Origin of the sequence: Bacteroides sp. 214 (genome assembly GCF_010501015.1) — a bacterium.
Classification (GTDB): domain Bacteria; phylum Bacteroidota; class Bacteroidia; order Bacteroidales; family Bacteroidaceae; genus Bacteroides.
In genome coordinates this window covers 57672-115342 of sequence record NZ_QVML01000002.1, presented here as the reverse complement: position 1 = coordinate 115342, position 57671 = coordinate 57672, and the positions used below count along the sequence as shown (strand labels likewise).

Here is a 57671-nt window from a genome sequence, read left to right as displayed (position 1 = left end):
AGGTGTGTATGTTTCACGTACGGCCGATAAAGGAGTTATTACTTATAGTGAGCTTACACCCGAAATAATGAAAGAATACACCGTTATTGTTAATTGTACACCCTTAGGTATGTACCCCGATGTGGATACTTGCCCAAACATTCCGTACGATCTACTCACACCCAACCATTTATTATACGACTTGATATACAATCCCAATATTACCCTTTTCATGAAAAAGGGAGAAGCTAAAGGAGCTACCACCAAGAATGGATTGGAAATGCTACTGTTGCAAGCTTTCGCTGCTTGGGATATTTGGAATAAGCCCGAATAGCAATCATCCTTATGAAAAAGAAGGTAATATATGGTTTGCTCATTACTCTCTTAGTTGTTCTTTTGGGATCGGTGGGAGGAGGATTCTTCCTTGTTGATTATGCGCTGACACCCAATCATAGAGGAAAAGACGTTGAGGCATCCTATACCTATATGTCCAATTCCTATCCGTGGATAACGTCTTGGCTCGATAGTCTGCGTACTGATACCGTCTACAAAGAGCTCTATATTACCAACGAAGAAGGGAAGAGATTACATGCCTTCTATGTAGCTGCTGCACAACCCACAAATAAAACCGCTGTCATAGTACACGGATACCAAGATAATGCCATTCGCATGCTACACATTGGCTATATGTTTAATAGCAAACTCGGTTATAACATTCTTTTGCCCGACTTACAGAATCATGGATTGAGCGAAGGTGAAGCTATTCAGATGGGATGGAAAGATCGCTACGACGTAATGCAATGGATGCATGTTGCCGATAGTATCTTCGGAGGAGATACAGATATGGTAGTTCATGGCATCTCTATGGGAGCGGCAACAACAATGATGGTGGCAGGAGAAGAACTTTCTACCTATGTGAATTGTTTTGTTGAAGACTGTGGTTATACCAGCGTATGGGATCAGTTCGGTAAGGAGCTGAGTGAACAGTTTCACCTACCTGCCTTTCCTTTATTATATATAGCAGATGAGATTTGCCAAAACAAATATGGCTGGAGTTTTAAAGAAGCCTCGGCACTGAATCAATTAACCAACTGTGTGCTACCTATGTTCTTCATTCACGGAGAAGCCGATGACTATGTGCCCTGCTGGATGGTTCATAAACTTTATGAGATTAAGTCCGGTAATAATAAACTTTGGATTGTTCCCAATGCGCCACATGCAAAATCTTACCAAATGTATCCGGAAGAATACACTGAGCGCGTAAGAGACTTTTTGGAAAAGTACAACAGAAAAGAATACCCAGATAAACAATGAGACAGCTATATACCATCTTACTTTTGTTTGCCATATCACTGAGTGTCACTGCGCAGAAAGTGTATACTACGAACAATATCCCTAAGGTACACTTGCAAGACGCAAGACGCTATGTGTGCGACCCGGAGAACATCATTTCTAATGAGGCACGTACTCAAATGGACGATATACTTTATCAATTGGAACAAGAAACAGGTATCGAAACAGTTGTTGCTGTACTCCCCTCGATCGGTTCCGAGGATTGTTTTGAATTCTCGCATCGCCTACTCAACGATTGGGGTGTAGGTAAGCAAGGAAAAGATAACGGACTGGTAATTTTACTTGTGACCGATCAACGCTGTGTTCAGTTCTATACCGGATACGGATTGGAAGGAGATTTACCCGATGCTATATGCAAACGCATACAAACCCAAGAGATGATTCCCTACCTGAAAAACGGCGATTGGAGCAACGGTATGATCGCTGGTATAGAGGCTGTGTACAAACGTTTGGATGGTTCGATGGAGAACGATGAGGACGAATGGACTTCGGAAGACACAGAAATACTATTAATCACAATGCTCTTCTTCATTGGAATGATAGTTGTAATAACCCTTTCTTTTCTCGTAGAGCGTCATAAAAAAAAGTGTCCGAACTGTAAAAAACACACATTGCAACGCACCAATAGTAAAATTTTATCGGTGGTAAAGGGCGTACGAACAGAAGAGCTTACCTTTACCTGTCAAAACTGTGGCCATAAAGTGGTACGGAAAGTACAACACAGCAACAACAGCAATCATGGCAGTGGCGGTGGCTTTGGTCCCATCATTGGCGGAGGACTTGGTGGAAGTCGCGGTGGAGGCAGAAGTTTTGGTGGAGGTAGCTTTGGCGGAGGACGTGGAGGCGGTGGTGGAGCAGGTTCCAGATTCTAAAATAACATAATTCGTTTTATCAATTAAAAATACAACAAACATGAAAAAATCAGTGATTATTCTTATTGTTATCGTAATCGTATTGGGTATTTGGGGAGCAAGTTCCTACAACGGTATGGTAAGTATGGAAGAAAATGTAAGTACGCAATGGTCGCAGGTAGAGAATCAATATCAGCGTCGTGCCGACCTTATCCCTAACTTAGTAAATACCGTGAAGGGATATGCCACACACGAACAATCAACCTTAGAAGGTATTATGGAAGCCCGTTCTAAAGCAACTCAGGTAACCATTGACCCCAGCAACTTAACTCCCGAAGCGATTGCCAACTACCAAAAAGCACAAGGCGAAATAGGTGCGGCACTAGGAAGACTACTTGCTGTGTCGGAAGCATACCCCGATCTGAAAGCAAATCAAAACTTCTTGGAGCTTCAGGCACAGCTCGAAGGAACAGAAAATCGCATTAATGTAGCCCGCAATTCTTTCAACGAAACTGCACGTAACTACAACACTGCTATTCGTAAATTCCCAAAGAACATTATGGCAGGTCTCTTCGGGTTTGAAAAACGTCCATACTTTGAAGCAGCTGAAGGAACAGAACACGCGCCAACTGTAGAGTTTTAAAGAAGATTTACTCCGAAACACTTGCAAACAGGTTTGTTTTTTCGTATCTTCGTAGAAGAAATCATGAATTAGTTTTCAGCTAATCCATTCCAAGCAGAGAAGTCACCGGCTTTTCTGCTTTTTTTATGACTATCCACCTCAAACAGCTGCAAACAAGGTGTTTTGCTAAAAAAACAAAGTCAGTTCCGAACAAAAACAAAGTGCAAACGTGATAAGATTAGAGTCTGTTTCCATCTAAAACACACTGCAAAAATATCTTCTTCAAGTAAAGTAGCAAAAAGTAATGCTTTCTGAATGAAAAAGGTTCTGGCTTCGTTAATAATCCATAAACTTACTCTTGACAAAAAAGAAAGAACAAGTAGTCTTTACTCTTATTTATAACTTCGCTTTGAGTCCTGCTAAAAAAAATGTAATTTTGCAGCAAATTGAAAATAAATCAAACCATTTATGAGCAACCAACGCTATATGATGCGAGGCGTATCGGCTTCTAAAGAAGACGTTCATAACGCTATCAAGAACATAGATAAAGGTATTTTCCCAAAAGCATTCTGCAAAATCATACCCGACATACTGGGTGGAGACCCCGAATACTGCAACATTATGCATGCTGATGGCGCGGGAACAAAGTCGTCGTTAGCTTACCTATACTGGAAAGAAACAGGCGACATTTCCGTATGGAAAGGCATCGCTCAAGATGCACTCATCATGAACATCGACGACCTGCTTTGTGTGGGTGCGGTAGATAACATTCTTGTATCATCAACCATTGGGCGAAATAAATTACTTATTCCCGGCGAAGTAATCTCCGCAATTATTAACGGCACCGACGAACTGCTTGCCGAGCTGCGCGAAATGGGCGTAGGTGTATATGCCACAGGTGGCGAAACTGCAGATGTGGGCGACTTAGTGCGTACCATCATTGTAGATAGCACCGTGACTTGTAGAATGAAACGTAGCGAAGTGATTGACAATGCCAATATTCGCCCGGGAGATGTTATTGTGGGACTTGCCTCTTACGGACAAGCTACCTACGAAAAAGAATATAACGGTGGTATGGGTAGTAACGGACTAACTTCGGCACGCCACGATGTATTTGCTAAATACCTCGCAGAGAAATATCCCGAAAGTTACGATGCAGCCGTTCCGGCAGAACTTTCTTACTCAGGTGGTTTGAAACTGACCGATGCGGTAGAAGGTTCTCCATTGGATGCAGGAAAACTTGTACTCTCCCCTACCCGCACCTATGCACCAGTTGTTAAGAAGTTACTCGATGCACTTCGCGGAGAAATACACGGCATGATACACTGCTCGGGAGGTGCACAAACCAAAATTCTTCACTTTGTGGATGAAGTTCGCATTGTTAAAGACAATCTTTTCCCCGTCCCACCACTCTTCAAAACCATTCAGGAGCAAAGTAACACAGATTGGGCAGAGATGTACAAAGTATTCAATATGGGACATAGGCTGGAAGTTTATCTTGCACCCGAACATGCAGAAGAAGTAATAAACATTTCTAAATCATTCAATATTGATGCGCAGATTGTGGGAAGAGTAGAGGAAAGCAACCGCAAAGAGCTTATTATAAAAAGCGAATTCGGCGAATTCATCTACTAAACAAAGATTAAGAAGAAATAATGGCAGATAACAACAACATATTAGATAAGCTGGAAGGATTGGTTAGCCGTTTTGAAGAAGTTTCGACACTCATTACCGACCCCTCTGTTATAGCTGATCAAAAACGCTACGTAAAATTAACCAAAGAGTATAAAGAGCTGGACGACTTGATGAAAGCCCGCAAGGAATACATACAAACCCTTGCCAACATTGAAGAAGCCAAAGAAATTCTTGGTAACGAACAAGACCAGGAAATGCGTGAAATGGCACGCGAAGAGCTCGAAAGTAGCGAAAAACACATACCTGAGTTAGAGGAACATATCAAAATGTTACTCGTCCCTGCCGATCCTGAAGACTCCAAGAACGCCGTTATGGAAATACGCGGAGGAACCGGAGGTGATGAAGCAGCTATCTTCGCAGGCGACTTGTTTCGGATGTATGCCAAGTACATTGAAACCAAAGGCTGGCAAATGGAAGTGGTAAGCAGCAACGAAGGAACCGCAGGTGGTTTCAAAGAAATAATCCTCAACGTTACCGGCGATAATGTATATGGAACCCTAAAGTATGAAAGTGGAGTGCACCGCGTACAACGCGTACCTGCCACCGAAACACAAGGGCGTGTACATACCTCGGCAGCATCGGTGGCAGTGCTTCCCGAAGCCGAAGAGGTAGACGTGGAAATCAATCCGGCAGATATAGAATTCCAAACAGCTCGTTCCAGCGGTGCGGGAGGACAAAATGTAAACAAGGTAGAAACAAAAGTACAACTGTACCACAAGCCATCGGGCATACAAATTCAATGTCAAGTAACACGTTCGCAGCTTAAGAACAGAGAAATGGCCATGCAAATGCTTCGCACCCGTTTGTACGACATGGCGATGCAAGAACATTTGTCGGCTATCTCCTCCAAAAGAAAGACTATGGTATCTACCGGAGACCGTTCGGCAAAAATCCGCACATACAACTACCCCCAAGGTCGCATCACCGACCACCGCATTAATTACACAGTATATAACCTTGCCGACTTTGTAGAAGGTAACATTCAAGATTTGATAGACAAGCTGATTATTGCTGAGAATGCGGAACGAATGAAAGAAACAGAATTATAAAACCATGAATAAGAAACAACTTTTTGAGAATATCCTACGTAAACAATCATTTCTTTGCGTAGGTCTTGATACAGATATTAAAAAGATTCCACAACACCTACTAGGTGAAGAAGACCCTATATTTGCATTCAACAAAGCCATCATTGATGCTACCGCAGACTTATGCGTAGCTTATAAGCCCAATCTTGCCTTTTATGAAAGCAACGGTGTGAAAGGGTGGGTTGCTTTTGAGAAAACCATCAATTACATCAAACAGAACTATCCCGACCAATTCATCATTGCCGACGCAAAACGTGGAGACATTGGCAACACCAGCGAGATGTATGCCCGTTCATTTTTCGACGAGCTCAATATCGACTCTGTTACGGTGGCACCCTACATGGGAGAAGATAGCGTAAAACCTTTCCTATTATATCCGGAGAAGTGGGTTATTCTATTAGCATTAACCTCCAATAAAGGTTCGCACGATTTTCAGTTAATGGAAGATGCAAATGGCGAACGCTTATTCGAAAAAGTATTAAAGACCTCGCAAGCGTGGGCTACTGACGAACAGATGATGTATGTGGTAGGCGCTACACAAGGTAAGATGTTTGAAGATATTCGCAAGCTGGCACCCAACCATTTCTTATTGGTTCCCGGTGTAGGTGCACAAGGCGGTTCACTGGAAGAAGTATGTAAGTACGGAATGAACAACATGTGTGGATTGTTGGTTAACTCATCACGTGCTATCATCTACGCCGATAAAACTGAAAAATTTGCCGAAGCCGCACGTGTTGCTGCCAAAGAAGTACAAACAGAAATGGCAGTACAGCTCAAGACTCTGTAAATAACAAGAATGCCCGGTAAAGGAAAAATAATAAATGACCCGGTATTTGGTTTTATCAACATACCCGAAGGCGTAATCTACACCATTGTTCAACATCCGTTGTTTGAGCGATTAACACGCATCAAACAGATGGGGATTACTTCTGTTGTTTACCCGGGAGCACAACACACACGCTTTCAACATTCATTAGGAGCATTCTATTTAGTTAGCGAAGCCATTACACACTTACGTGCTAAAGGAAATGAGATTACCAGCGCAGAAGCAGAAGCTGTACAAATAGCTATTTTATTGCACGATGTGGGGCACAGTGCTCTTTCTCACGTACTTGAGGACATCTTAATTGACGGCATACGCCACGAAGAAATATCTCTAATGATCATGGAGCAAATCAACCAAGAGTTGAATGGTAGGTTGGATTTGGCTATTCGCATCTTTACGGATAACTATCCGAAGAAGTTCCTGCATCAGTTAGTTAGTGGACAGTTGGATATGGATAGACTCGATTACCTACGTCGTGACAGTTTCTATACTGGTGTATCCGAAGGAAATATCGGTTCAGCGCGTATCATCAAAATGCTCGATGTAAAGGACGACCAACTTGTGGTAGAATCAAAAGGAATCTATTCAATTGAGAATTTCCTCACTGCACGCAGATTGATGTATTGGCAGGTTTATTTGCACAAGACCTCGGTTTCTTACCAACAAATGCTCATCTCGGCACTTCGTCGCGCAAAGAGTTTAGCAGAAGAAGGAATTGAATTATTTGCTTCGCCGGCATTTCACTTCTTTTTGTACAATAAAATAAACAAAACTAAATTCCTAAGAAATCCAGAATGTTTGAAAAATTACACATTATTGGACGATAATGACATATGGACTTCAGTTAAAGTCTGGTGCTCCCATCCCGATAAAACACTATCGACATTGAGCCAAGGCATTATTAACCGCAAGATGTTTAAGATAGAAATATCGACCGAACCCATTGATGAAGAGCGGAAAGAAAAGTTGGCTGAACGCATCAGCAAGCAGGTTGGTATCTCAAAATCAGAAGCAACCTGCCACTTTGTGCTTACACCCAGCAACGAAAAAAATATGTACGACCCTGCAGAAGACAGTATAGATATCATTTATCATGACGGAACAGTAAAAAACATAGCTGAGGCATCGGACATGTTAAATATATCCTTACTCTCAAAAAAGGTAAAGAAGTACTACATTTGTTATCTTCGACTTACTGAAAAGAACTAAAATATACGGCAAGGTAGGCTAATATATAAAAAAAAAGTCCGTTATTTGCGTTTTAATAGAAGAAGCAATAAGATTGAGTAACTTTTCCGGCAAGGGAATTAATAAAGTTAATCACTTAAAACAAATATAATTATGGAATTTTCGGCAAAGCAAATCGCAACTTTTATCCAGGGGGAGATAATAGGAAACGAAAATGCAACCGTTACTACTTTTGCTAAGATAGAAGAAGGAATGCCCGGAGCAATTTCTTTCTTATCAAATCCGAAATATACACCTTATATATATACCACACAGTCGAGCATTGTGTTGGTAAACAAAGATTTTACTCCTGAACACGAAGTACAAGCCACACTTATCAAGGTAGATAATGCATATGAGAGCTTGGCAAAACTGCTTACACTCTATGAAGCAAGTAAGCCCAAGAAACAAGGAGTAGACCCATTGGCTTATGTAGCCCCCACTGCCAAACTTGGCGAAAACGTTTATATAGGTCCATTTGCATATATAGGAGAAAATGTAGAAGTAGGCAACGACACACTTATCTATCCGCACACATACATTGGTGATGGTGTGAAGATGGGCAAGAGTTGTACTGTATATCCTAACGCAAGCATTTATCATGATTGCCGTATCGGCAATGAGTGTACCATTCACTCTGGAGCCGTTATTGGAGCAGATGGTTTTGGTTTTGCACCTACAGCCGAAGGCTACACAAAGATTCCACAGATTGGCATCGTTATTCTTGAAGACAAAGTAGATATAGGTGCAAATACCTGTGTAGATAGAGCAACAATGGGCGCTACAATCATTCATAGTGGTGCCAAATTAGATAACCTGATACAAATTGCACACAATAACGAAATAGGTTCGCACACAGTAATGGCAGCGCAAGTGGGTATTGCCGGTTCGACCAAAGTAGGAGAATGGTGTATGTTTGGTGGACAGGTAGGTTTAGCTGGTCATCTGAATATAGGTGACAAGGTAAACTTTGCTGCACAATCAGGTGTGATGAACAACGTTAATACTGGTTCTTCCTTTCTGGGATCACCTGCATATGATGCAAAGCAATTCGCTAAATCATATGTAGTTTATAAAAAGCTACCCGATATGTACAGCGAAGTAAACGCTCTGCGCAAAGAAATAGAAGAACTAAAGAAACTAATAAAAAAGTAGAGATAAAGATGCTAAAACAAAAAACGCTGCAAGGTAGCTTCTCACTAAGTGGAAAAGGATTGCATACTGGTCTTGAATTGACAGTAACCTTCAAACCAGCCCCCGAGAATCATGGCTACAAAATTCAACGTATTGATTTAGAAAACAAACCAATCATAGACGCAGTTGCCGACAATGTGGTAGACACCACCCGCGGCACAGTACTCGAAAAAGGAGGTGCAAGAGTTAGCACTATAGAGCATGGCATGGCAGCGCTGTATGCACTAGGTATTGATAACTGCCTCGTGGAAGTAAACGGTCCTGAGTTCCCCATCTTGGATGGTAGTGCCAAATACTATGTAGAGCAGATAGAACAAGTAGGCATAGTAGAACAAAATGCCTTGAAAGACTTCTATATCATCAAATCAAAGATAGAGTTCCGCGACGAAAAAACTGGTTCGTGCATAACTGTTCTACCCGACGACAACTTCAGTCTGAATGTATTGGTATCTTATGATTCAATGATCATCCCCAATCAATATGCTACGCTCGAAGACATGAAAGATTTCAAAGATGAAGTTGCCGATAGTCGCACCTTTGTTTTTGTACGCGAGATAGAACCGCTGCTTTCTGCCGGACTCATTAAAGGAGGTGACTTAGACAACGCAATCGTTATCTATGAGCGTAAAATGGAGCAAGAGCAGTATGATAAACTGGCAGACGTAATGGGTGTCCCCCACATGGATGCCGACAAGATTGGATACATAAACCACAAACCATTGGTATGGGCTAACGAATGTGCGCGTCATAAGCTACTTGACGTAATCGGTGACTTGGCTTTGATTGGCAAACCTATCAAGGGTAGAATTATAGCTACACGTCCGGGACATACCATAAATAACAAATTTGCGCGTCAGATGCGGAAAGAAATCCGTCTGCACGAAGTACAAGCTCCTGTTTACAATTGTAACGAAGAACCAATCATGGATGTAAATCGCATTCGCGAATTACTGCCACACCGCTATCCGTTCCAATTGGTAGACAAAGTGATAGAAATAGGTGCCAACTACATCGTTGGTATAAAGAATATTACTTCTAATGAACCTTTCTTTGTAGGGCACTTCCCCGAAGAGCCGGTTATGCCAGGGGTACTTCAAGTAGAAGCTATGGCACAAGTTGGTGGTTTGTTAGTGCTTAACTCATTGGAAGAGCCAAGCCGCTACTCTACCTATTTTATGAAAATAGATGGAGTAAAGTTCCGTCAAAAAGTAATTCCGGGAGATACACTAATTTTCCGTGTAGAGCTGTTAGCACCTATACGCCGTGGCATTTCGACCATGAAAGGTTATGCTTTTGTTGGCGAAAAGGTGGTATGCGAAGCAGAGTTCATGGCTCAAATAATTAAAAACAAATAACAACTCTATATGATAAGTCCTTTAGCATCAATACACCCCGAAGCAATTATCGGCGAAAATGTAGAAATTGCTCCCTTTGTATTTATTGATAAGAATGTTGTCATAGGTGACAATAACAAAATAATGTCCAGTGCCACCATTCTCTATGGAAGTCGCATAGGCAACAACAATACAATTTTCCCGGGTGCAGTAATAGGCGCAGTTCCGCAAGACTTGAAGTTTCGTGGTGAAGAAACTACTGCTGAAGTAGGCAACAATAACACCATACGCGAATATGTAACCATTAATCGCGGAACAGCTGCCAAAGGAAAAACCGTTGTTGGCAATAACAACTTGCTCATGGAAGGTGTACACGTAGCACACGACACCATTGTTGGCAACAACTGCATCATTGGTAATGCAACAAAAATGGCAGGCGAAGTTATTATCGACAACAATGCTATCCTCAGCGGAAGTGTTTTACTTCACCAATTCTGTCGCATCGGTGGTTATGTAATGGTGCAAGGTGGAAGTCGCTCAAGTAAAGACATCCCTCCCTATATTATAGCAGGTCGTGAGCCTATTGCATATTGCGGTATTAATATAATAGGACTTCGTCGTAACGGATTCAGCAACGAAACCATCGAAAAGATACACAATGCCTATCGCCTTATCTATCAAAGCGGGCTGAACAACACAGATGCCTTGGCGAAAATTGAAGCAGAAGTAGAAAAATGCCCCGAAGTGGACTACATTGTGGATTTTGTGCGCAACTCGGAAAGAGGAATTCTGAAATAAAAACACATACAATAAAAGGTAATAAGGAAGAAGCTGTCTCGCAATGATGAGATGGCTTTTTTCAAATTAAAACCTTTTAGTATAAGTCACAACACACTTTTTGCCAGTGCATTTGCAAAATTGTGCCAACGCATTGGCAGTACTGTGCATCAACGGTGGCACGACAGTGCCAACGCGTTGGCACAACTTACAGTTTCAAAAAGGACTGACGCTTTGTTCCGTGTTTCTGAGATGTGGTCATCTTCATTATGAAATAGCCGCTTTCTTGTTTCTTTTCATGGTATTAATAAGAGACTATTTGCTATCTTTCTCTTTTTTACTACTTTTACAGCGTTATTTAATACAACAGACTATGATATACAAATTCACAATCATATCGGATGAAGTAGACGACTTTCTCCGAGAAATACAGATCGACCCGGAAGCAACTTTCTTCGATTTGCACGAAGCTATCCTGAAGTCGGCGAACTATACAGATGACCAAATGACTTCTTTTTTCTTGTGCGATGAAGACTGGGAAAAAGAACAAGAAGTTACCTTAGAGGAAATGGATGACAACCCGGAGCTGGATAGTTGGGTCATGCGCGAAACACCACTCAGCGAACTTATCGAAGACGAAAAGCAAAAGCTGCTTTATGTATTCGACTATCTCACAGAACGTTGTTTCTTCTTAGAGTTAACAGAGATTATTACCGGCAAAGAGATAAAGAAAGCAACTTGCACCAAAAGTCACGGAGAGCCACCCAAGCAATTAGTAGACTTCGAAGAGCAAAGCGCATTAAGCGGTAATCTTGATTTGGACGAAAACTTCTATGGCGACCAAGACTTCGACTTGGATGACTTCGATATGGACGGTTTCGATATAGAAAATGATGGTAAAGGAACAGGCGAATCGTTTTAGATGACGAAAAACCTACTCGTACTTATAGGACCTACCGGTGTCGGGAAGACTGACCTGAGCATACGCTTGGCACAGTCTTTCGACACCGTTATTGTTTCCGCTGATTCGCGGCAGCTCTATGCCGATCTCAAAATAGGAACAGCCGCCCCCACTCAAGAACAATTAGCAGCATTGCCCCATTACTTTATTGGCACGTTAGGACTAACCGACTACTACAGTGCCGCTCAATACGAAGCTGATGCTATAAAATTGCTGGAAGAACTCTTTGAGCAGAAGGATATAGTTGTTCTCACAGGTGGATCTATGATGTACGTAGATGCTATCTGTAACGGAATAGATGACATTCCCACCGTAGATGCTGAAACACGCGAAGTACTTCTCCAGCGCTTCAAGGAAGAGGGGTTGGAACAACTTTGTGCCGAACTCAAACTACTCGACCCCGAATACTATAATACGGTAGACCTGAAGAATCATAAACGTGTGATACACGCATTGGAGATTTGCTATATGACAGGGAAAACATATACATCCTTCCGTACTAAGCAGAAAAAACAACGCCCTTTTAATATCATTAAAATAGGTTTAACCCGCGACCGAGAAGAATTATATCATCGCATTAACCAACGTGTAGATATCATGATGAAAGAGGGATTATTAGAAGAAGCGCGTAGTGTATTTTCTTATCGTCATCTCAATTCACTAAACACAGTGGGCTATAAAGAACTCTTCAAGTACCTCGAAGGAGAATGGGAGTTGTCATTTGCTATAGAGAAGATAAAGCAAAATTCGCGCATATATTCGCGCAAACAGATGACGTGGTTTAAGAGAGACGAGGAAATTAAATGGTTCCATCCGGAGGCAGAAGAGGAAATAATCAACTACATATATACTATAAACTCCACACCCAAACAGTTATAATATTTGAGTGCGGAGCTTATGAATGTGACCAGTTTGCGCGATTATTTTATATATTCAGCAATCTTGGCTTTAATACCTTCGCCGCGTAAGTCGCGGGCTATGATAGTTCCATCAGGACCAAAAAGAATGATGTGAGGAATACCATTAACTCCATACAAATCGGTAGGAATTGATCCTCCGTTAATAATTTGAGTCCATGGCAAATCGTGCTGTTTAATTGCTTTCTTTGTATCTTCTACCTTATCCCACACAGCAAGGCTTATTACATCCAAGCCTTTCTTTGCATATGTATTGTAGGCTTCCTTTATAAAAGGAATCTCGCGGATACAAGGACCACACCAGCTTGCCCAAAAATCAACTAATACATATTTACCTTTTCCTACATAGTCGGACAGTTTAACTGTATTGCCCGGCTCTTGTTCGATAGTGAAGTCAGTAAACATTTTACCTTCGGCAGTGTTTGCCAAAGCTTCTTTACGTTTAATCAATTTTTGAATAGCATTAGAAGAAGTAACCATAGGTCCGGCTTTAGCAAAATACTCGTCACTCTTTCCATCGAATCTATCCATGATAGTTTGTAAAGTAACAACACCAACTGGATTATTGGTATTTGCTAAGAAAGTTGTGGTATATAGCTCTTCTATTAACGGCATAAATTCATTTTCGTAATAGTCGGAAGAAAGTTTTTGAACTTCTTCTTGGTTTTCAGTAGCCGTTTCAAACTCTTTCATTTTAGCTCTTAAATCTTGCACCAGAGCATCTTCTTTAGCTCTAAGCTCGTTCATAGCCATATTCATTGGCATAGTAGAAGAAGCATTATGCGCTTCAAAATCAACCTCAAAGATTCCATTTTCAAGAACAAGGTTGGCATAATACTGTCTACCGGCAGAAACGCGGCAATAAGCTGCAGTGTCTATTTTTCCTTCAAAAGCAAAACTATTGCCTACTACTACTGTACTGTCGATTTGCTTTTGATCGTCATAACGAAGCATGTACATTGTTTTTCCATCGAAAGTAGAATCCGGCAACACACCCTTCACCGTGTAAGAGGCGGTGGGTTGAGTACATGAGGCAAACACAAAAGCTGTTGCGCACAATGCTAAAAATTTAATTTTCATACGATATACTATTATTAATTAGGAATAAAATTCATTGTTACTTTGCTACAGGCCAAACAGTTCATTGTAGCTCTCGGCTATATAAACATCTAAATCTTGATAAAGTTGTGAAACTTGCATTAAATCCAGCTTTCCCGCTTTATACCATTCTTCTATTTGAGGCACTGTAAAGCTAAAAACCTTCTCTTCTACTGGAGCTAGCTTCTGCATCATGCCCGTCCCGGCAGGGTTGTGAAGAAGTTCCCAGTTGAAGTATCGATTGCTCCCCATTCCTTGCGCATAAGAGAACACACGCCCCGCTAAAGTTACTACCTTATCGCAAAGCGGTGCCACCTTAGTTTCCCCGTTCCGAACAAGCAATGTGGGAAGTTGTTTCTCTGCACCCTTCATCCATACAGGCAATGCAACACTAACGGGTGGGTATCCTAGTATAGTCCACATAATGGTAAGGTCAGGATTTTCCCCCTTTTTAACTCCTTGAATAACGACCGAACTTGCCGTACTTTTGCGAGGGATAAAGTCATTGTCTATAAACCAACCATTGGTTTTGGGACGATTAAAGTCGCCATTACGTAAATCAACACCTAGTAGTTGATGACGAAACGAACGCGACAGTTCATTAAATATCCATGCGGGAGTTAGCTCTCTGGTAGTAGCAGCGGGCATAAGCTTGCTTTCTACTTCCATGTAGCGCACATAACCTCCACCATCATTTATCTTTCCTGCAAAGGAAAAATTGGTGCGGGCAATGTAACCAAAAGGAGCATCTTTTGGATTATTGGCATCATACTCGATGTAATTATAATAATCTACTTCGAACATAGAAGCACCACCTTGTGCATCAATCACTCCAAAGTTGGCTTCAATAAGGCTAGGTTTAGCAATGGTGTCAAGGAAGATCCGGAAATCTGCTACCGTAGCACACACTTCGAGTGCCAAGCACATCACACGACCATTGGCTTCACCCCGCTCCTCGCCGGGCTTTATCTCAACCAAGTTGTAAGATTGCGTATTCATAATAGAGAACCCTTTGGAATTGGTTCCTATCCACACCTCGTTGGGATTGTCGGCAACGCTATTCACGATACCTATGAAGTTGTACTTCTTTCCACTAAAGTGTTTTACGCTGTTTTGAGGAAAATCTGTGTCGCGATGTTTCCAAAGTAAAGGGCGACCATCCGGAGTTATCTTCCCGGAAATGACTGCGGAACTACACCCGAAAGCAAAATCGATAGAGCATGCTAACGCCAGTGTAAGCAGAAGAGATAAATGCTTCTTTTTCATAAGCAGTAGGGGTTGCTTAATTATTTGTAAGAGCAAATGTAGTTATTTTCTTCTGTTTTCCGATTGGTCGCCCTCTTTTTATCTGTCTAAGCTTAAAAACAGAGATTGTTTCTTATTCAACTGAAACATTTACATCAATATCATCGGAGTTAGTTGCTTCTTCATGCAATTTTATTATGATAACCCCATTCTTAGCTTTCTCGCCATATTTCTCGGTAGCCGAAGCATCCTTCAATATTTGCATGCTTTTTATACTATTCAAATTAACAGCCTGCATTGTTTCGGACGTTGCCTCTTGTCCGTCTATGACATAAATAGGTTTATTGCCATCGGCAGCAAGGTCAACAAGGGTTCCGTTTAGTTTCACTTTACCATTAAGTACCATACCCTTTCCAGTTGTCACGGTTACTTTTGATTTTTTTATTTCTTCAGAACTCTTCAGGGTTATAACCACCACGCCATTCTTAGCGCTCTCGCCATATTTCGCTATTGCAGCTTCACCTTTATATACATCCATCGACTCTATAGAAGTTTCATTAATAGCCGAAAGTAAACTAAAACTTGCTTCTTTTCCATCTACTATAAGTAATGGTTGCTTGCTTGGAGGAATTGAAGCCTTTCCCTTTCTACCCACAATCTTTATGTCCGAATTGGACACAACTACTGTATCTCCCACTACTCTTGCATCATCCATCTGTAAAAAGAGTTGAGACGAATCAATGCAAACAGTGTACGTGCCTGCCTTTACAGGTTCTTTTTCTTGCACAATTGTTTCGGCAATTGTTACCAAATTATTAACTTTGGTCGCTGAGATTTCATTTAATTCTTTTGAAATCTCGGGACGGGCAAATGCTGACATAGCTATTGCTGCCAACGGAAGTACGTACAGGTACTTCAGGCGTGCCCACGGATTTGATTTTTCTTTTAACATCATTGTAATACGCTTTTTAAGTTTACTTTGATTAAAGCTGTTGGCCATAGAGTAGAGCCTTGTGCCAACAGCTTTTTTGATTAATAATAATTGATATTTTTTTGCATCGATGCCTTGATTAATAACACTCTCGTCTGCCTGATATTCGTGAATACTCTGTAATTCTTGCTTAAGTAACCACGCTGCCGGATTGAACCATTGAAAAACAATACAGATATCAGCCAACAATAAGTCCCACGAGTGTCGATATGCAATATGCGCCAGTTCGTGCGCAATAATTTCTCTTCCATTTTCTTCCACATCCCTGTCTGCTATCACAATGTATTTCATCCAACTAAATGGAGCCAGTTTTTCATCACTATGGGTAAGTAACCAAGCGCCATCGGCTAATTGTTGTCGTTTCATTTTGCGAAGCAACACAGTTAAACGAATATGCAAATAAATGTATCGTACCCAAAAAAAGAGTACCCCAGAGAGATAAACCAACAGTAATACTTGAACCCATGTTATAGTGGGCGTGGCAACTTCGCCAGTTCCGGCATTGTCGAGCAATGCAGCCAACAAAAGGTAATGCTCCAATGACATCATGGCTTCCGTTATTTCGGTGGGAGTTTTGATGGTTATTTCACAAAAGGGAACAAGCATAGCGAGCATTAAGATACCTAATACCGCCACACGGTTGAACTTATGAAAAGTTTCTTTACTTAGCAACACCCGATAAAAAAGATAAAAGAGCGCCAAACATACCGAAGCTTTTAGTATGTAAACAAAGAATATTCCCATAACTCCTTATTTTTTGTGCGCACCCTCCACCTCGTCAATCAGTTTCCTGAGTTCGTCGAGCGAAATTTCCTCTTCCTTCACCAGTGATGACACCGCACTGAGGTACGAGTTATTAAAATATTTGCTTACCACGCTCTTCAAAGTAATGTTGCGAAAATCATTTTCGCTGACTACCGCATAGTACTGATAGGTATTTCCATAGGTATGGTGTGCCAGAAATCCTTTTTCTTCCAAACCTCTTACAATAGTAGAGAGTGTATTAAAGTGTGGTTTTGGCTCTTCATAGAAAGCCAGAATCTCCTTTACGAACAGAGCCCCTTCTTTCCAAAAGTAACCCATAAGTTCCTCTTCTTTAGCTGTTAAATATTTCATAGCACAAATAAACTAATACTTTTAGTTACAAAACTAATTTATTTAGTTAATAAAACAAAAGGGGGTATCTAGCCATCTTTATTACTTTTGTATATATCTTTGTATCGTACTCAACACATCAATACATATACTATGAAAACACCCGAACTACTGCGTATACGGTTGCACAATCAACTGCTGGCTGGTAATAATTTTGCTACTCCCCGCGAAATCGTATCGTGGATGGGAGCCATGCAATCTCAAAACTACGAGATGGCAAAGTGGGGTGTAGGTGTAAGGCTTCCGGGAAATACAAACGAAATGGTTGAAGCCGCTATAAATCGTGGTGAAATTATACGCACACACATACTTCGCCCTACATGGCACTTTGTAGATGCTAACGACATACATTGGATGTTGGAACTTACTTCGCCACGCATTAAGCAAGCCTTTCATGGGTATGCGCGTACATTAAATTACGATATAAAAGAGATTTTACAGGGTTGTGAGCGCCTGCCAAAGATATTGGAAAAACACGGGCACCTCACCCGGCAGGAGATTGGAGAGCATTTAATAGCCGAAGGGATTCCTATTAACGACCCACATAAGGTAGCGTATATTGCTTCGCTTGCCGAATTGGATGGTATTATTTGCAGTGGTGAAGTGCGTGGAAACAAACAAACTTATGCCTTACTACATCATCGAGCCGACAAAAATGTACAGTTCAGTACAGAAGAAGCATTGGCAGAACTCGCGAAACGATTCTTCAAGAGCCATGGTCCGGCTACACTTGCCGACTACGCATGGTGGTCGGGGCTTTCTATGACTGAAGCCAAAAAAGGTCTGGAAGCTGTAAAACATCTTTTTATATCCGAAGAGATGAACGGGAACATCTACTGGATGCGTAGCGACTTACAATCACCACCAAGTGAAGAGCGTAGCGCTCTACTCCTCCCCGCTTTCGATGAGTATGTAGTAAGCTATAAAGAACGCGCGGAAATAATATCCGAAAAATACTATCGCAAGGTGCTTACTATAAATGGAATATTCAGTCCTACCATTCACTTGAATGGTGAAATTATTGGTTCTTGGAAACGAGCAAAACAGAAGAAAACGATTACTGCGGAGCTATCTTTCTTCGAAACAACACCCAAAAAGGTGCAACCTTGGTTCAAGCAGGCAATTAAGGAATATGAGAAGTTTTATAGTACGCAATACAAACATTGACATTGACAAAATACACTATCCTCCCCTCCTCATAAATGCCAATACAAAATAAATAAGAAGCGGCACAAACAGCAACACCATTACAACATCTGTAACAACAGTTGCTGCCGCTCCTTTTAGTATTTCCAGATTTTTTAGCAGTAAGCTAAGAAATGTCATGTTTATAAAGATAGCAACAATTCGCATCAAGCGAGTAGCAAGCAGGTATTGTATGCGGATGTTCTGCTCTGTAATGCGCACGGGGAAATTAAACCATCGTGCGGAAATAAACGAGCTACCCAACAGTAGTATGGTAACAACAGTTACCCCTATGCCCATAGAGATATTATCGCTCGTATTAAACTCTTGAAGATGAAGTAACGCAACACCCCAGAAAACGATAAGCAGCAAAAAAGCAATACCCATCAATACCCAATCGAGTAGCATGGGTTGCAATCTGTAATTTTTCAACTCACTACCCGTAAATCGTCCTAAATTTATCATAATTTGTCGTTTGATTGTTCTTTTACTTGTTTTGTCTTACTGCTCTTCATCCTACCATTCTTTCGCAACGCTTCGGAAATAATCCATTGAAGCTGTCCGTTAGTACTACGAAACTCATCGGCTGCCCATTTTTCTATGGCTTCCATTACTTCCGCATCTACACGTAATACAAAGCTTTTGGTCGAAGATTCTTTTTTTGCCATCTCTCTATTATTCTATTTTCTTACTCATCACCCATCCTGCAATATCGTTCAATACATAAGCAGGAATAGTATTCTTCTTAGTATATTCAATAGGAACAGACTTGCCGCTTCCTTCCATCATCAAATGGTTCAACTTTGGATAGGATTTGAACAGCACGTTACGGTGGCGCAACAAGCCCATTCTCCACAAGCCAAAATCTTGCATAGTTACTTGATAATCTCGCTCGCCCTGAAGAATTAATACGGGTAGCGTTAGCTTCTTCGCTACATCCACTTGATTATAAGTATTAGAAAGCTCCCAATAGCTTTGAGGTATGTTTAACGGAAAAGGTATTGAAGCATCGTATTCGTCTGTTCCCAGCTTCTTTACGTTGGCTGCCTGTCTCTTTACTTGCTCTATTTCTTGCTTCGTTTTTTCGGTAACTCCACTAAAGGATGCCAGGTATTCCATTTGCTCAGGTAGCATATCTTCAAAAGGACGTGCGGGAGCTGCAATCATCACAATGCCCGATAGAGTCGTATCTCTCTCGGCAATGCGGGGAGCAAGCATAGCACCCAGACTATGTCCGATGATATAGACTTCGCTCTTCTCAAATCGCTTGTCGGCACGGATGTTCTGTACAGCCGCGAGTGCGTCATCTACGGTTTCGTTGTCGTAGTTTATCTTACCGTCGGGAGCACTCTTTGCTTTATACACTAAAGTACGCTTATCGTAACGAACCACGGCTATGCCTTGAGTGGATAATCCCCATGCCAAATCGCGAAAGGGTTTATTCACAACAATTGTCTCATCTCGATCATTCGGGCCAGACCCATGCACAAGAATAACCACAGGAGGGTTCTCTACTTGCTTGGGTAAGGTCAGTGTACCGGGCAATTTGAACTCCCCTGACGTTACCACAAAATCCTCTTCCGTCATTTTACTATCATCAAATTCTACCGGAGACACCTCTATGTCTGCGGGTTTAGGGATAAAATTAAGGGTTGTTGCCTTTCCTTTATTATCAAATGAGGTAAGAAGACGCAGTTCATAATTCGCAAACTTTACATCAGTATAGTAAATAAGGTTCTTGCCTATGGAATCAGCTTGCCAATCGCTATGCGATTGATATTTACCACATTGCCTCTCCATCTGTCTAAATATTCCGCTAAAGTCTTGTGCAGAAATTTGTTTCTGTATCTCAGCGTTCATACGAGCATATACACTATCTCCTTGCGCAGTTTTCACAAACTCAAAGATTTCTTCAGCCAAAACATTATCCTGCGCATGTACTCCCACTAAAGAGAGTACAGCAAACAGACATATTGTTATTCTTTTATTCATAAATAGATTCTTAGTGGTGTAATGTTCCGGTATTTACCACAGGTTGCGCAGCTTCATCGGCACAAAGCACCACAAGCAGATTACTTACCATTGCAGCTTTTTTCTCATCGTCCAACTCTACTATTTCTTCTTCAGCAAGTTTGGTCAATGCCATTTTCACCATTGAGACAGCCCCTTCTACAATCTTCTCGCGAGCCATGATAATTGCCGACGCTTGTTGACGGCGCAACATCACTGCTGCAATTTCGGGAGCATACGCCAAATAATTAATACGCGCTTCAACAACTTCCATACCTGCCATATCTAAGCGTTCGTTCAACTGACGCTCCAGTTGGTCGTTCACCTCTTCTCCACCCGAGCGCAGCGTAAGTTCATTGCTTAAAGCTTCGTTATCATCATAAGCATATTGCCCTGCTACCTGACGAAGCGCAGCGTCACTCTGTACCATCACAAAATTCTCGAAAGCCGTCATTCGTCCTGCCACCGACTGTCCGCCTGTTTGAGGATTATTACCTGCCGCCATTGTTTGCGAATCTATTTCGAACATAGCTTTATAGGTATCTTTCAGTCGCCATACCAACACCAAACCTATTAATACGGGGTTACCAATTTTATCATTCACTTTAATAGGGTTCACATCAAGATTACGGGCACGCATTGAAAGTTTCTTCTTGTTCATAAACGGATTTACCCAGAAGAAGCCTGTATCCTTGCATGTTCCTTTGTATTTCCCAAAGAAAACCATCACACGCGCCTCGTTAGGTTCTTGCGAAAAATAGCCGGCAAACATTATCATCCCAAAAACAACAGCTATTATATCCAACGCAAACACAGCAGCAACAGGAAGTATTATTGTTAGTAAAATCAGTATTACTGGCATTACCAGCAATTGAAGAAACAACATAAGAAACCCGTTCATCTTAAATCCTTTGAAATTCAATTCTTTCGTTTCCATAATCATACTATTTATTTGATATTATTTTGATATCACAAACATATTAATAAATATCAAAACAACAAGCGAAACATTCTATAATTAACATTTATTATGGGAGCAAAAATACACGTGAAGACCTTGTGAAGACCTAAAGACAGGGGTCTTCACACATAACAAACTCACCATTAGCGCATTACAGCAATATGTGAAGGTGAAGGCCAATTTCATAAAAGCATATTTAGAGACAATAAATGCTACTTACCCGTTAGCAAAATTTATTTCTCACTGTTTTCTACTTCATTTCTCACTGCTTTTTTGAAATAAATCACTGAGAAACAGATCAAAAAACACTGAGAAAATTTGCCATAAGCACACATCCCATCAGCCATAAGCAGACAAAGCGTTTGCCTATGGCAGATGACCAGTTTGCCATAAGCAAACAGTGCAAGAGCCATAAGCAGATTTTTCATATTCAAGTTGATTTAAGCAATGCAAGAATAGGGAAAACTTTTTCGTATTATTTTGAATACAAATCGTATTTTTATGTAACTTTGCATACGAAATACTATCAATAACTTTATGGAACTACATATAAAAAACGAAACCGCAAAGCTAAAGGCTGTTGTACTAGGACAGCCCGGAAGTATAGGCAAAGTACCTACCTTAACCGAAACATACGATGCCAAGTCCTACGAAACCGTATCATTGAATACATACCCCAAGGAAGAAGAAATCTGCAAAGAGATGTCCATCTTCGAAAAAGTACTGCTGAAGCATGGCGTACAGGTATTCCGACCTTGGACGATAGAGAATTGCAACCAGGTATTTGCACGGGATGTAGCATTCGTGATTGACGATAAGATTATCAACTCCAACATCATACCCGATCGTGACGACGAGAAAGAAGCCTATCAAATAGTGTACGACCAAATAGCCTACAACAAGATATACAACTTACCCGAAAAGGCACATGTAGAAGGTGGGGATGTGGTATTATACAATGATATTGTTTTTTTAGGTATCTATTTGGGCGAGGATTACTCCAATCTCAAATCCGCTCGAACAAATCTCTATGCGCTCAATTTCTTAAAGGAACTTTTCCCCGAAAAGACATTTATTCCTTTGGAGTTAAAAAAGAACGACACCGATCCACGAGCGGGCATATTACATCTGGATTGTACTTTCATGCCCGTAAACAGCAACAAGGCAATTATCTACAAAGATGGTTTTGCAAACAAGAAAGACTATAAGCTTCTCTTAGATATTTTTGGCAAAGAGAATATTTTCGAGCTTACCCGCGAGGAGATGTATCTTATGAATAGCAACGTTTTTTCTATTTCACCCGAGGTTGTGGTATCCGAAAAGAACTTCGTCCGCTTAAACACACACATGGAGGAAGTTTGGGGAATGACCGTAGAACGAGTTCCCTATTACGAGATCTCCAAAATGGGTGGTTTATTGCGTTGCTCTACCCTGCCGCTAATCAGAGAGTAAGAAAAGCATCTCGTAGTTGCTTCATAGCTTGTTCTAACGTAACACGCGGACAACCTACATTTATTCGCATAAAGCCTTCGCCATTCGCTCCGAACATTGCACCATTGTTCAAAGCCAAGTGTGCACCGTCTTCAAAAAAGCGAAGCAGATTTTCTTGTGATAATCCAAGCTCCCTGCAATCCAAAAAGACCAAATAGGAAGCTTGCGGACGAATAACTTTAATCTTTGGTACGTGCACTTTAAGAAAGCTATCCATATAGTCTATATTTTCTTGTACATAAGCCAGCACTTGATGCAACCAATCTGTGCCCTGACTATACGCGGCTGCCACAGAAAGAAAGGCAAACAGATGACCTTCGCCTACACTATTGATAGCAACCTGCTCGGCATAACGCTTGCAAAGTTCTTCATTAGGAATAACAGCATATGAAGTTGAGAGCCCCGGCATATTGAATGCTTTGCTTGGCGACATCAGCGTTATGGAGTTTATACGCGCTTCCTCAGAGACGGTAGCAAACGGATAATGGCGATATTGCGGGAAAGTAAGGTCGGCATGTATTTCATCGGATACCACAAGAACATTACTCTCATAGCATATCTTAGCTATCGCTTGCAACTCATCCTTAGTCCACACCCTGCCACTAGGATTTTGCGGATTGCATAGAATAAGCATCTTACAATCTTTTATCTGTGCTTCAAAAAGAGGCATATCCATTTCGTAACGACCATCTACTAGTTTCAGTGGATTGTACACTACCTCGCGATGATTTCGCTCGGCCGATAAGAAAAACGGATGATAAACCGGCGTTTGCACCATTATTTTATCGCCGGGTTGCGTAAATTGCTGAATAGCCATAGTAAAACCAGGTACTACTCCCGGTGAGAAGTTCAGCATTTCGCGCGTAACATTCCATTCGAAACGTTGTTTTAGCCACTCAATAATGGAGTCGTACCACGCGTCCGACCGAAAAGTATAGCCTAATATTTCATGATCAAGTCGCTCACGAAGAGCTTCAACAATAAAAGGAGCTGTACGAAAATCCATATCCGCCACCCACATAGGCAGCAAGTCTGTGCGATTCCAGAATATTTTTACACCCTCTACCTTTTCAGCATCTGTACCGCTACGGTCTATCACTTCGTCGAAATTGTACCTCATAGCCATTTTTAATATAAATTGCATTAGCAAAAGTAGCATTAAAAAAAGAATTGTGTACCTTTGCTGGGCAAAATCAAAAGAAAACAAATGATAAAAGCTATATTTTTTGATATAGACGGGACGTTAGTTAGCTTCAAGACTCATACTATTCCCACATCTACTATTGAGGCAATCAATGCGTTAAGAGAAAAAGACATAAAGGTTTTTATCTCCACAGGACGCTCTAAAACAATCATAAATAATTTAGGTAAACTAACTTTCGATGGGTTTATCACCATGAACGGTGCATATTGTTATGCCGGCAATGAAGTTATTTACAAGAACAGCATCCCCAACGAAGATATAGAGGTATTGGTAAACAGAGTAAAAAAACAACAACTCTCGTGCGTGTTTGTGCAAGAGAAAAGAATTGCTCTATGTAACCAAAGCTGGGTTACCGACGAATTTTGCGAAACACTCAACATTTCACCCATCGCAACAATAAGTCCCGATGAGATACTTGGCAAAGAGGTATTTCAAGTATCTCCATTCATCACGCCTTCACAAGAAAGCGAGTTTATGCCTTTATTACCACACTGTACATCAGGTCGTTGGCATCCTTCGTTTACTGACATTGTAGCCAAAGACAACGGAAAAGACCGTGGCATGGACGAAATATTGCGCCACTTTGAAATTGATTTAAAAGACACTATGGCTTTCGGGGATGGCGGAAACGATATTCCTATGCTTAAGCATGCCGCTATTGGCGTAGCTATGGGAAATGCCGGAGAAGATGTAAAACGCATCGCCGACTACGTAGCTCCTAGTGTAGACAATGACGGAATCATGAAAGCACTACAACACTTCGAAGTCCTCTAACACACTACATGAAGGCTTTTTATACCATTTTGCTGCTCATTATGTCCAATGTCTTCATGACTTTTGCATGGTATGGACACTTGAAATTGCACGAAATGAAGATTTCGAGCAGTTGGCCACTTTATGGAATAATCTTGTTTTCATGGTTTATAGCCTTGTTTGAATATTCCTTTCAGGTACCAGCCAATCGCATAGGCTTCAGTGGAAATGGTGGCCCATTTACACTCATGCAGCTAAAAGTTATTCAAGAAGTAATCACACTGATTGTGTTCACGCTGTTTTCTACCATAGCCTTTAAGGGAGAAACGTTGCAGTGGAACCATCTTGCGGCTTTTGTCTGCCTTATATTGGCTGTGTACTTCGTCTTTCTGAAGTAGACACCTCCGCTATATACTTAAGTAAACGGAAGTCGTTTACCGTATCATTTTTTTTACTACGTTTGTAGGGAATAAGCAAAACACGCGCGTGAAGTTTACAGTAGACACTAATAACAAAGAGTTTCAGAATGCACTGAACCTCATACAGTACACCAGCCAGTCACTCTTCCTCACGGGGAAAGCAGGGACGGGAAAGTCTACTTTCTTGAAATATTTATGCGAGCATACCAAGAAAAAGTTCGTAGTACTGGCGCCTACAGGTATTGCCGCCATCAACGCAGGTGGTAGCACAATGCACAGCTTTTTTAAGCTTCCGTTTCATCCATTACTACCCGACGACCCCAACCTGAGTCTACAAAAGAACCGCATACACGAATTTTTCAAGTACAACAAACAACACCGCAAACTACTCGAAAAGACAGAACTCGTTATCATCGATGAGATTTCTATGGTACGAGCAGATACAATAGATGCCATTGACAAAATTTTGCGGGTCTATTCACATAACATGCGTCAACCGTTTGGAGGGAAGCAACTGTTGCTCGTAGGCGATATTTTTCAATTGGAGCCTGTTATCAAGAATGATGAACGAGAGATCATCAACCGTTTCTACCCCACTCCATATTTCTTTTCGGCACGGGTATTCAATGAAATGGAGTTGGTTTCCATTGAGCTTACTAAAGTATATCGGCAAACAGATCGAGTTTTCGTCAATGTACTGGATCGCATACGCAACAGTACTGTAGAAGCAGCCGACTTGCAACTACTCAACACACGCTATGGTTCCAAGATAGAACAGAGCGAAGAAGATATGTATATCACCCTCGCCACACGTCGCGATAATGTGGATTTTATCAATGATAAAAAGCTTGCCGAACTACCCGGAGAGCCAATTACCTTTGAGGGAGAAATCAATGGAGACTTTCCTGAAAGCAGCCTACCTACTCCCAAAGAGCTTGTACTGAAACCCGGTGCTCAGATTATTTTTATAAAAAACGATTACGAGCGCAGGTGGGTAAACGGTACTATCGGGGTGGTAAGTGGTATCAGCGAGGGAGGTACTATCTATGTGATAACCGACGAGGGGCAGGAGTTTGATGTAAACAAAGACTCATGGCGCAACATTCGCTACCGCTATAATGAGAAGAAAAAGGAAATAGAGGAAGAAGAATTGGGTGTGTATATACAGTACCCCATACGTCTGGCTTGGGCGATAACAATCCACAAAAGCCAAGGACTTACCTTCCACCATGTTATTGTAGACTTTACAGGAGGAGTATTTGCTGGCGGACAAGCATATGTAGCACTCAGTCGTTGCACTACATTAGAAGGTATTCAACTTAAAAAACAAATAAGCCGTAGCGATGTATTTGTTCGCCCGGAGATAGTACACTTTGCACAGCGTTTTAATAATCAGCAAGCTATTGATAAAGCAATGAAGCAAGCGCAAGCAGATATTGAGTACCGCAAAGCTACACAAGCATTCGATAAAGGCGAATTCGAGACCTTCTTGAAGCACTTCTTTGTTGCCATACATGCGCGTTATGATATTGAAAAACCGGCTATTCAACGATTTATCCGTCGGAAGTTGAACATTATCAACCATTTGCGTGTTGAAAATAATAGTTTGAAAGAGCAGCTTGCCATACAGCGAAAGAGCCTCGAACGTTTTGCACAGGAATATTACCAACTGGGAAACGATTCTATTACACAAGCTCACGACGCACGAGCAGCCATTGCCAATTACGACAAAGCAATCGAGCTATATCCCGAAATGGCAGATGCTTGGATTCGCAAAGGCATTACCCTCTATAATAAAGGAGAGTACAACGAAGCTGAATACTGCCTCAGCACAGCGGTAAAATTGCGTCCGGCCGATTTCAAGCCTGTATACAACCGAGGCAAGCTACGTCTTAAAATAGACGATGTGGAAGGAGCCATTGCAGACCTTGACAAGGCAACCACCTTCAAAACTGAGCATGCCAAGGCACACGAACTCTTTGGAGATGCCTTGTTACGAGCAGGACAAGAAGACCGTGCTGCTATACAGTGGCGCATTGCAGAAGAATTACGAAAGAAAAAAGCGTAAAACAACATGTTCAATATATTAAATAAACCCAAATAAGAATTATGAAAAAAGGACTAAAGATTGCAGGAATCATAGTAGCAGTAATACTGGTATTGATGATTGTGTTACCTTTCGCTTTCAGAGGAAAGATTGAAGGGCTTGTTAAAAGTGAAGGTAACAAAATGCTTAATGCACAATTCGACTTTGACAAACTAAGCATCAGCCTTTTCAAAAATTTCCCCAAAGCATCTATTACGATTGAGGATTTCTGGCTGAAAGGTATTAACGAGTTTGAAAACGACACACTGGTACACGCTGGCGAGCTTACAGCTACCGTTAATTTGATGTCACTCCTTGGTAACAGCGGCTACGAAGTTAGTAAAATAGCCATTGTAAATACTTACGCTAAAGCTATCGTATTGGCAGACGGAAAGGCTAACTGGGACATCATGAAACCCAGTGATAGCGAAGAAACGACAAAAGAGACTACCGAAGATTCGGCTTCTTTCTCTGTTAAGCTTAATAAGCTGATTCTAGACAATGTGAACATTATCTACGATGACCGTCAAGGAAACATGTATGCCGAAATTAAAAAACTAGGTGCAACCTGCTCGGGTGATCTTGGTAGCGACCAAACAGTCTTAAAGCTTGAAGCAGAAACACCTGCTCTTTATTATAAAATGGGTGGTGTACCATTCCTTAACGGAGTGAACTTCTATGCTAAGATGAACGTAGATGCCGACCTGAAGAATATGAAATTTACCCTAGCTAAAAATGAGCTACGCCTTAATGCCATCAAAGCAGGTATAGACGGATGGATAGCTATGATAGACCCGGCAATGGATATGGATCTTACACTGAACACCAGTGAAGTAGGATTCAAAGAAATCTTATCGTTGGTTCCTGCCATCTACTCCAAAGAGTTCAAGGATCTGAAGACTGAAGGAACAGCTACTTTATCAGCACACGCTAAAGGTATTTTACAGGGCGATACAGTACCACAATTCAATGCATCTATCGAGGTAAAGAATGCCATGTTCCAATATCCTACATTACCTGCGGGAGTAGATCAAATCAATATCAGTGCCAAAGCAAGCAATCCGGGAGGTAGTGCTGACTTAACCATAGTAGAGGTTAATCCATTCAAGTTCCGATTGGCAAACAATCCATTTAGCATGACGGCAGAGGTAAAAACACCTATCAGTGATGCTGCTTTCAATGTAAATACAAACGGTGTGCTTGATCTTGGAAAGATTAAAGATGTGTATCCACTTGAAGAGATGGAATTAAATGGTATTGTAAACGCGGACTTTGCTATGGCAGGGCGTATGTCATATATAGAAAATGAACAATATGACCGCCTTACTGCCTCAGGAAATATCAAGCTAACCGACATGAAGTTAAAGATGAAAGACATTCCAGATGTAGACATACATCAATCAATCTTTACCTTCACACCGAAACGTCTTCAATTAAGCGAAACCACAGTAAATATTGGTCAGAACGACATCACTGCCGACTGTTACTTTGAGAACTACATGGGATTCGCGTTGAAAGACAACGTAATAAAGGGGAAACTTAATATCAGCTCCAACTTATTCAACCTCAACGACTTTATGAGTGGCGAAGAAACCACAACCACTACAGACACTGTACCGATGAACCTCATCGAGATTCCTAAAAACGTTGACTTTGACATGACGGTCAATATGAAGAAGGTAGTGTTTGGTGCAATGAATATTGACAATATAAAAGGAGACTTGAAGGTTAATAATGGTATTGCTAACATGAAAGGTCTCTCTATGAACACCATGGGTGGCAACATCGTAATGAACGGACATTACTCTACTGCCGACATTGAGAAACCCGAAGTAGATGCTTCATTCAAAATGACTGATCTAAGTTTTGCACAGACCTACAAAGAACTGGATATGGTAAAACAAATGGCGCCTATCTTTGAGGGACTAAAAGGAACCTATTCGGGTAGCATGACAGTACAAACATTACTGGATAAGCAGATGAGCCCCGTACTGAATACTATGCAAGGAAATGGTAACCTCTCCACTAAAGACCTCAATTTAAGCGGTGTGGACGTAATTGACAAAATTGCAGACGCGGTAGGCAAGGAAGAGCTCAAGAACATTTCTGTAAAAGACATGAATCTGGACTTCGAAATTAAAGAAGGAAGATTATATACCGACCCATTCGACATCAAGTTCAAAGACTACGTAATGAACCTTTCGGGTAGTACCGGACTGGATCAAACCGTAGACTATAGTGGTAAGATACAACTTCCCGCCTCTGCAGGAAAGGTTGCTTCGCTCACTACATTCGACCTGAAGATCACCGGAGAGATGTCATCTCCTAAGGTAGGTGTAGACTTGGCAAGTATGGGTAAACAAGCTGTAACAAATGTTGCCGAATCCCTACTCGACAAAGTTCTGGGTAGCAACAAGAATGATTCCACTGCAACAGACTCTACAGCAACAGATACCGATAAAGGCAGCAAAACAAAGGATGCCATAAAAGGACTGCTTGATAAAATAAAGAAATAGGAAACAGAGCATAGGCACGACCGGCAAGAAAACAAAGCCGTCGTGCCTATCATGTTTAATTCTCAATACTCTATACTATGTTAAAACTCTACGAACGAAACACTAACCCCCGCGATCTTCAGCAGGTGATCGACATTCTCAATGACGGTGGCGTAATCATCTACCCCACTGATACTCGTTACGCCATGGGGTGTCATGGATTAAAAGAACGGGCTGTAGAACGTATTTGCCGCCTTAAAGGTATAGACCCACGCAAGAACAATTTATCCATCATCTGTAAAGATCTAAGCATGGTAAGCGAGTATGCAAAGATGAACAACAACACCTTTAAGTTATTAAAAAAGAACTTGCCCGGTCCCTTCACCTTTATTCTGAATACCGGAAATAACTTACCAAAAATCTACAAAAACCGCAGGGAAGTAGGCATACGTATTCCCGACAACAATATCCTCCTCCAACTCATTGAATTGCTGGAAGCTCCCATCATGACCTCTACCCTACACCATGATGAAGATGAAGACGAAGGGTATGTTACACATCCCGAACTTATAAATGATAAGTTTAGCGAGATTGTAGATCTCATTATTGATGGAGGCGAAGGCGACAGTGAAGAATCAACAATTGTGGACTGTCTTGGCGATTCACCCGTAGTTACACGACAAGGAAAGGGGTGGCTGGACGAATGAAAACACAATCCGAAACCTTTAAGGGGTTCTGCTATGGAGTACTTTCTTCGGCAAGCTTCGGATTAATACCGTTTTTTGCTGTTCCACTATTGAAGCAAGGCATGGGGTTTGACTCTGTTTTGTTTTACAGGTTTCTATTTGCCTGCGTTGCTTTAGCAGTTGTATTGATGATAACCAAACAATCATTCCGAATCACATTAAAAGATTTTTGGTCATTGGTGGTACTGGCTATATTTTACGACATCAGTTCTCTGTTTCTCATGTGGGGATATCTATACATGGGTAGCGGTGTAGCCACTACATTGCACTTTATGTACCCGGTCTTCACTACGCTAATGATGATGTTATTCTTTAAGGAAAAGAAATCAGCAAGACGCATTATCGCTGTACTGCTTGCCGTTACAGGAGTCTTCTTTCTTTCGTATGATGGTACAGGTACCACTTCAATAATAGGTATTATCATTGTTCTTATTTCAGCGGTAGGATATGCTCTGTATCTGGTTACAGTCAGTATACTTAATATTAAACACCTTAGCGGACTACGGCTTACGTTCTATGTTTTTCTTATTGGCGGAGGTTTTCTTTTTATCATTCTTCAATTCCGAGGCGGATTACATCCTATTGAAAGTTGGGAATCCACACAAAGTTTACTACTTTTGGCATTGATACCCACAGTAGTATCCAACCTCTCATTGGTACAAGCCATCAAGCGGATTGGTTCTACGCTGACTTCGGTGTTGGGTGCTATGGAACCAGTTACAGCACTGATTGTCGGGGTAATCGTTTTTCAGGAAACACTCAGCGCACATGCCATATTAGGAATTGTGTTGGTGTTGGGAGCCGTACTCCTTATTATATTGCACAAGAAATAAAACTGTATTCAAAATAACACAAACATCATGAAACGAAGAACACTTTTCTGCACACTTTTGTGTCTTGCACTTAGCCTATCGGCAAGTACTCCGTTCGTGTATACCCCACTGAACGCCGAAAATCCTATTGAGTTTAATCTTGACCACATTATTTATCAAGGAGAGCGTATTGATTTGGGAGCACACTCTTTCTTTATCGACGGACAGCTACCCGACCACATTGTGGCAAACTTACCCTATGTATTTAATAGTATAAACGATGCTGTGGCGCAAATTTCCGATGGCACCAAAGAAGCTCCTATGACGCTGCACATAGCACCCTATGTATATTGGATTGACGACCCCGACGATCCGGCTATCCGTGTAGCACAAGAAGGTGAGGGTCTTCCTTACGGCATCATCCTGAAGTGTAACCACCTGAAGTTTCACGGACTATCTAGTAACCCCGAACACGTAATTATTGCTGCGAACCGCGGACAAACCATGGGGGCTAAAGGAAACTTCACACTCTTCAAGATAACAGGCGATGACATTACTACCGAGAATATAACCTTTGCCAACTATTGTAATATAGACTTGGAATATCCACTCAAACCCGAGTTTAATCGCAAAAAACGTGGCGAAGCTATCGTACAAGCACAACTGATACTATGTAATAGCGACCGGGTATTTGCCAAGAACTGCCATTTCATCAGCCGTCTCAACACCATGCCTTTTTACGGAAGTGGCAAGCGCGTATTATTTGTTAATTGCCATTTTGAACAAACGGATGACGCTTTGTGCAAGACAGCAATACACCTCGACTGCACATTCGATTTTTATTCCTCCAAACCCTTTGGAAGTACCATCTATACAGGAGCTATATTTATGAACTGCGACATACGTTGCGTAAGCAATAGTAACGAACAATTCTTTACCAAAGGAGGAGACCAGGTAGCAGTACTTGATTCTCGTTTGAGCGACAACGGAACAACCTACTGGGGTTGGCGTGACTTCCCTGCAGACGAATGTCGCAACTACCAACACAACGTCACCCTCAACGATAAACCCTTTATCATTGGTAAAGGACACAATCCGCTGAACACCGTAGTCATGACCGGAAAACCGCTGATGGATGCCTATTACTTCAAGCAAAACGGAAAATTGCAGTACAATCTTTACGGTCTATTACAAGGAAACGACGATTGGGATCCTATGAACCTTAAAGAAGCAACTCTTGTAGCAGAGTTACAGGAGGGAAAACGCTACACCGACATACCTATGCAACTACGTATATCTACCAGTCAAGATACATTAGAAACCGGAAAGTCTTCACTTGCCTTGCATACAGTCATGAAACGTTTTGGCAACATCGAAGTACCTGTTAGCGAGGATATCACCTGGAGCATTGCACAAGAGCACCAATCTTACGCCCGTTTATCTTCGACCGATAAAAGAACTTGCACGCTATTTCCTACCAACCAAAGCGACTCGTTACAGAAAATCTTAGTTTTCGCAACTTCAACATCAGGACTGGAAGCTGCGGCAGCCTTTTATATATTGCCCGAAGTGCTGGCTGCGCCAGTATTTAAACGTCAGCCAAAGCTCATCGAAGGTGATAGTAAACTAAGCATAAACTATGCCCTCGACACCAAGTATCCCGATCAATCACTTATTACATGGTATCGCTGTTCAGACAAATTGGGCAACAACGCCATTGAAGTGGCCGTTTCGCGCATGAATGAACCTAAGCGCGAGTATATACTTACACCGGGCGATGTAGGTTCTTACATTCTGGCAACTATCGAACCCAAAGACTTACGTTCGGAAGTAGGAGAAGTTACCAGATTGATAACCCGAAGAGCCATACAAACCAAAGAGACACGGATTGTCAATCCCATGAAGCTTGATTTCAAGAGCATCTCTTCACGAACACAACCTTTCGTTCGTCCCGGATATTTTACTCTCGACGCCTTCGCTCCCGAAGACACGAACGAATTCCCGTGGGAAGCTAACACCGAGATAGATCCTTGGTACTATGGATATGGTGTAAATGGAGCAGCGCATGCCCTTGGCTTTGTACAAAATACAAAAGGAGCAAGACTACGCTACACTCCTGTTGGCAATAGTTTTGGCAATATGAAAATGGAATTTACCGCAGTACCAGCTAAGACGGCAGGACAGGGATTTTCCAGTGCAACAGCGCAATACATGGATGTATTCATCAAGTTTGACACCGAAACACTAAATGGCTACGCATTAAGATTAGTACGCACCACCAAGTACGGCAATGCAATTGACATGGTGTTTGTACGTTATGAAAATGGCAAAGCACAAGCTATTAGCGAACCCGTCAGTACGACTTGTTATAAACCCGACTGCCGCATCACACTGGAGGCACGCGGAAATAAACTTATCGCAACAGCCAAACAACTTCCGGAGAACATCACTCCCGAACGCGAAGGACTTGTAAAAGAAGTGTATATGGAAACAGAATTCACCCCTAACACCTTCGGTGGATTTGGTTTCCAGCATACCGGAACAGTATGGGGAGGTGCAAGTGTAATAAAAGATATGACCGTAGAGTGGAAATAAGTTAAAAGAGCGTACACGTATCCCACAACCAGATACGTGTACGCTCTCTTTCTACCAAAGTGGAGTTACCTCTAGCAAAACACCATCTTCCATTGAATATTGTTCCAACGACTTCTCTTTTGATTGAATAACAATGTAAACCATCTGTTCATCAGAAGTATTGGTCATACCACGAACTCCGGTAGGAGCTACACGTACTATGCTTCCTTCCGAAATATCAAAGCATTGATCATCAACCTGAAATTTACCTTTTCCACTCAGAATAATATAAGTTTCCTCATTCTGCTTATGGGAATGAAAAATTGGAAGATCTGTCCGGGCAGGCAAGACACTTAGAGAAATCTCCGTACCGGTTGCTTTTGTAATCTCTTTCAAAAACGCTTTCCCATTAGCGGTTTCGGGTAAGAGTGACAGCTTACCTAAATCCACAGCTGTGAAATTCTCATTCTCTGCTACTTTTTTTACGTTGTTCATGTTATTAAAGTTTTAATTATCAACGATTGTTACTTTTCGTAACTTTATTACTTTTGTACAGCAAAGGTAGGGCGACCGTTTTAATAAAACAAGAAGGCACATAACGGTAAGATACTTACTTTGGTGTAACTATTATTGAAAGAGAGAGAGTTATGGAGGAAAAAAGTTTGAAGAAATTTGAAACCAGTGGTTATTGTCCGGTTCGCGATGTAATTGCCCCTTTGGGCGACAAATGGTCTATCCTTATTTTGACAACATTGAAAGTCAACGGCAAACTGAGGTTTAATGAAATACAACGCACCATAGGAGATGTTTCACAACGGATGCTAACCGTAACCTTACGTTCGATGGAAGCTGACGGAATTGTGAGGCGCGAAATTTATGCCGAAGTTCCACCAAGAGTTGAGTATGAGTTAACAGAATTAGGAGAATGTCTTTTCCCTCACCTGCAAGCATTGGTAGATTGGGCAGAAAATAACATGAATACAATTATGGAAAACAGAAGCAACTATTACAAAACATAATATCCGCCCAATAGGTTACTATACACTCCAAATAGACTTTTACAAAAAAGGTCTTCACATTCACATATCGCTGTAATCAAATGGTATTTAGTGAGTTACGTGTGAAGACCCCCTCTTTTATCCTTCACAGGGTATTCACATAATTTTCTGACTGCTTTTGTATTAAGAAATCAGTCAGAAACGAGGTGAAAAACAGTCAGAAGTGAAGCAAAAAACAGTCAAAAAAAACATTACCTATAACTCTTATTTCAAATGCTTATAGCATTCGTCTCGTTTGCTTATAGCATTCGCCCCGTTTGCTTATGGCATTCGCCTCAGATGCTTATAGTATTTGTACTGAATGCTTATGGCATTCAGCATAAAACATGGTGCATTCAAAGTTGATAAAGGAAAATATACTACCTTTGCACTATGCGTACGCCAACATATATAAAGAATTCTTCTACGCCGTTGTATAATGAATTTGCCTCTTTCATGAAGGAGCATTTCACTTATAAAGTACAAAAAATATCTATAAACGCCGGCTTCACCTGTCCCAATCGTGACGGCAATAAAGGTTTAGGAGGGTGCACATATTGCAATAATCAAACATTCAACCCCGATTATTGCCGCACAGAGAAAAGTATAACCCAACAACTCGAAGAGGGTAAAGAGTTCTTTGCGCACAAATACCCCGAAATGAAGTACCTTGCCTATTTCCAAGCCTACACCAACACCTACGATGAGTTGGAAACACTCAAACAAAAATATCAAGAAGCACTCGCTGTAAAAGATGTAGTAGGACTGGTTATCGGTACACGACCAGACTGTATGCCCGACAGTTTACTTGACTATTTTGAAACACTCAACAACAAACACTTCATCCTGATAGAATATGGTATAGAGAGTTGTTTGGAAAAAACACTTAAACGCATTAATCGTGGGCACACCTTTGCCGATGTTAAAGATGCGATTAATCGTACCGCATCACGTGGTATTCTTACAGGTGGGCACGTCATCTTAGGACTTCCCGGAGAAAGTAAAGAAGAAATCATTGCCCAAGCGAGTATTCTTTCGAAACTACCCATCAATACTTTAAAGCTACACCAGTTGCAAATTATACGCGGAACACACATGGAGTTAGAATATAGAAGAGATGAACAAGATTTTCAACTTTTCAACATCGATGATTATATAGATGTAGTGGTTGCGTACATTCGCAGGTTACGTTCCGATATTGTGGTGGAACGTTTTGTATCACAATCGCCCAAAGAGCTACTCATAGCACCTGATTGGGGCATAAAGAACCACGAATTTGCTGCCAGAGTGAAAAAAAAGATGAAAGAAATCGGTGCGCATCAAGGTGATTCGAACAAATAAAGTTGAGAATTATAGGGAAAAAGTTGCAAATTCTTATTGTTTTAGAAATATTTTGTATATTTGCGCTTGAATCACAAAGAGAATAGTTATGACAAATTCGGTAGAAAACAAGGCAAACGTACCGTTTGCAGCCATATTTACAGCATATAAATATGGAATTTTAGAATACGACCTAACCACCGAAAAAATCAACTTTATAAATAATGTATCACAAATTATTGGAATAAGTACGTGGAATAACACATACACTACTCTGGAAGAATTTAATGCTATGATACATCCCAAGGACTTACCCGGCGCAGTTGCAGCTTTTAATAAAGTGATTGCTGCCGAGGGAGAAACCGCCAGCATTAAATATCGCTTAATAAATACCACAGGCGATAGTTTGTGGGTAGAAAACAACCTCTATAGCTACGGAACCGGTAAAAACGGGAAACCGTTGAAAGTTGTTTCCGCACTACGCAATATACAAGAAGAACAAGAAGAGCATATCCGCTTAGAAAAAGAAGTTTCCAACTACAGAAACCTCATGCGTAGCATGCAGGACTTCGTATTTGTGTTCGATGAAGAACTTACACTTCTTGATATAATTCTACCTGAAGGATTAAACCTTTTCCACGACCCTCAAGAACTTATTGGGCAAAACGCAAACATCATCTACACACCCGAAGTTTGCGAATTGCTTAGGAACAACATAAAGCAAAGTCTGGATAGTGGTGAAGTAAAAAGCATTGAATACCCAGTAGAACTCATCGGAACAACTTATTACTACAGAGCCAACATTACCCCCATTGAAAATAGACGGGTTTTTGTACTCTTTAGCGACATTAGCGACCGCATCAAGCGTATGCAAAATCTGCTTGAAGCACGCCTACTTGCCGAAGAGGGCGACCGCATGAAGACCTCCTTCATTGCCAACATGAGCCACGAAATACGTACACCACTCAATGCCATCATCGGCTTCACAGAAATCATTGCTGCAGAAGAAGATCCTGCACGTCGCGACGAATACCTTGAAATTATTCATACCAACAACGGATTGCTATTGCAATTGGTAAACGACATCCTGGACTTGTCGCTCATTGAATCGGGTAGATATGAGATACATCTGTCTCAAGCAAATATACATAGCCTTATTGGAGATGTAGCAAACACCTATCGAAACAAAGTAGGTAAGCATATAGAACTTAAAGTTGTTTATCCGGACAAGGAAAAAACACTTCTCACCGACCCCAATCGCGTTAAACAAGTGCTCTTCAACTTCCTCTCCAATGCTGTAAAAAACACCACAAAAGGCACAATTACATTAGGGGCGGAAGAGACTAAAGAAGGGCTTCGCTTCTTTGTAAGTGATACCGGACGCGGCATTCCTCAAGATAAGCTCAAATCCATTTTTACTCGTTTTGAGAAAGTAAATAGTTTCTCACAAGGTACAGGGCTAGGCTTATCCATCGCCGATAACCTTGTGAAACATCTTGGAGGTGAGATTGTAGTTGACTCAGAAGTAGGCAAGGGAAGCACATTCTCCTTTACCATTGCTTATGCCGACGAAGCCACGATCCTTACTAGGAGCTTGGAACACACAGCCTTGGGTAAAGGAAAGAAAATACTCGTAGTAGAAGAATCGGAGGCTCGTTTTCTTAATATACAAGATATTCTTAAAGAAAAGCATGAACTCATTTGGGCAAAGAATGGCAGCACCGCTGTAAACTCATTCATACAAGAGCGCCCCGACCTCATACTCATTGATATACTAATAGACGACATGAAAGGACCTGAGATAATGAAGCGCATACGCTCTATGTCGAATGTAGTGCCTATAATAGGTATTACATCTGCCAACTACTACCTCGAAGAGCAGTGGGCAAAGGGTAGCGGATGCAACGAAACTATCTCTTATCCATTCTCTGCATCAAAACTGCGGGAGACTATTATGGTATATATTTGATTAGTAATAGTAAATAGTAACTCTATTTTTCCTATTTTTGTACTGCATTCAAAAACAGTATAATTATGGAAGCTAAGACTAATTTCATCCATTACGTAGGCGTAAACGACCGCCAAAAACATCTCTTCGAAAATATGTGGCCACTCCCCTATGGCGTGTCCTACAACTCGTATCTTATTACCGAAGACATTGTTACACTTATAGATACCGTAGATCCGCATTATTTCGATGTATATATCCGAAAAATAAAACAACACATTGGCGAAAGACCAATCGACTATCTGGTTATTAACCATATGGAACCAGATCATTCGGGATCTATCGCACTCATCAAGAAGTATTACCCCGACATCACCATTGTGGGCAACAAACTCACACTGAACATGATAGAAGGCTACTACGGAGTTAGCGAAAACACGCTTCTAGTGAATGATGGCGACACCCTGCCAATAGGGAAACGGACGTTATCCTTTCATACCACCCCTATGGTACACTGGCCCGAAACCATGATGACCTACATTCCCGAAGACGGTATCCTCTTCTCGGGCGATGCTTTCGGATGTTTTGGCGCACTCAATGGCGGCTACATAGACACAGAAATCAATACAGATATTTACTGGAATGAAATGGTACGCTATTACTCCAACATAGTAGGAAAGTACGGATCGCCTGTGCAAAAAGCATTGCAAAAGCTTGCAGGGCTAAAAGTTCATGCAATTTGCTCAACACATGGTCCTGTATGGGTAAAACATGCTCAACGTGTTATTAGTATTTATGACAAACTAAGCAGGTACGAAGCCGAAAAGGGTGTAGTCTTAGTTTACGGAAGCATGTACGGACACACCGAGCAAATGGCAGAAACCATTGCCGAAGAGCTTAGCAAACAAGGAATAATAAACATTGTAATGCACAATATATCCAAGAGCAATGCTTCGGATATATTAACAGACATATTTAAGTATAACGGACTTATTGTTGGCTCACCTACATACAACGGGCAAATCTTTCCTGAAATAGATTCGTTGCTCAGCAAGATATTAATGCGCGAGGTAAAGAACAGACACTTCGGCTACTTTGGTTCGTTCACATGGGCAGGCATGGCCGTAAAACGAATGGGCGAGTTTGCAGAAAAGAGCAAGTTCAACGTTGTGGGCGAACCTGTAGAAATGAAGCAAGCAATGATGGATGCAGAGGCATGCAAAGAATTGGCAAGAAAGATGGCAAAAGCAATTAACTGCTGAGTGTAGATAATGATTTACGATTAATTTCCCTACATTTGCCCTGCCTAAGCAATAATGATAATAACTCAAAAATAGAACAATATGCGTTTAATTATTCAACCTGATTACCAAACCATTTCCCTATGGGCAGCCAACTATGTTGCCGCTGCAATTAACAAAGCAAAACCAACTGCCGACAATCCTTTTGTATTGGGCCTTCCAACCGGTTCTTCACCGCTGGGAATGTACAAAGCACTGATTGATCTAAATAAAAAAGGTATTGTATCCTTCAAACATGTGGTAACATTCAACATGGACGAGTATGTGGGTTTGCCACAAGATCACTCCGAAAGTTACTATTCCTTTATGTGGAATAATTTCTTCAGCCATGTGGATATCATAAAGGAAAATGCAAATATTCTCAATGGAAATGCCGCCGATCTCGAAGCCGAATGTGCCGCTTACGAAGAACGCATCGCATCTTATGGTGGTATTGACTTGTTTCTAGGAGGCATTGGTCCCGATGGACACATTGCTTTTAATGAGCCGGGATCATCATTGGCTTCGCGCACACGTGTAAAAACATTAACTACAGATACTATTATCGCTAACTCTCGCTTCTTCGATAATGATGTGAACAAAGTACCCAAAACCGCACTTACCGTAGGTGTAGCTACCGTATTGTCGGCGAAAGAAGTGCTTATCATTGTGAATGGACATAGCAAAGCACGCGCGCTACGTCATGCGGTTGAAGAGCCAATCAGTCAAATGTGGACTATCAGTGCTCTGCAAATGCACGAAAAAGGCATCATCGTGTGCGATGATGTGGCAACGTATGAACTTAAAGTAGGCACATATCGTTATTTCAAAGACATTGAAGCAAGTAATCTCGACCCTGAAAGCTTGCTGAAATAACCTGTGCATAACAAAAATATCCGGATGAAAATCTTGAAATACTATTTTATACTTCTGCTGTTGATTGCCGTTGGTTCAATCGCCAACGCGCAATCTCAGTGCGAAGTAAAGAACACCTACTTCAAAGCAGGTGAGAACCTTACCTATAACCTGTACTACAAATATGGCTTACTATATATAAAGGCAGGAAGTTCTACACTATCCGTAGTTAACGAGAACTACCAAGGTACACCAGTGTACAAAGCCACACTTGCTGCGAATCTTACGGGCGTAGCAAAAAGTATTCATACCTTATCGGATACTTTACAGTCATACTTAACTCCTTCGGTAGTGCCCCTTGCCTATTCCAAAGACGACCATCAAAGCGATAAATATTATACCGAACGAGCCACCTTTACCTATAAAGACGGAAAGGTTATTGCCCGAAACATCAGCACAGGAAATGGAAAGTTGCGCTACGACACCACACACGTTGCCAACAGATGTACGTATGATATGGTAAGCATTATATATTACGCACGCACGTTGGATTATAGCAAGATGAAGAAAGGAGATAAAGCTACCGTTTCTGGATTGGTGGGTCGCCGACTCAAAACGATGGAAGTCATCTATCAAGGTATAGAAACCGTCAAAGCCAATGATGATCGCGAATATTACTGTATCAAACTAAGCCTAATGATGGACGATGACGCCTTCAGCAACAAAGAAGAGGCTATGAAGATTTACCTCACCAATGACGCGAACCGCATACCTGTACGAATAGACTCTAAGCTAAAAGTAGGGTCTACGAGGGTTATTCTTAAAGGATATGAGGGATTAAAGAACTAACTGCAAGCCCCAATTTCTTAGGGCATTGCGTTCATTCCTTCTACTTTTACGACCCATGTTCCATCTTTGGGAAATCCCGGTGCTACTACATCCGGGGCGCCATCCCAACCACCTGCCATCAGTCCTATTGCATTAAGGAAGGACCCATTAATTGGCATATAAGCCGGACAACCATCCGGCTCTTTTGGTCGTTTAGAGTACCCTTGCGGCAAGAACTGGGCAGCGGGAACATCGTTCGTAACAATATTAATTGCAGTTTCGTATTCGCCTAAGCGCACAGCGGTATTGGCTCCTTGTCCCATAGACCAACTTACCCACCTTCCAAAGCCATTACGACTACGTCGCAGCAATTCATGAAAAGTTTCGCGCATCACTTCCTTATCAATCAAAGGAGTAGGTGGTACATACCCCAATGCATATATCATAGAAGTAGGCATACCTTTGTTTGCATCATCATAAATATGTGCCTCAGTTTCTATTTCTACATATTTACCTTGCACAATGGTGGGTTTAGATAATTTATTCAATACTTCCGCCCACTTGGAGTCTGGTTGCATACCTAAGCGAATACGCCACTCTTGTGCCGTTTGCAATCCATAATACCACAATGCAAGTTCAAAAGTAGGATTCCATGTTTCGCTTTCCAACGAACTTTCCGATGATGCTTTAAGTGGAGGTCCAAGCATATACCGATCGTTTTTCGCATCATACGTAGCATACGAAGCGAGGAATTTACCCGATTCTAACACAACATCTTTGTATTTAGCAAGTGTTTCGGGAGTAGGGTTAGCACGATATACTAACTCGCATAAATAAATAGGATTAGGAAAATTCCAGATAATGAAAGGATTAATACTTCCCGGAGTTTCTCTGCCACCCTCGCCAAACATCTTTGGCCAGCGCGCTCCCTCCCATCCTTTACTTGCAGCACTCTCGATAGCTATTGGCAATAACTGACGATAATAGTTCAATGATTTTTCCAATAATTCTGTTCGCCCAAATTGATAAAAATGAGCCGCATGGATGAAATAAACTTCGGAGTTATGCTTACCATACCATGTAGGAGTAACCAATCCGCATTCTGAAGGAGGGAAGCTACCGGCATAATTTATCTTCAACACATATTGCGATTGCACAATACGACGTTCTAACTCATGTGCGCGAGAATCGGTACTCTGCGAAAGATCAATAGCACCTCCTGTAGTCCAATAATGCTTCCAGGCATTGATACTGGAACTACGTGCTTCGGCAAAGTTGCAACTATTTATCTTCTTCGATTCGTTTGTGGGGTTATGTACAAACTCACAAACAAGCGTTATCCTGTCACTATTATTAGCTGTTTGTAAGCGAAAATCATGTTCTTCCGCCTGCATAAAGTTCGAAGCTCCCTCCCAAGCAACCGATGTGACATATTGAAAATCATCTACCTGACGGGAAAGCGACACTTCGTTATCCGATTCTTTTGTCATAGTCGTAGTATGCGCTTGGGGATTATCCCAAATCAATGCAGGTTTATTTTTTGTACTAGCATTATATGCATACGGAAAACGTAAGCGCACCTCCAGTTCACTGTTACGAATAAGGGGAGAGTGCACATCAACAGCAACCATACTTCTATCACTATGTGCAAGAGTTACTACGTCAACCGGGGTTCCGTCCAGCAGGTAATGACTTGTAATAATACCAGTCCAGAGATCTAATTTTTGGTCAATGCTTGTTAGCTGTTCGGGAGTTATTTCTTTACCTTTATATAACAAAGAAAGTTGTCCTAGTGCTGCTGGATGAGGATTAATTCTAAAATACTGACCTTCGGGTGTTTTTTCGTGAGCGGCAAAATCTATTTGCTTGCCATGAAAATCATACCCTTTGTATGTCTGCTCCAGTGTATAGTTATTGACATTAGGAAAGGAGTGCCATGCCCATGTAGCCATTGTTTCGGTGGGGATACCTTTTTCGTGGTAAAGGTCGGCTAAGCATTGCAAGCCGGTAGCTCCTACGGTAAAAGCAAAATCACCATTCCCAACACTCAAAGCAGCGTCAGTATCTACCGAAGTAACATGCACATTGTGCCGACGTACAAGAGCTTCACGGTCAATAGGGTTATCATTAGCGACAAAACAAGATGTCAAAAGAAAAAAAGTAAGGACAAGTGTAAGTGTTTTATTCATGGCTAAATGTAATTGTGTTATGTTTCTTTGTCTTTCTTCTCAACAGCAGGAATACGAAAAGCAGTATATAACTGAAAAACTCCACCAATAGTAAGCATCAATATCCATTCATTTTGTTTACCAAAGAACATAAATACTCCGGCTGCGACTAGAAATAGCGCACCGAGTAGTTGCTGTCCATAGAGCCTTTTCAGGTTTTTATTCTTCCCTTGATAACCCATATTGACTTGTGCCAACGCAAACAAAGTGGCACCTATAAGGTATATATATGATGAGTAGAACCATTCGGTAATGTAGGTAGCTGCACCTACAAGGAGCATGATTCCACCAATAACGTAAAAGGACGGGGCTAGTTTCTTCATCAGCGTGGGGTTACAAATATATCTTCGTTGGGCTTTTTCATCAGGTATTTTTCTCGGGCAATGCGCTCTATTGCCTCTGGATTAGTCATCAACTCATTTAGTCGCTCGGTGCTTTCCTCGTAAGCAGCTTTGTACTTCTCTATTTCTTGTCTCATTTCCCTTATTTGCACTTCATACTTAGCGCGACGTACAAGACTGTTTTCATCAATAAAAACAATGAGCACCAGAAAACCCACAACGGTAATCAGGTATTTGTGCTTCCGCACAATGCTCCATAAAGAGGTCAATTTGCTCATACACAACGAAGTTTAATAACAATTCGCCAAAGATAGCATTTTTAGGACAAAGAATGGAAGTAATGTTTTATATTATTTTCAATCCATGTTACCTATTTTTTCCGTAAGTTTGCATGAAACTCACAATAAGCATTATCCAATTATTATGGAAAACTATATCGTATCCGCCCGAAAATACCGTCCTTCTACTTTTGAGTCGGTAGTAGGGCAAAAAGCGCTAACTACCACGCTAAAAAATGCAATCGCCACACATAAGTTAGCACACGCATACCTCTTTTGTGGGCCACGTGGAGTGGGTAAAACAACTTGTGCACGCATCTTTGCGAAAACCATTAACTGTATGACCCCTACCGCAGACGGCGAAGCGTGTAACACATGCGAATCGTGTGTGGCTTTCAACGAGCAGCGCTCATACAACATACACGAACTGGATGCCGCATCCAACAACTCTGTGGATGACATTCGTCAACTGGTAGACCAAGTACGCATACCACCGCAAATTGGCAAATACAAAGTTTATATTATTGATGAGGTGCACATGCTGTCAGCTTCTGCATTTAATGCCTTCCTTAAGACACTTGAGGAGCCACCGCATCATGCCATTTTTATTCTGGCTACAACAGAGAAGCATAAAATAATCCCAACTATTCTTTCTCGCTGTCAGATATACGATTTTAATCGCATCAGCGTAGAAGACACGGTTAGCCACCTGATGTACGTAGCACAAAAAGAAAGTGTCACTGCCGAACCCGAGGCTTTGAATGTCATTGCACTCAAAGCGGATGGTGGAATGCGTGACGCACTATCCATCTTTGACCAAGTAGTGAGTTTTACCGGTGGGAAGATAACTTACCAAAGCGCCATTGAGAACCTCAATGTGTTGGATTATGAATATTACTTCCGCCTGACAGACTTCTTATTGGAGAACAACGTTATGGAGTCAATGCTGCTTTTCAATGATGTATTGAATAATGGATTTGAAGGAAGCCATTTTGTTACCGGTTTGTCGTCGCACTTCCGCGATCTGTTGGTAAGCAAAGATCCTGTAACATTACCACTGCTCGAAGTTGGAGCCAGCATACGCGATCGCTATCAAGTGCAAGCACAGAAATGTCCGCTACCGTTCATTTACAAAGCCATAAAATTGTGCAATGATTGCGACATGAACTACCGCACCAGCAAGAACAAGCGGTTATTGGTTGAACTGACCCTCATACAGGTAGCACAGCTTACCGCTGAGGGCGAAGATGTATCTCATGGGCGTCGCCCTACTGAACTTATAAAACCAATTTTCAAGCCTGCAGCAGCTCAGCAGCCACAGGCTACAGCAAGTACACAGCAACCGGTAGCAACTGAAAAACCTCAATCAGTAACAGCCACGCCACAACCGGCACACAAAATGCCGGATATCTTGAAGAGCACTAAAACCACAACGGAAAAGAAGATACCGGTTATCAGTGCTTCGCAGATAAGTATTCGTCAGGCAAAGAAGAATACTGCTCCGGAACAAATAATGCAGACTACACAAGCAGTCATACCATCTGAACCTGAAAAAGATTATCCTATTGATGAAGTAAATTTGAATCTCCATTGGCAAGCCTTTGCCTCCGAACTACCACAAGATGACAAAGCACTTGCAGATCGCATGAAACACGCACATATCAAATTGATTGATGATGTTTCTTTTGAGTTCGTATTAGAGAATGATTTTGTTAAGAACTTGTTTGTACCATTGAAGCCTGCTATCGAGAGCTATCTACGCAAACATCTGAGGAACAAACAGATTACATTATATTTTCGCATCAGTACAACCGAAGATAAAAAGAAAGTCTTATCTCGCGGAGAAAGATTCCAGCAAATGGCTATAATCAACGATGCGTTGATTGACCTGAAAAATGAATTCGGTTTAGAGCTTTATTAATTATCACCATACTTTCCAAACGAACGAGTCATGAAAATCCAAGCGAAACACTACGGTTATCTCTTTTTGTTCATGCTTACCACAATATGCTTTATAGCATGCAACACGAATAAAACCGAGTTCTACAACTTGACGCAATACGTTAAACCGCATATTGGAACAGGTGGACATGGACATGTATTCCTTGGAGCTAATGTACCTCGAGGTTTTGTGCAATTGGGACCTACACAAAACACCCGTGGGTGGGATTGGTGTTCGGGATATCATTATAGTGATTCAATTATCGTAGGGTTTAGCCACCTGCACCTTAGTGGAACAGGCATCGGAGACTTGGGCGACATAACCTTCATGCCCGCCACCGACGGCCGAAGGGCATACTCCTTTGAACGTAAATTCGAAATAGCCAAGCCGGGCTATTACTCCGTATGGATGCCCGAAGCTGATATTGCTGTGGAACTAACCGCTACAGCTCGCGTAGGCATGCACCGCTATTTCTTTCCGCCAACCGACCAAGCCCGTATTGTGGTTGATTTAAAACGTGGCATTGGTTGGGATAACATGACCGAGGCATATATTATTCAAGAGAACGATACCGTTATCTCCGGCTACCGCAAATCGCGCGGTTGGGCAGAGCATCAGGAAGTATATTTCAACGCTATCTTTTCACAACCTATTACCAAGTTTATCACATCATCCAGTTGTGAATTTACGGAAGTATTCTTTGATATGACACAAGAAGAAGAGTGTGTGGTAGTAAAGGTTGGATTATCTCCCGTCAGCACTGCCAATGCTCAATTAAATCGCGAAACAGAGATTCCGGGGTGGAATTTTGAAGAAGTTTACGCACAAGCCAACCAAATATGGAACGAAGAATTAAACAAAGCTGTTGCCAAAACAAAACAAACGAAATACAAGAATATATACTATACTGCACTCTATCATTCACTCATTGCCCCTTCTATCTTTTGCGATGTGAACGGTGATTATCGCGGAGCAGACGGAGTGGTATATAGAGGCGCAGACTTCGTTAATTACACCACGTTCTCACTTTGGGACACATACAGAGCAGCACATCCTTTAGCTACAATTATTCATCCTGAAGTTCAGAAAGATTATGCGCAAACAATATTACATATCTTTGAACAGCAGGGCAAACTCCCTGTATGGCATCTGATGGGCAACGAAACCAATTGCATGGTAGGTAATCCGGGTATTCCTGTTCTTGCCGACTTAGTATTGAAGGGCTTTGTAGAAAATAAAGAAGCAGCCTACCACGCTATGAAAACTTCTGCAATGCTCGAAGAACGCTCGCTGGGATCACTTAAAGAATATGGTTATATACCTTTCGATAAAGAGCCAACTCACGAAACAGTAGCGAAAGGATTGGAATATGCCTTGGCAGATTGGTGTGTGGCACAGATTGCTAAACTTTTGAATAAAGAAGAAGACTACACCTACTTTATGGAGCGAAGTAAGAGTTACACTTACTATTTTGATAAGAATACCAACTTTATGCGTGCCTTATCTGCCGAAAAAACATTTAGCGAGCCGTTCAACCCGTTTCATGCCGCACACAGAACCAACGATTATACAGAAGGGAACGCGTGGCAATACACTTGGTTAGTGCCACACGATGTACACGGATTGATCGGTTTATTTGGCAGTGAAGAAGCATTTATCACTAAACTCGATTCATTATTTACTATCACAGGTGATCTTGGTGAACACGCATCACCAGACATCTCAGGATTAATAGGACAATATGCACATGGCAACGAGCCCAGTCACCACATTATATATATGTATCCGTTTGTGGGTCAGCAATGGAAGAGTGCCGAGAAAGCACGTCAAATTCTTACCGAATTATACGACGACACTCCCGACGGACTTTGCGGAAACGAAGATGTGGGACAAATGTCGGCATGGTATATTTTATCATCGTGGGGGTTGTATCAGGTAGCTCCTGCTGGTGGAGTATATGTGTTTGGCAGTCCGCTCTTCGACGAGATTACAGTGAAGGTAGGAAACGATAAAACATTTACTATTATTGCACACAACAATAGTGACAAGAATAAATATATTCAACGGGTGAAGTTAAACGGCAAATCATATACAAAGTCGTATATTATACACGAAGATATAGTATCGGGTGGCAAATTGGAGTTTTACATGGGAAGCGAACCATCTACGACGTTTGGCATAGCAGAAGAAGATAGACCTTAATCAATACTCCACCTTCATAACAAGCTCCATCATTACCGGCAAGTGGTCGCTAAAACCACCTTGGTATTTCATTCCATAATAGGTACGAAGCGGTTGGTCACCGCCGTACTTGGTATCAGGAGTCAGTAAAAACGGGAAACGAATAACTCCTGCTTTCTCTTCTGTAGTATAAACAGCGTTCGTTTGTCTTAGCAATGCACCCGAAACAATGAGATGGTCAAGCAAGCCCCATTTACCCTGATATTTGTGCGACCCGTAGTTCTTGTCTGTGGCTTTGCGTGCCAAAACATGATACAAAGCATTATCAATAATGGAGTCTGTTGGGGTATGAGTTTGTAGTATTGTAGCAACAGACTTATTGGTAGGATAATCGTTAAAATCGCCCATGACGATAATTTTCGGATAAACACGAATAGTAAACAGGCTGTCAATCGCACTTCGCATGGTTCTTGCTGCTTCCAGGCGTAATGGTTCGGTCTCTTTTTCTCCACCGGAACGAGATGAAAAATGCCCCACAAAAACATCTACAGTATCGCCCGTAGCCAACAACCCGGTTGCATGGAGAATATCACGCGTTGGCTTGTTTACAGCTACTCGTATAGATTGGCTACCAATTAGTTTGAACCGCTCCCGTTGATAAAGTAGCGCAACATCAATTCCCCTACGATCAGGCGAGTCAGTCATTATATAGCGATATCCTAATTCACTAAGCGAAGCATACTTGGTAAGATGATTCATGACGTTGGCATTCTCTACTTCGCATAAACCAACTAATGCAGGTGGTTGCCACTCACCAATAGCAACTATTGTACGCGCAACATTCGCCAGTTTCTCTTTGTAACGCCCATAATGCCAACGCCGAATTGAAGTGGGAAGAAACTCACTATCATCTTTGAGCGAATCTTTCTCCACATCAAATAAATTCTCCACATTCCAAAAAACAACTTTGAATGACTCCAATTCCTGCCCACTAACCGGGGAAAAAAGAAAAAGGAAAAGCAAATAAAAGGTAAGGTATTTAGCCATTACATCCCTTGCCATTCGCAGCAACCGGCATCCGGTGCCTCGTCACTAATGCGAGATTCGCCATTTCTATCCGTAGGATAGTTTGCAGCATCAATGAGCGATCCGATATTAATAGCTGCCGAACCTTCTCCTAAACGAAAATCGTAGAATTGTATCGCCCTGTCCAATTCCATAAAGTGGTCATCGCGTTTCCACACAACCTCAGTAATAGTTGATCCGCTATCTTCGGGAGAGTTTATGAGACAATGAGAAAAGTAATAATTAAAAGGAACCGATTCGTCCGAAGAGCGGTTCCACATCAGTTCATCCGACATAGAACCAGCTATAACACAATTGCGAAACGATGCCATCGACAGCGGATAGTTTTCCTTAGCTTGTGTATTACTGATAGCAAGAGCTACACCTTTACGCGTATTCCAAGAAAAGTAATTGGCAAGTGTGCAGTGTGTAAATTCGTAATCGCCACCAAGCAAACTCACCACATCACCTCCTGCATTGGAAATCTCCGTGTTGGCTACGATAGCTTTACACATCGTCATATCCAACCCTTGTCGGGAACTTTGCGTTATCCGCGAGTTAAGGATTGTCAGCTTGATTTGCTCCACATCCGAAGCTTCGCAACGAATGGCATTAACAGTCCCTCGAAGCTCCATATATTCAATATGGTTATTCATACTGAGGGGATAAAAAACAACCCCCTCCCACTGTCCCGGCAGGCGGTCGTACGGAAGACTTGAAAAGAGCCTGTCCGTGCGGTCGCCACGCAAAACCACAGGTGCTTCAATGGTTCCTTCGGCTTTTATCCTACCGCGTACTTTTAGGATTGCTTTATCATGAAAATAGAGTTGAGTGCCGGGCTGAAGCGTTAATGTAACATTCTCGGCAACACATAGGCTGTCGTAAATCAGCAGAGGGCGAGTAGCCGTCAGTGTGGTATCACGTTCTATTACTTTACCACGAAACGGATACACATTCTGTGCGTAAGCTAGCAGCTTAACATCCTGTCGAACCGTATTGGTTATAAACACAATAGAGTCTTTCATCAAAAACGGATGGTTAACTTCAGTAGCTTCCGGAGTAGCCTCCACGAATATATAGAGACTATCTTTACTCTTTATCTCAATATCCGAAAAGGAATTACCTTTTATACCATCCACATTCATGCGAAAGCCTGAGTTAGCAGCATCCGCCAATACCAACGAAGAAACCACAACAGATTGCTTATTTTTGTTATACACCTTCAGCAAATAAGTGGATGTTCTGATATTAGTAAATATCGTATCAAGTCGCAGTGTATCGTTAGAAAACGACAACATATGGTTAGGATTTGAAGAAATAGAGTCGTCATCACATGCCTGAAAGGAAATGAGTACAACGAACAGAGATAGTATATATAGAAATATTCTTTTCATGCGTATACAATAAACGCAGAGCAGAAACTTTTCTACTCCGCGCTTATCTAAACGTAAAAACACGTTGATTATTATTTTTTCTCTGGAATATTCAACAAGATATCCAACAGATGTTTCCAGAATTTGGCTACAGTAGCAATCTCCATACGTTCGTCTGGCGAGTGCACATCACGTAGAGTAGGACCAAAAGAGATCATATCCAAATGTGGATACTTATCCAGGAATAGGCCACATTCCAGACCGGCATGAATAGCCATAACTTTTGCCTTCGTGCCAAACAAACGAAGATAGGACGCTTCGGCCACTTTGAGTATTTCCGAATCCGGATTAGGTTTCCAACCGGGGTATCCATCACCAAACGACACTTCGGCACCTCCCAATTCCATCGCGGCACGTACAGTGTCGGCAATATCGTTACGGGCAGAAAGGATAGAACTTCGTTGGCTGGTTTCTATTTTAATAATATGATCTTCTTGCATTTTAACAGAGGCCAAATTGGTGGAAGTTTCCACCAGTCCGGGGATATCGCTACTCATCGCTTGCACTCCGTGTGGAATTGCATAAAGTGTTTTCAGCAAACGTTTTACCGTATCCTGATTGATGGCTGTGGCACGTGGGGTTTCCGATTCGAGTGTCAATTTCAAATCCGGTTCTATCGCGCCTATTTCATTTTCCATATCAGCCGTGAAGATATTCAAATCCACCCGAACAGACTCTTTTGCACCGAAAGGCACAGCGCACAGCGCATACGCTTCTCTTGGGATAGCATTACGCAGATTACCACCATCTATTTCACACAAATAAAAATCATATTTCTTTGCGGTATAGCTCAAGAAACGATTTAATATTTTATTCGCGTTACCACGTCCTAAATGTATATCGCCACCCGAATGTCCGCCTTTCAAGCCCGATACTCCAACTTTGAAGAAAAAGTATCCTTCAGGAACAGCTACATTCGTATAGTTAAATTTTCCTACCGAGTCCATTCCTCCGGCACACCCAATAAAGATTTCTCCTTCATCTTCAGAGTCTAGATTTAACAGAATATCACCTTCCATAAAACCCTGTTCCAGTGCAAATGCACCTGTCAAGCCAGTTTCTTCGTCTATCGTAAAGAGACATTCAATGGGGCCATGTTGCAAATCGTTAGCAGCAAGCAACGCTAGTTGAGTAGCCACACCAATACCATTATCGGCTCCAAGAGTGGTTCCGTTGGCTTTCATCCACTCTCCGTCTATCACTATTTCGATAGGATCCTTTAAGAAATCGTGAGTTACATCACTGTTCTTCTCGCACACCATATCTACGTGCGACTGCAAAATCACAGTCTTTCGGTTTTCATAACCCGGAGTCGCGGGCTTTTTTATCAGGACATTGCCTACCTTGTCTACTTTTATCTCCAACTGATGTTCAGCAGCAAATGTTTTCAGGTAAGCGATAATTTTCTCTTCGTGTTTGGAAGGACGGGGAACGTTGCATATTTCCTTAAAATAATGAAACACACTCGCCGGTTCTAAGGTTGCTTTATTCATAATCATTTTGTTTTAGTGAGGCAAATAACACGCTTCTATATAGAATATTTACTAAATATGGTTAATTTGAAGGCACTATCAAATAGCGTTTCCTTTTTTTTATAGTAAAAAAGGATGATGAGTTCCTATAAAAGCATATATTTGCACCCACAAAGTTAGAAGAAATGCTTAATACGATACTGATAAGTGTGTTAATTGTTGCTATTTGCCTCGTATTCCTCGGGGTGAAGATTCTTTTTTCGAAAGAAGGTAAGTTTCCCAACACGCACATCAGCGGCAGCAAAGCAATGAGAGAGAAAGGTATTGGATGCGTTCAGTCGCAAGACCGCGAAGCACGCAAACGCAACCAGTGGTCTTTCAAAGATATGGAAGAAACCGTAAAGAACAGTTTGAACTAATTAATTAAAAATTATATTGTAAACATTATGAAGAGAAAAAACTACATCATGAACGTGGTTGCGGCAGTAATGACCATTTTTATGTTTGCTCAATGTGCAGGTAAAGCAGAAAACCCGGCAACAGCAGCAACAGTTTCGGGCAATGGAGCAGTAGCAACATCCGATATGCGAATTGCTTTTGTCGACCTCGACACACTGCTACTGAACTACCACTTCTGGAACGATGTAACTGAAGAGATGATGAAGAAAGAGGAAAATGTTGTAGCTACCCTGAATCAAAAAGGACGTGAATTGGAAAAGGAACAACAAGAGTTTCAACGCAAACACGACAATGGTGCATTTGCTTCTCAAGAAAGAATGCAACAAGAGTACAACCGCATCATGAAAAAGCAGGAAGACTTGCAAGCATTGCAAAATCGTTTGAGAACCGAACTTCAAAACGAAAATGCTAAGAACAGTGTGATTCTTCGCGACTCTATCAACTCATTCTTGAAAGAGTACAACAAAACAAAAGGATATAGTATGATTATTACCAACACAGGTTTCGACAACCTACTGTATGGCGATCCTACATACAACATCACAAAAGAAATTGCTGACGGCCTGAATACCAGATATACAGCTAAGTAAATAAGATATATTTCTATAAAAAAGACTCCGCTTTTATAATTAGAAGCGGAGTCTTTTTGTTTTATCACCTCTCTCAAGGAAAGGCATAAGTAATTAAATTACAGCTTATTTGCCGAACCTAATACATTCTCAATTTTGTGCTTGTACAGTTTCTTCATTCTGTCGCGAGCAGGACCTAAGTACTTACGAGGGTCAAACTCGGCAGGATGGAGTGCAAATGTTTCGCGAACAGCAGCTGTCATAGCCAAGCGGCTATCCGAGTCAATGTTGATTTTGCAAACTGCCGATTTTGCTGCTTTACGAAGCTGTTCTTCTGGAATACCGATAGCATCTTTCAATGCGCCACCATATTTATTGATAGTAGCCACTTCTTCTTGTGGAACCGAAGAAGCTCCGTGAAGAACGATAGGGAATCCGGGTAGTTCTTTCTCGCAACCTTCCAATACATCAAAACGCAATGGAGGAGGAACAAGAATACCTTCGGCGTTGCGGGTGCATTGTTCTGGCTTGAATTTGTTAGCACCATGCGAGGTACCGATAGAGATAGCTAAACTGTCGCAACCTGTTTTAGTTACAAAGTCTACTACTTCGGCTGGTTCGGTATACGTGTGGTGTTCTGCCGAAACTTCATCTTCTACACCTGCCAATACGCCAAGTTCGCCTTCTACAGTTACATCAAATTGGTGTGCATATTCTACTACCTTTCTAGTAAGTGCCACATTTTCATCATAAGGAAGATGAGAACCATCGATCATTACCGAAGAGAATCCCATATCAATACATGATTTACATGTTTCAAAAGAATCGCCATGATCCAGATGAAGAACAATCTGTGGATTTTCACAGCCTAACTCTTTAGCATATTCCACAGCACCTTCTGCCATGTAGCGAAGCAGTGTCTGATTGGCATACGCGCGAGCACCCTTGGAAACTTGAAGAATTACCGGTGAGTTTGTTTCTACAGCAGCCTGCACAATAGCTTGCAACTGCTCCATATTATTAAAGTTAAAGGCAGGGATAGCATATCCTCCTTTTATTGCTTTTGCAAACATCTCTCTGGTATTAACCAGACCTAATTTTTTGTAACTAATCATGTTTTTTCAATATTTATTTGTTAGTGAATCAAATTCACAGCAAAATTAGACATTATTGTTCTAATAGCAGGAGAGAATTGTTGTAAATCTACCCCATTTTTGATACAATTTAATAGTATTCCGGGCATGATGATTTCACTTCCACTGTATTTGCAAAGTCGAAGTTGCAAATAGTAGAAAGCAAAAAGAGAGTGCGCACAAATGGGGTTTATTACTTCGTCAAATAAACTACCGTTGGTAAATGATCGCTATAACCATTGAGCCATAGGCGACCGCCATGTGTACGAAGTGGCGAACCTTTGTATTGTCCGTCTTGCTGTAACAAGTACTCGCGCAAGAACACTTCGCTCGAATTGTAGCGCAACCCTTTCTTTCCTAACAGGTTTTTCGACAACACTATCTGGTCAAAGAGATTCCATTTGCCACGATACATCAATGTACCTACACCTTTATCCTCCAAAGTTTCCCACCAGGGATTGTAGAAATCACCATCGTTCACCTCACTGATCTGTTTTTTAGCACCCAATGCCACGGCCATACTTTCATCCATCGGGTCGTCGTTCATATCGCCCATTACAATGATTTTCAGTTTGGGATTGTTATTGGTCAACGAGTCGGTTATTGCCCTCACCTGCTTAGCAGCCCAAACACGCGCCGGCGAAGCCGCACCACGCGAAGGCCAGTGGTTCACAATGAAACAGACCTCCTCTTTAGCCAATTTACCATTAACCAACAAAAATCCACGAGTAAGGTGGGTAGTATCATTATTTTGATATTTATGAGGAATCAGAGCTGAAGAGGTCAGCTTAAATATTTTTGGATGATAGAGCAACGCGCAGTCGATACCTCTACGATCTTCACCTTCATAATGTACAATACCGTAATCGCGTGAAGCAATAGCAGGTTCGCGTACCAAGTCGTCTAGCACTCGACGGTTTTCCACCTCAGCCAAACCTATCACAGCAGGTCCATACTTATATTTTTCGTTACCAAAATCGCTTATCACTTTAGCTATATTCTTTAATTTAGCTGTGTACTTTTCCGTATTCCATTTTTTGTCACTATTTGGCAAATACTCGGCATCATTTTTCCCTGGGTCGGGAATGGTATCGAACAGGTTTTCTACATTATAAAATGCCACACTACAAAAGAATTCAACTTTAGAGGTGTTTTGTACCGATCGGCAAGCACCAAAAACGAACAACACACTACAAAGAATAATCCACTTTTTCATAAAAGATTGCTAATTAATTGATTTATCGTCAACAAAAGTCATCAAAAAAAATGAGAAATAGTTTTTTTAATCCACTTTTTTTCTTTGTTCGAACAAAAGCGTTATCTTTGCGCACTCTAAAGTAACCATTACACACTATTACCAAATAGTAACGAAATAATAATTATAAAACAGATACTGAAATGAAAAAAGGTCTTCATCCTGAATCATATCGTCCGGTAGTATTCAAAGATATGTCAAACGGAGATATGTTCTTGTCGCAATCAACAATCAACGCTAAAGAAACTATCGAGTTTGAAGGTGAAACTTATCCGTTGGTAAAGCTTGAAATCTCCAGCACTTCTCACCCTTTCTACACAGGAAAATCTAAACTGGTAGATACTGCAGGACGTGTTGATAAATTCATGAGCCGCTACGGTAACCGTAAAAAATAAGTAGCTTGCTTCAAAGCAGCTATTAACAAGGCGGGTGTATCAAAACGAAGAGATTGACACACCCGCTTTGTTTTTTATAATTATATCTACAAGCAGAAGGCTGAAAGCCTGACATATTTAGACTGGGGTAAAACCCCAGGACAGTGACTACCATAAGCTAAGAGTTCTGAAAGAACGGCACTAAAAGCCAATAGCGTGTCGCTCTTACAGAGCTTGAATTCATGTTGGCGATTCCAAAACCCAGGGCTGCACTCGCTTCGCTCCCTGACCCTAGGCTAAGTATGTCGCGCTGTCAGCGCTTTGACGTTTGATACACCCTATAACGAAGCCTGATATTGAGATAGTTCAGACTTTTGCAAAAAAGAGAGTGTATCGTTTTTGACACACCCGCTTTGTTATATATAATAAGGTGTACTTAGAATTCGCTTGTGAAGTGAAAGCGTATGTTCTTAAAGTCCATTTGCGCCATTTGCAATACATATCCGCTATCTGCCAAAAACACATCGCGTCCTTCCCGGTCTTTTGCCATAAACTGATACTTGCGTTTCTTAAACGCTTCCAATTCCTGCGGATCATCACTCTCTATCCAGCAAGCTTTATAAAGACTCAACGGTTCCCATCTACACGAAGCATTATACTCGTTCAGCAAACGATATTGAATCACTTCAAATTGCAGTTGACCTACCGTTCCGATAATCTTACGATTATTGTATTGGTTTACAAACAACTGTGCCACACCCTCATCCATCAGTTGGTCAACACCTTTTGCCAATTGCTTTTGCTTCATAGGATCGGCATTTTCAATGTATTTAAACATCTCTGGCGAGAAACTCGGCAAACCTTTGAAATGCAATAGTTCCCCTTCGGTCAGCGTATCGCCAATCTTAAAAGTACCACCGCTATCGGGTAAGCCAATAATGTCTCCTGCCCAAGCCTCATCGACTGTAGTTTTGCGTTGCGCCATAAACTGAGTGGGCGACGAAAAACGCATCGTTTTATTGTGGCGTATATGTTTATAAGGCGCATTACGTTCGAACTTACCCGAACAAACCTTACAGAAAGCCACACAAGAGCGGTGGTTAGGGTCGATATTAGCTGTTATCTTAAAGATGAAACCAGTAAACTTAGGCTCTTCGGGTTTTACCAAACGCTCTTCCGCTTGCACAGAACGAGGGCTAGGAGCTATTTCCACAAAACAATCCAGCAACTCTTGTACTCCGAAGTTATTCAAAGCGGAACCAAAAAATACCGGAGCCAAATCTCCTCTCAGATACTCCTCTTTATCAAACTCAGGATACACACCAACAATTAACTCCAGGTCGGAACGTAGCTTTTCGGCAAGCCCCTCGCCTATTTGGCTATCTAACTCTTCGCTGTTAATATCTACCAATACCTTTTCTGTTACTACCTGTTTTGACGATTGGTACAGGTCTAGTTTTTGCTCGTAGATGTTATAAACCCCTTTGAATCGCACTCCCTGATCAATTGGCCACGAAAGCGGACGAACCGCGATTTTCAGTTCCTCTTCCAGTTCATCCAACAAGTCGAACGGATCTCTCCCTTCACGGTCCATCTTGTTTACATAGATAATAACCGGTGTTTT

The 57671-nt window shown here is 41.5% G+C and carries 53 protein-coding genes (2 of these 53 cut by a window edge); 33 read left to right on the top strand and 20 right to left on the bottom strand.

Annotation, left to right across the window (positions count from 1 at the left end; all coding sequences use genetic code 11):
* The 13 genes from D0T50_RS02125 to miaA form a co-directional block, all read left to right on the top strand.
* Positions 1 to 313: the end of a shikimate dehydrogenase gene (locus D0T50_RS02125; RefSeq protein WP_163221514.1), read on the top strand. 434 nt of this gene lie to the left of the window's left edge; 313 of the gene's 747 nt are visible here — the last part of the coding sequence; its start codon lies off the left edge, out of view; the stop codon is at positions 311 to 313.
* Positions 314 to 324: 11 nt separating this feature from the next.
* The gene (locus D0T50_RS02120) at positions 325 to 1293 is read left to right on the top strand and encodes an alpha/beta hydrolase (RefSeq protein WP_163221512.1); all 969 of its coding nucleotides are present in this window, start codon (positions 325 to 327) and stop codon (positions 1291 to 1293) included.
* Positions 1290 to 2204, top strand: coding sequence for a YgcG family protein (locus D0T50_RS02115; RefSeq protein WP_163221510.1), 915 nt, complete (start codon positions 1290 to 1292; stop codon positions 2202 to 2204). Before D0T50_RS02120 ends, D0T50_RS02115 begins: the two co-directional genes overlap by 4 nt.
* 40 nt (positions 2205 to 2244) lie before the next feature.
* Positions 2245 to 2826 carry a LemA family protein gene (locus tag D0T50_RS02110; protein ID WP_163221508.1) on the top strand — a complete coding sequence of 194 codons (582 nt, stop codon included), beginning with the start codon at positions 2245 to 2247 and terminating at the stop codon, positions 2824 to 2826.
* Between the two features lie 447 nt (positions 2827 to 3273).
* Entirely contained in the window at positions 3274 to 4440 is a 1167-nt protein-coding gene (locus D0T50_RS02105; RefSeq protein ID WP_163221506.1) for an AIR synthase-related protein, read from the top strand.
* Positions 4441 to 4460: 20 nt separating this feature from the next.
* Positions 4461 to 5549: a peptide chain release factor 1 gene (prfA, locus tag D0T50_RS02100; RefSeq protein ID WP_163221504.1), complete on the top strand. Its 1089-nt coding sequence runs from the start codon at positions 4461 to 4463 to the stop codon at positions 5547 to 5549.
* Between the two features lie 4 nt (positions 5550 to 5553).
* Entirely contained in the window at positions 5554 to 6375 is an 822-nt protein-coding gene (gene pyrF / locus D0T50_RS02095; protein WP_163221502.1) for an orotidine-5'-phosphate decarboxylase, read from the top strand.
* Positions 6376 to 6384: 9 nt separating this feature from the next.
* The gene (locus tag D0T50_RS02090) at positions 6385 to 7623 is read left to right on the top strand and encodes an HD domain-containing protein (protein ID WP_163221500.1); all 1239 of its coding nucleotides are present in this window, start codon (positions 6385 to 6387) and stop codon (positions 7621 to 7623) included.
* A 132-nt stretch (positions 7624 to 7755) separates the two neighbouring features.
* Entirely contained in the window at positions 7756 to 8796 is a 1041-nt protein-coding gene (lpxD, locus tag D0T50_RS02085) for a UDP-3-O-(3-hydroxymyristoyl)glucosamine N-acyltransferase (protein ID WP_163221498.1), read from the top strand.
* Between the two features lie 8 nt (positions 8797 to 8804).
* Entirely contained in the window at positions 8805 to 10190 is a 1386-nt protein-coding gene (locus D0T50_RS02080) for a bifunctional UDP-3-O-[3-hydroxymyristoyl] N-acetylglucosamine deacetylase/3-hydroxyacyl-ACP dehydratase (protein WP_163221496.1), read from the top strand.
* Between the two features lie 9 nt (positions 10191 to 10199).
* Entirely contained in the window at positions 10200 to 10967 is a 768-nt protein-coding gene (gene lpxA / locus D0T50_RS02075) for an acyl-ACP--UDP-N-acetylglucosamine O-acyltransferase (RefSeq protein ID WP_163221494.1), read from the top strand.
* A 352-nt stretch (positions 10968 to 11319) separates the two neighbouring features.
* Positions 11320 to 11868 carry a plasmid pRiA4b ORF-3 family protein gene (locus D0T50_RS02070; protein ID WP_163221492.1) on the top strand — a complete coding sequence of 183 codons (549 nt, stop codon included), beginning with the start codon at positions 11320 to 11322 and terminating at the stop codon, positions 11866 to 11868.
* Positions 11869 to 12786, top strand: a complete 918-nt coding sequence (gene miaA, locus D0T50_RS02065) for a tRNA (adenosine(37)-N6)-dimethylallyltransferase MiaA (RefSeq protein WP_163221490.1) — start codon at positions 11869 to 11871, stop codon at positions 12784 to 12786.
* Positions 12787 to 12827: 41 nt separating this feature from the next.
* On the opposite strand, the gene D0T50_RS13900 is transcribed toward miaA, so the two are convergent.
* The 4 genes from D0T50_RS13900 to D0T50_RS02045 form a co-directional block, all read right to left on the bottom strand.
* On the bottom strand, positions 12828 to 13904 hold the full coding sequence (locus D0T50_RS13900; RefSeq protein ID WP_163221488.1) for a redoxin domain-containing protein: 1077 nt from the start codon (positions 13902 to 13904) through the stop codon (positions 12828 to 12830).
* Between the two features lie 45 nt (positions 13905 to 13949).
* Positions 13950 to 15188 (bottom strand): hypothetical protein, encoded by a 1239-nt coding sequence (locus D0T50_RS02055; RefSeq protein WP_163221486.1) that lies wholly within the window; start codon positions 15186 to 15188, stop codon positions 13950 to 13952.
* A 112-nt stretch (positions 15189 to 15300) separates the two neighbouring features.
* The gene (locus tag D0T50_RS02050) at positions 15301 to 16902 is read right to left on the bottom strand and encodes a M56 family metallopeptidase (protein WP_163221477.1); all 1602 of its coding nucleotides are present in this window, start codon (positions 16900 to 16902) and stop codon (positions 15301 to 15303) included.
* Between the two features lie 6 nt (positions 16903 to 16908).
* Positions 16909 to 17274, bottom strand: a complete 366-nt coding sequence (locus D0T50_RS02045) for a BlaI/MecI/CopY family transcriptional regulator (protein WP_163221475.1) — start codon at positions 17272 to 17274, stop codon at positions 16909 to 16911.
* A 132-nt stretch (positions 17275 to 17406) separates the two neighbouring features.
* Between D0T50_RS02045 and D0T50_RS02040 the strand changes: the two genes are divergently transcribed.
* Positions 17407 to 18480: a winged helix DNA-binding domain-containing protein gene (locus tag D0T50_RS02040; protein ID WP_163221473.1), complete on the top strand. Its 1074-nt coding sequence runs from the start codon at positions 17407 to 17409 to the stop codon at positions 18478 to 18480.
* Between the two features lie 15 nt (positions 18481 to 18495).
* On the opposite strand, the gene D0T50_RS02035 is transcribed toward D0T50_RS02040, so the two are convergent.
* The 5 genes from D0T50_RS02035 to D0T50_RS02015 all read right to left on the bottom strand — a co-directional run bounded on the left by D0T50_RS02035 (position 18496) and on the right by D0T50_RS02015 (position 21897).
* Positions 18496 to 18963, bottom strand: coding sequence for a hypothetical protein (locus D0T50_RS02035; protein ID WP_163221471.1), 468 nt, complete (start codon positions 18961 to 18963; stop codon positions 18496 to 18498).
* Positions 18960 to 19166, bottom strand: coding sequence for an Arc family DNA-binding protein (locus D0T50_RS02030; protein WP_163221469.1), 207 nt, complete (start codon positions 19164 to 19166; stop codon positions 18960 to 18962). Before D0T50_RS02030 ends, D0T50_RS02035 begins: the two co-directional genes overlap by 4 nt.
* Before the next feature lie 7 nt (positions 19167 to 19173).
* Positions 19174 to 20490, bottom strand: a complete 1317-nt coding sequence (locus tag D0T50_RS02025) for an alpha/beta fold hydrolase (RefSeq protein WP_163221467.1) — start codon at positions 20488 to 20490, stop codon at positions 19174 to 19176.
* A 10-nt stretch (positions 20491 to 20500) separates the two neighbouring features.
* Positions 20501 to 21445 (bottom strand): SPFH domain-containing protein, encoded by a 945-nt coding sequence (locus D0T50_RS02020; RefSeq protein ID WP_163221465.1) that lies wholly within the window; start codon positions 21443 to 21445, stop codon positions 20501 to 20503.
* A 257-nt stretch (positions 21446 to 21702) separates the two neighbouring features.
* Complete coding sequence (locus tag D0T50_RS02015) at positions 21703 to 21897, bottom strand: hypothetical protein (protein WP_163221463.1); 195 nt, start codon at positions 21895 to 21897, stop codon at positions 21703 to 21705.
* Between the two features lie 109 nt (positions 21898 to 22006).
* On the opposite strand from D0T50_RS02015, the gene D0T50_RS02010 reads away from it, so the two are divergent.
* On the top strand, positions 22007 to 22921 hold the full coding sequence (locus D0T50_RS02010; RefSeq protein ID WP_163221461.1) for a dimethylarginine dimethylaminohydrolase family protein: 915 nt from the start codon (positions 22007 to 22009) through the stop codon (positions 22919 to 22921).
* Here the strand turns inward: D0T50_RS02010 and D0T50_RS02005 are convergent.
* On the bottom strand, positions 22911 to 24080 hold the full coding sequence (locus tag D0T50_RS02005) for a MalY/PatB family protein (protein WP_163221459.1): 1170 nt from the start codon (positions 24078 to 24080) through the stop codon (positions 22911 to 22913). The two genes, D0T50_RS02010 and D0T50_RS02005, sit on opposite strands and share 11 nt — an antisense overlap.
* An 87-nt stretch (positions 24081 to 24167) precedes the next feature.
* Between D0T50_RS02005 and D0T50_RS02000 the strand changes: the two genes are divergently transcribed.
* The 7 genes from D0T50_RS02000 to D0T50_RS01970 all read left to right on the top strand — a co-directional run bounded on the left by D0T50_RS02000 (position 24168) and on the right by D0T50_RS01970 (position 34070).
* Complete coding sequence (locus tag D0T50_RS02000; protein ID WP_163221457.1) at positions 24168 to 24938, top strand: Cof-type HAD-IIB family hydrolase; 771 nt, start codon at positions 24168 to 24170, stop codon at positions 24936 to 24938.
* 8 nt (positions 24939 to 24946) lie between these two features.
* Complete coding sequence (locus tag D0T50_RS01995; RefSeq protein ID WP_163221455.1) at positions 24947 to 25315, top strand: DMT family protein; 369 nt, start codon at positions 24947 to 24949, stop codon at positions 25313 to 25315.
* 88 nt (positions 25316 to 25403) lie between these two features.
* Positions 25404 to 27404: an AAA family ATPase gene (locus tag D0T50_RS01990; RefSeq protein WP_163221453.1), complete on the top strand. Its 2001-nt coding sequence runs from the start codon at positions 25404 to 25406 to the stop codon at positions 27402 to 27404.
* A gap of 41 nt (positions 27405 to 27445) precedes the next feature.
* Entirely contained in the window at positions 27446 to 29938 is a 2493-nt protein-coding gene (locus D0T50_RS01985; RefSeq protein ID WP_163221451.1) for an AsmA-like C-terminal region-containing protein, read from the top strand.
* A 77-nt stretch (positions 29939 to 30015) separates the two neighbouring features.
* Positions 30016 to 30624 (top strand): L-threonylcarbamoyladenylate synthase, encoded by a 609-nt coding sequence (locus D0T50_RS01980; RefSeq protein WP_163221449.1) that lies wholly within the window; start codon positions 30016 to 30018, stop codon positions 30622 to 30624.
* Complete coding sequence (locus tag D0T50_RS01975; protein ID WP_163221447.1) at positions 30621 to 31496, top strand: DMT family transporter; 876 nt, start codon at positions 30621 to 30623, stop codon at positions 31494 to 31496. The genes D0T50_RS01980 and D0T50_RS01975 overlap by 4 nt, the downstream gene beginning before the upstream one ends.
* A 27-nt stretch (positions 31497 to 31523) precedes the next feature.
* The gene (locus tag D0T50_RS01970) at positions 31524 to 34070 is read left to right on the top strand and encodes a hypothetical protein (RefSeq protein WP_163221445.1); all 2547 of its coding nucleotides are present in this window, start codon (positions 31524 to 31526) and stop codon (positions 34068 to 34070) included.
* 51 nt (positions 34071 to 34121) lie between these two features.
* On the opposite strand, the gene D0T50_RS01965 is transcribed toward D0T50_RS01970, so the two are convergent.
* Positions 34122 to 34544, bottom strand: a complete 423-nt coding sequence (locus D0T50_RS01965) for a cupin domain-containing protein (protein WP_163221443.1) — start codon at positions 34542 to 34544, stop codon at positions 34122 to 34124.
* A gap of 167 nt (positions 34545 to 34711) precedes the next feature.
* Between D0T50_RS01965 and D0T50_RS01960 the strand changes: the two genes are divergently transcribed.
* From D0T50_RS01960 to D0T50_RS01935, 6 genes are all read left to right on the top strand, one after another.
* Positions 34712 to 35068, top strand: a complete 357-nt coding sequence (locus D0T50_RS01960; RefSeq protein WP_163222186.1) for a helix-turn-helix domain-containing protein — start codon at positions 34712 to 34714, stop codon at positions 35066 to 35068.
* Positions 35069 to 35479: 411 nt separating this feature from the next.
* Positions 35480 to 36427, top strand: a complete 948-nt coding sequence (locus tag D0T50_RS01955; protein ID WP_163221441.1) for a TIGR01212 family radical SAM protein — start codon at positions 35480 to 35482, stop codon at positions 36425 to 36427.
* Positions 36428 to 36515: 88 nt separating this feature from the next.
* On the top strand, positions 36516 to 38375 hold the full coding sequence (locus D0T50_RS01950; protein ID WP_163221439.1) for an ATP-binding protein: 1860 nt from the start codon (positions 36516 to 36518) through the stop codon (positions 38373 to 38375).
* A gap of 65 nt (positions 38376 to 38440) precedes the next feature.
* A complete protein-coding gene (locus tag D0T50_RS01945; protein WP_163221437.1) occupies positions 38441 to 39616 on the top strand; it encodes an FprA family A-type flavoprotein in 1176 nt (391 codons plus the stop codon).
* Between the two features lie 81 nt (positions 39617 to 39697).
* Complete coding sequence (nagB, locus tag D0T50_RS01940) at positions 39698 to 40510, top strand: glucosamine-6-phosphate deaminase (protein WP_163221435.1); 813 nt, start codon at positions 39698 to 39700, stop codon at positions 40508 to 40510.
* Positions 40511 to 40534: 24 nt separating this feature from the next.
* Positions 40535 to 41338: a DUF3108 domain-containing protein gene (locus D0T50_RS01935; protein WP_163221433.1), complete on the top strand. Its 804-nt coding sequence runs from the start codon at positions 40535 to 40537 to the stop codon at positions 41336 to 41338.
* Positions 41339 to 41355: 17 nt separating this feature from the next.
* Here D0T50_RS01935 and D0T50_RS01930 read toward each other — a convergent pair whose 3' ends face one another.
* The 3 genes from D0T50_RS01930 to D0T50_RS01920 are packed head-to-tail and all read right to left on the bottom strand — an operon-like array spanning position 41356 to position 44164.
* Positions 41356 to 43506, bottom strand: coding sequence for a hypothetical protein (locus tag D0T50_RS01930; RefSeq protein ID WP_163221431.1), 2151 nt, complete (start codon positions 43504 to 43506; stop codon positions 41356 to 41358).
* A 17-nt stretch (positions 43507 to 43523) separates the two neighbouring features.
* Positions 43524 to 43868, bottom strand: a complete 345-nt coding sequence (locus tag D0T50_RS01925; protein ID WP_163221429.1) for a hypothetical protein — start codon at positions 43866 to 43868, stop codon at positions 43524 to 43526.
* Positions 43868 to 44164 (bottom strand): septum formation initiator family protein, encoded by a 297-nt coding sequence (locus D0T50_RS01920; RefSeq protein WP_163221427.1) that lies wholly within the window; start codon positions 44162 to 44164, stop codon positions 43868 to 43870. Before D0T50_RS01920 ends, D0T50_RS01925 begins: the two co-directional genes overlap by 1 nt.
* A gap of 145 nt (positions 44165 to 44309) precedes the next feature.
* On the opposite strand from D0T50_RS01920, the gene D0T50_RS01915 reads away from it, so the two are divergent.
* Both D0T50_RS01915 and D0T50_RS01910 read left to right on the top strand, forming a co-directional pair.
* Positions 44310 to 46085 carry a DNA polymerase III subunit gamma/tau gene (locus D0T50_RS01915; RefSeq protein WP_163221425.1) on the top strand — a complete coding sequence of 592 codons (1776 nt, stop codon included), beginning with the start codon at positions 44310 to 44312 and terminating at the stop codon, positions 46083 to 46085.
* Between the two features lie 72 nt (positions 46086 to 46157).
* The gene (locus tag D0T50_RS01910) at positions 46158 to 48308 is read left to right on the top strand and encodes a GH92 family glycosyl hydrolase (RefSeq protein ID WP_239058195.1); all 2151 of its coding nucleotides are present in this window, start codon (positions 46158 to 46160) and stop codon (positions 48306 to 48308) included.
* On the opposite strand, the gene D0T50_RS01905 is transcribed toward D0T50_RS01910, so the two are convergent.
* The 3 genes from D0T50_RS01905 to D0T50_RS01895 all read right to left on the bottom strand — a co-directional run bounded on the left by D0T50_RS01905 (position 48309) and on the right by D0T50_RS01895 (position 52278).
* Entirely contained in the window at positions 48309 to 49334 is a 1026-nt protein-coding gene (locus tag D0T50_RS01905; RefSeq protein ID WP_163222184.1) for an endonuclease, read from the bottom strand.
* Positions 49334 to 50746, bottom strand: coding sequence for a hypothetical protein (locus D0T50_RS01900; RefSeq protein WP_163221422.1), 1413 nt, complete (start codon positions 50744 to 50746; stop codon positions 49334 to 49336). Before D0T50_RS01900 ends, D0T50_RS01905 begins: the two co-directional genes overlap by 1 nt.
* Before the next feature lie 71 nt (positions 50747 to 50817).
* A complete protein-coding gene (locus D0T50_RS01895; RefSeq protein ID WP_163221419.1) occupies positions 50818 to 52278 on the bottom strand; it encodes an aminoacyl-histidine dipeptidase in 1461 nt (486 codons plus the stop codon).
* A gap of 164 nt (positions 52279 to 52442) precedes the next feature.
* Between D0T50_RS01895 and D0T50_RS01890 the strand changes: the two genes are divergently transcribed.
* Complete coding sequence (locus D0T50_RS01890; RefSeq protein ID WP_163221417.1) at positions 52443 to 52676, top strand: hypothetical protein; 234 nt, start codon at positions 52443 to 52445, stop codon at positions 52674 to 52676.
* Positions 52677 to 52703: 27 nt separating this feature from the next.
* Positions 52704 to 53306 carry an OmpH family outer membrane protein gene (locus tag D0T50_RS01885; RefSeq protein WP_163221415.1) on the top strand — a complete coding sequence of 201 codons (603 nt, stop codon included), beginning with the start codon at positions 52704 to 52706 and terminating at the stop codon, positions 53304 to 53306.
* A 98-nt stretch (positions 53307 to 53404) separates the two neighbouring features.
* Here D0T50_RS01885 and D0T50_RS01880 read toward each other — a convergent pair whose 3' ends face one another.
* Positions 53405 to 54400, bottom strand: a complete 996-nt coding sequence (locus tag D0T50_RS01880; RefSeq protein WP_163221413.1) for a class II fructose-bisphosphate aldolase — start codon at positions 54398 to 54400, stop codon at positions 53405 to 53407.
* A gap of 211 nt (positions 54401 to 54611) precedes the next feature.
* Entirely contained in the window at positions 54612 to 55634 is a 1023-nt protein-coding gene (locus D0T50_RS01875; protein ID WP_163221411.1) for an endonuclease/exonuclease/phosphatase family protein, read from the bottom strand.
* Positions 55635 to 55816: 182 nt separating this feature from the next.
* Here D0T50_RS01875 and D0T50_RS01870 point away from each other — a divergent pair, with 182 nt between their 5' ends.
* Positions 55817 to 56068, top strand: a complete 252-nt coding sequence (locus D0T50_RS01870) for a type B 50S ribosomal protein L31 (RefSeq protein WP_163221409.1) — start codon at positions 55817 to 55819, stop codon at positions 56066 to 56068.
* Between the two features lie 415 nt (positions 56069 to 56483).
* On the opposite strand, the gene D0T50_RS01865 is transcribed toward D0T50_RS01870, so the two are convergent.
* Positions 56484 to 57671, bottom strand: the 3' portion of a protein-coding gene (locus tag D0T50_RS01865; RefSeq protein WP_163221407.1) for a peptide chain release factor 3. It continues 384 nt past the right edge of the window; the window shows 1188 of its 1572 coding nt (coding positions 385-1572); its start codon lies off the right edge, out of view; it ends in the stop codon at positions 56484 to 56486.

Excerpts from the sequence above, each read along its gene's own strand:
- D0T50_RS02120 (WP_163221512.1), top strand. The coding sequence starts at position 325 with ATGAAAAAGAAGGTAATATATGGTTTGCTCATTACTCTCTTAGTTGTT.
- D0T50_RS02010 (WP_163221461.1), top strand. The coding sequence starts at position 22,007 with ATGGAACTACATATAAAAAACGAAACCGCAAAGCTAAAGGCTGTTGTA.
- D0T50_RS01890 (WP_163221417.1), top strand. The coding sequence starts at position 52,443 with ATGCTTAATACGATACTGATAAGTGTGTTAATTGTTGCTATTTGCCTC.
- D0T50_RS02080 (WP_163221496.1), top strand. The coding sequence starts at position 8,805 with ATGCTAAAACAAAAAACGCTGCAAGGTAGCTTCTCACTAAGTGGAAAA.
- D0T50_RS01900 (WP_163221422.1), bottom strand. The coding sequence starts at position 50,746 with ATGAAAAGAATATTTCTATATATACTATCTCTGTTCGTTGTACTCATT.
- D0T50_RS01965 (WP_163221443.1), bottom strand. The coding sequence starts at position 34,544 with ATGAACAACGTAAAAAAAGTAGCAGAGAATGAGAATTTCACAGCTGTG.
- D0T50_RS02115 (WP_163221510.1), top strand. The coding sequence starts at position 1,290 with ATGAGACAGCTATATACCATCTTACTTTTGTTTGCCATATCACTGAGT.
- D0T50_RS02070 (WP_163221492.1), top strand. The coding sequence starts at position 11,320 with ATGATATACAAATTCACAATCATATCGGATGAAGTAGACGACTTTCTC.
- D0T50_RS01895 (WP_163221419.1), bottom strand. The coding sequence starts at position 52,278 with ATGAATAAAGCAACCTTAGAACCGGCGAGTGTGTTTCATTATTTTAAG.
- D0T50_RS01920 (WP_163221427.1), bottom strand. The coding sequence starts at position 44,164 with ATGAGCAAATTGACCTCTTTATGGAGCATTGTGCGGAAGCACAAATAC.
- pyrF (WP_163221502.1), top strand. The coding sequence starts at position 5,554 with ATGAATAAGAAACAACTTTTTGAGAATATCCTACGTAAACAATCATTT.
- D0T50_RS01970 (WP_163221445.1), top strand. The coding sequence starts at position 31,524 with ATGAAACGAAGAACACTTTTCTGCACACTTTTGTGTCTTGCACTTAGC.
- D0T50_RS01885 (WP_163221415.1), top strand. The coding sequence starts at position 52,704 with ATGAAGAGAAAAAACTACATCATGAACGTGGTTGCGGCAGTAATGACC.
- D0T50_RS02055 (WP_163221486.1), bottom strand. The coding sequence starts at position 15,188 with ATGAAAAAGAAGCATTTATCTCTTCTGCTTACACTGGCGTTAGCATGC.
- D0T50_RS01995 (WP_163221455.1), top strand. The coding sequence starts at position 24,947 with ATGAAGGCTTTTTATACCATTTTGCTGCTCATTATGTCCAATGTCTTC.
- D0T50_RS01955 (WP_163221441.1), top strand. The coding sequence starts at position 35,480 with ATGCGTACGCCAACATATATAAAGAATTCTTCTACGCCGTTGTATAAT.
- D0T50_RS01870 (WP_163221409.1), top strand. The coding sequence starts at position 55,817 with ATGAAAAAAGGTCTTCATCCTGAATCATATCGTCCGGTAGTATTCAAA.
- D0T50_RS01985 (WP_163221451.1), top strand. The coding sequence starts at position 27,446 with ATGAAAAAAGGACTAAAGATTGCAGGAATCATAGTAGCAGTAATACTG.
- D0T50_RS01930 (WP_163221431.1), bottom strand. The coding sequence starts at position 43,506 with ATGAATAAAACACTTACACTTGTCCTTACTTTTTTTCTTTTGACATCT.
- D0T50_RS02050 (WP_163221477.1), bottom strand. The coding sequence starts at position 16,902 with ATGGGAATATTCTTTGTTTACATACTAAAAGCTTCGGTATGTTTGGCG.
- D0T50_RS02090 (WP_163221500.1), top strand. The coding sequence starts at position 6,385 with ATGCCCGGTAAAGGAAAAATAATAAATGACCCGGTATTTGGTTTTATC.
- D0T50_RS02015 (WP_163221463.1), bottom strand. The coding sequence starts at position 21,897 with ATGAAAAATCTGCTTATGGCTCTTGCACTGTTTGCTTATGGCAAACTG.
- nagB (WP_163221435.1), top strand. The coding sequence starts at position 39,698 with ATGCGTTTAATTATTCAACCTGATTACCAAACCATTTCCCTATGGGCA.
- D0T50_RS02045 (WP_163221475.1), bottom strand. The coding sequence starts at position 17,274 with ATGAAATATTTAACAGCTAAAGAAGAGGAACTTATGGGTTACTTTTGG.
- D0T50_RS02020 (WP_163221465.1), bottom strand. The coding sequence starts at position 21,445 with ATGGAAACGAAAGAATTGAATTTCAAAGGATTTAAGATGAACGGGTTT.
- miaA (WP_163221490.1), top strand. The coding sequence starts at position 11,869 with ATGACGAAAAACCTACTCGTACTTATAGGACCTACCGGTGTCGGGAAG.
- D0T50_RS02105 (WP_163221506.1), top strand. The coding sequence starts at position 3,274 with ATGAGCAACCAACGCTATATGATGCGAGGCGTATCGGCTTCTAAAGAA.
- D0T50_RS02110 (WP_163221508.1), top strand. The coding sequence starts at position 2,245 with ATGAAAAAATCAGTGATTATTCTTATTGTTATCGTAATCGTATTGGGT.
- D0T50_RS01945 (WP_163221437.1), top strand. The coding sequence starts at position 38,441 with ATGGAAGCTAAGACTAATTTCATCCATTACGTAGGCGTAAACGACCGC.
- D0T50_RS01980 (WP_163221449.1), top strand. The coding sequence starts at position 30,016 with ATGTTAAAACTCTACGAACGAAACACTAACCCCCGCGATCTTCAGCAG.
- D0T50_RS02030 (WP_163221469.1), bottom strand. The coding sequence starts at position 19,166 with ATGGCAAAAAAAGAATCTTCGACCAAAAGCTTTGTATTACGTGTAGAT.
- D0T50_RS01905 (WP_163222184.1), bottom strand. The coding sequence starts at position 49,334 with ATGGCTAAATACCTTACCTTTTATTTGCTTTTCCTTTTTCTTTTTTCC.
- D0T50_RS02035 (WP_163221471.1), bottom strand. The coding sequence starts at position 18,963 with ATGATAAATTTAGGACGATTTACGGGTAGTGAGTTGAAAAATTACAGA.
- D0T50_RS01915 (WP_163221425.1), top strand. The coding sequence starts at position 44,310 with ATGGAAAACTATATCGTATCCGCCCGAAAATACCGTCCTTCTACTTTT.
- lpxA (WP_163221494.1), top strand. The coding sequence starts at position 10,200 with ATGATAAGTCCTTTAGCATCAATACACCCCGAAGCAATTATCGGCGAA.
- D0T50_RS01875 (WP_163221411.1), bottom strand. The coding sequence starts at position 55,634 with ATGAAAAAGTGGATTATTCTTTGTAGTGTGTTGTTCGTTTTTGGTGCT.
- D0T50_RS02025 (WP_163221467.1), bottom strand. The coding sequence starts at position 20,490 with ATGAATAAAAGAATAACAATATGTCTGTTTGCTGTACTCTCTTTAGTG.
- D0T50_RS02000 (WP_163221457.1), top strand. The coding sequence starts at position 24,168 with ATGATAAAAGCTATATTTTTTGATATAGACGGGACGTTAGTTAGCTTC.
- D0T50_RS13900 (WP_163221488.1), bottom strand. The coding sequence starts at position 13,904 with ATGAAAATTAAATTTTTAGCATTGTGCGCAACAGCTTTTGTGTTTGCC.
- D0T50_RS01880 (WP_163221413.1), bottom strand. The coding sequence starts at position 54,400 with ATGATTAGTTACAAAAAATTAGGTCTGGTTAATACCAGAGAGATGTTT.
- D0T50_RS01975 (WP_163221447.1), top strand. The coding sequence starts at position 30,621 with ATGAAAACACAATCCGAAACCTTTAAGGGGTTCTGCTATGGAGTACTT.
- D0T50_RS02040 (WP_163221473.1), top strand. The coding sequence starts at position 17,407 with ATGAAAACACCCGAACTACTGCGTATACGGTTGCACAATCAACTGCTG.
- D0T50_RS01925 (WP_163221429.1), bottom strand. The coding sequence starts at position 43,868 with ATGAAGAAACTAGCCCCGTCCTTTTACGTTATTGGTGGAATCATGCTC.
- D0T50_RS01935 (WP_163221433.1), top strand. The coding sequence starts at position 40,535 with ATGAAAATCTTGAAATACTATTTTATACTTCTGCTGTTGATTGCCGTT.
- prfA (WP_163221504.1), top strand. The coding sequence starts at position 4,461 with ATGGCAGATAACAACAACATATTAGATAAGCTGGAAGGATTGGTTAGC.
- lpxD (WP_163221498.1), top strand. The coding sequence starts at position 7,756 with ATGGAATTTTCGGCAAAGCAAATCGCAACTTTTATCCAGGGGGAGATA.
- D0T50_RS01910 (WP_239058195.1), top strand. The coding sequence starts at position 46,158 with ATGCTTACCACAATATGCTTTATAGCATGCAACACGAATAAAACCGAG.
- D0T50_RS01950 (WP_163221439.1), top strand. The coding sequence starts at position 36,516 with ATGACAAATTCGGTAGAAAACAAGGCAAACGTACCGTTTGCAGCCATA.
- D0T50_RS02005 (WP_163221459.1), bottom strand. The coding sequence starts at position 24,080 with ATGAGGTACAATTTCGACGAAGTGATAGACCGTAGCGGTACAGATGCT.